Source organism: Pseudomonas sp. GW823-FHT01D03 (assembly GCF_058798255.1).
The window spans coordinates 5,313,842-5,370,560 of sequence record NZ_JBXAKK010000001.1; the positions used below are offsets into that span (position 1 = coordinate 5,313,842).

Genomic DNA, 56,719 nt, shown 5'->3' on the forward strand with positions numbered 1-56,719 from the left:
GCGTGACAGCAAGGCCAAGGTCATCAGCGCCAAACTGAAATCCGACGGCTTGCCGGTGGAAATCGGTGGCACCGAGAAAATGGCCAAGTCCAAGAACAACGGCGTCGACCCACAGTCGATGATCGACCAGTTCGGCGCCGACACCTGCCGCCTGTTCATGATGTTCGCTTCGCCGCCCGACATGAGCGCCGAATGGTCGGACTCCGGCGTTGAAGGCTCGCACCGCTTCCTCAAGCGCGTCTGGCGTCTGGCGCAGGCCCACGTAACCCAGGGCCTGCCGGGCAAGCTGGACGTCGCCGGCCTGAACGACGAGCAAAAAGCCGTGCGCCGCGCCATCCACCTGGCCATCAAACAGGCCAGCCATGACGTCGGCCAGAATCACAAATTCAACACCGCCATCGCTCAGGTGATGACCCTGATGAACGTGCTGGAAAAGGCCGCGCAAGGCACCGAACAGGATCGCGCGCTGGTTCACGAAGGTCTGGAAGCCGTGACCTTGCTGCTGGCTCCGATCACGCCGCACATCAGCCATGAGCTGTGGAATCAACTGGGCCACGCTGACCCGGTGATCGATGCCGGCTGGCCTGCGGTCGATGAAAGCGCACTGGTACAGGACAGCCTGCAACTGGTCATTCAAGTGAACGGCAAGCTGCGTGGCCAGATCGAAATGCCGGCCAGCGCCACCCGCGAAGAAGTCGAAGCGGCGGCCCGTGCCAACGAAAACGTGCTGCGTTTCGTCGACGGTCTGACCATTCGCAAAGTGATCGTTGTACCGGGGAAACTGGTCAACATCGTCGCCAGCTAAATTGGATTGGGCGTCAGGTTCGCCTGACGCACTGTAAAACCTTTCGGGCCGCAGGGTCGGCCCACATGGTTTCAAGGGGAGCAACACAATGATCAAACGCAATCTGCTGGTGATGGGCCTCGCCGTTCTGCTGAGCGCCTGCGGTTTCCAGCTGCGTGGCACCGGCACCAACGAACTGACGATCAAGGAGCTCGATCTGAGCGCCCGCAACGCTTATGGCGAGACCGTCACCCAACTGCGTCAAGTGCTGGAGGCCAGCGGCGTCAAAGTCTACAGCGGTGCGCCGTACAAGCTGTATCTGGCTGACGAGCAGGAAAGCCAGCGCATCCTCAGCTACGCTGGCGCGGGCCGTACTGGCGAATATCAAGTCAGTACCGTGCTGAACTACGACATCGTCGGCGAACACAACCTGAACCTGTTGAGCGACAAGCTTGAAGTGCAGAAGGTGTTCATCCACGACGGCAACAACCTGGTCGGCTCCGACCAGGAAGCCAACGACGCCCGCACTGAAACCCGTCGCGAACTGGTTCAGCGCATGATGCTACGTCTGCAACAGCTGACTCCGGGCCAACTGGAGCAGCTGCAGCAAGCGGCCAACGACCGTGCCCGGGCTGAAGCCGACGCGCTGAAGGCGGCACAGAAGGCTGAAGCGGAAACCCCGCGCCAGTCGCCGCTCGAACTGCCGCAGCAGTAAGACGTACGGGGCGCTCAGGCGCCCCGTTCGCCCTCTCTTATGAAGCTCGCTCCCGCTCAACTCGGCAAACACCTGCAAGGCGCGCTTGCGCCCGTCTATATCATCAGCGGCGATGACCCGCTGTTGTGCCAGGAAGCCGCCGACGCCATCCGCAGCGCTGCCCGCCAGCAAGGTTTCGACGAACGCCAAGTGTTCGCCGCCGACGCCAATTTCGATTGGGGTACCTTGTTGCAGGCCGGCGCCAGCATGTCCCTGTTCGCTGAAAAGCGCCTGCTGGAACTGCGCTTGCCGTCAGGCAAACCCGGTGACAAGGGCGCTGCAGCGCTGATCGAATACTGCTCGCGCCCCGCCGAAGACACGGTGCTGCTGATCAGCCTGCCCAAGCTCGATGGCAGTGCGCAGAAGACCAAGTGGGGCAAGGCGCTGGTCGAAGGCCAGCAGACCCAGTTCATCCAGATCTGGCCGGTGGATGCCAATCAGCTACCGAACTGGATTCGCCAGCGTCTGTCGCAAGCCGGTTTGTCGGCCAGCCAGGACGCGGTCGAACTGATCGCCGCACGCGTCGAGGGCAACCTGCTCGCCGCCGCGCAGGAAATCGAAAAGCTCAAGTTGATGGCCGAAGGTGGGCAGATCACCGTCGAAACCGTGCAGGCCGCAGTGGCCGACAGTGCGCGCTTCGACGTGTTTGGCCTGACCGACGCCGTACTCAACGGCGAACCGGCCCACGCCTTGCGCATGCTCGAAGGGCTGCGCGGTGAAGGCGTCGAGCCTCCGGTAATCCTCTGGGCGCTGGCGCGAGAGTTGCGCCTGCTGGCCAATATCTCGCTGCAGTACAGCCAGGGCACGCCGCTGGACAAGTGCTTCAGCCAGGCGAAACCGCCAGTCTGGGACAAGCGCAAACCCCTGATGAGCAAAGCCCTGCAACGCTACTCGGCGCAACGCTGGGCGCAGTTGTTGCTCGAAGCGCAACGCATCGATGCGCAGATCAAGGGGCAGGCCACCGGCTCACCATGGATGAGCCTGAGCCGGTTGGCGCTGTTGATGTCGGGCCAACGCCTTTCACTGCCCGCCGAGTAAGACGTTCAACCGCATAACGCCCTTTCGCGAGCAAGCCCGCTCCCACAGTCGACCGAGTTCTATCAGGTGAGTGCGATCGACTGTGGGAGCGGGCTTGCTCGCGAAGGCGTCAGAATATTCCTACGCAATAGAGGCTGGACAGACGCCCGACATCGGCAGATTATTGCCCCCGCAGCCCCCACCTACCGAGAGAATCATCATGAGCAAAAAGCCATCGAAACATGGCCCGAACAAGGCCAAGTCCATCATCGCCCAACCCCTGTTCCGCAGCCGCCAGGAACGACCAGCCAAGGGTAAAGGCAGCTACCGCCGCGAAGCCTTCCAGTCTGACAACTGGGAGGCTTCTTACTTTCTGGCTGCCTGAAGCACACCACCCCCCGGTCATGTTAAGGTCTGCACCTGACTCGTATCCTCTGGAACCGTGCATGCCCTTCAGTCTTTCCCGTCGTTGGCCCGTTCGCCAACTGATCGCTGCCTCCAGCTTCATTCTGCTTGTCGCCTGCGCGGAAAAACCTACCGCCGCCGATGCGCAACCCCTGCAAGCCGCCCCAGTCGCCACAGCCCCAGCGATCATCCCGCCGGTAGTGCCGTCCGCTGACCCGCTTGATCTTCAGCCAACCCAGACGTTTGCCGAGTGGCAGGCGGGTTTCCGCAAGGACGCCCTCGCCGCCGGGATCCGCGCCGATCTGTTTGATCGCGCCTTTGCCAATGTCAGCTTCGATGCCAGTGTGATCAAAGCCGACCGCAGTCAACCAGAGTTCTCCCGTCCGGTCTGGGAATACCTCGACGGCGCCCTGTCGCCGCTGCGGGTGCGTAAGGGTCAGGCGCTGATCAGCCAGTACGCCGATATCCTGCAAAGCATCGAGCAGCGTTATGGCGTGGATCGCCAGGCACTGGTGTCGGTGTGGGGCATGGAAAGCAATTTCGGCCAGTTCCAGGGCAGCAAATCGGTGATCAACTCGTTGGCGACCCTGGCCTATGAAGGCCGCCGCCCGGGCTTTGCTCATGCGCAACTGATCGCAGCCCTGCAGATTCTGCAACAGGGCGATATCACCCCTGAGAAGATGCTCGGCTCGTGGGCCGGGGCGATGGGCCAGACCCAGTTCATTCCGACCACCTACAACACCCACGCCGAGGATTTCGACGGTGACGGGCGCCGCGACATCTGGGGCAGCCCGGCCGACGCCCTGGCCTCCACCGCGCATTACCTGCAAAGCTCCGGCTGGCAACGTGGTCAGCCATGGGGCTTCGAAGTGCAATTGCCGAGCAGCTTCAACTACACCCTGGCCGATGGCGCGATTCGCAAGACCGTCGCCGAATGGCGTCAACTCGGCGTGATCCTGCCCAATGGCGGTCAGGCCCCGGCCGGTTCGGAACAGCTGTCCGCGGCCTTGCTGCTGCCGGCCGGTTACCGTGGCCCGGCGTTCCTGATCCTCGACAACTTCCGGGCAATCCTCAAGTACAACAACTCGTCGTCCTATGCGCTGGCGGTGAGCCTGTTGTCCGAGCGCTTCAATGGCGCAGGCCTGATTAACGGCACCTGGCCGAAAGACGATCTGCCACTGAGCCGCACCGAGCGTATTGAATTACAGACCCTTCTGAGCGCGCGTAACTACGATGCAGGCACGGCGGACGGGATTATCGGCGCCAATACGCGTAAAGCGATTCGCAGCGCCCAGCAGGCGCTGGGTTGGCCGGCGGATGGTTATCCGACGCATAAGTTGCTTGAGAGCCTGCGTACTCAATAGAAGATAGCCGTATGGCTGATGCCGCCTTCGCGAGCAAGCCCGCTCCCACATTGGTTCTGTGTACGACACGAATCAAATGTGGGAGGGGGCTTGCTCCCGAAGACTGACTCACTGGCAACCAAACCCTAGCGTTTGATCACTACATCCTGTTCCAGCATCAATTCCTTCTTCCCCGCATCCAGTCGCACCAGCGCCCCCATCGGCAGCGTCAGGTTCGGATCACAATGCCCGCTGCGCCACCCCGACAGCACCGGAATCCGTAACGGCTCGAACGTCTGCTTGAGCAAGCGATTCAGCGCCTCGACATCGACACCAGCGACATCACCGACCAGCACCCCGCGCAATCGGGCCAGCTTCCCGGCCAGGCGCATCTGCGTGAGCAAGCGATCGATCCTGTACAGCGGCTCGTTGACGTCCTCGATCAGCAGAATCACCCCTTCCACGTCGATTTCATAAGGCGTACCCAGCGTCGAGGCAATCATCGCCAGATTACCGCCGAGCAAGCGTCCATGAGCGATGCCGGGTTCGACGGTGGTCAATGGATAAGCCACCGGGTGGTTCAGCACACTGCCCGCCTTCAACTGACCGCGCAGCATTGCGAAGAATGAGGTGACAGTCGGCGGCTCCTTGTCGCCCAGCAGATCGGCATTGAGCAGCGGGCCGTGGAAGGTCACAAAACCGGCGTAGCGACTGATCGCCAGATGCAGTGCGGTGATGTCGCTGTAGCCGACAAATGGCTTGGCGTGACGGCTCAGCAGATCGTAATCAATCCGGTCCAGCAGCCGCGGCGTACCGTAGCCGCCGCGCAGGCAGATGATCGCGTCGACTTCGGAATCGGCGAAAGCGGCATGCAGGTCGTTGAGGCGCACGTCATCGCTGCCGGCGAGATAGCCGTCCTTCTCGTAGACACCGGGAAACACTTTCAGCGTATATCCGCGGGCGCGCATCCACTGCACAGCCTTTTCCGTGTCCAGCGCACCGGGGCCAGCAGGGGCGATCACACCGATCAGCCCTTCGGATGGCAGCGCCGGTACGGGTTTGTGCGGAAAAAGGGTGTGGGTCGGTCGAACGGTCATCCATGGGTCTCCCTGTGTGAAGTCTTGCAGACACAGTAGTCAGGAACAGAAATAAACAAAAGAGGTGAAACTACCCAATAACCCGTGGCGAGGGAGCTTGCTCCCGCTGGGTTGCGCAGCGACCCCAAGATGTTTGGGACTGCGTCGCACCCTGGCGAGAGCAAGCTCCCTCGCCACAGATTTTCGCAGGCCCAAACAAAAATACCCGCCGAGGCGGGTATTTTTCGAGGCTCTCAGCCCCGGATCAGGAACCGAGCAGCTCGGCCTTGACCAGTTTCGCCTGCTCGTCGGCGTGGTATGACGAACGTACCAGCGGACCGGAAGCGACGTTCTTGAAGCCCATCTTGTAACCTTCCTCGGCGAACCAGGCGAAGGTGTCCGGGTGCACGAAACGCTGCACCGGCAAGTGGCTGCGCGACGGTTGCAGGTACTGGCCGAGGGTCAGCATGTCGATGTCGTGTTCGCGCATGCGCTTCATGACTTCGATGACTTCTTCGTCGGTCTCGCCCAGACCCAGCATCAGGCCGGACTTGGTCGGAATGTGCGGCATCATCTGTTTGAAGCGTTGCAGCAGGGTCAGCGACCACTGGTAGTCAGAACCCGGACGCGCAGCCTTGTACAGGCGCGGCACGGTTTCCAGGTTGTGGTTGAACACATCCGGCGGCTCGGCGGCGGTGATTTCCAGGGCGATGTCCATGCGGCCACGGTAGTCCGGAACCAGGGTTTCCAGCTGCACGTTCGGCGACAGCTTGCGGATCTCACGGATGCAGTCGGCGAAGTGCTGGGCACCGCCGTCGCGCAGGTCGTCGCGGTCAACCGAGGTGATCACCACGTACTTGAGCTTGAGGTCGGCAATGGCGATCGCCAGGCTTTCCGGCTCGTTGACGTCCAGTGGCTTCGGACGACCGTGGCCAACGTCGCAGAACGGGCAACGACGGGTGCAGATGTCGCCCATGATCATGAAGGTCGCAGTGCCGCCGGAGAAGCACTCGCCCAGGTTCGGGCAGGAGGCTTCTTCGCAGACGCTGTGCAGCTTGTGCTTGCGCAGCAGACTCTTGATCCGGTCGACTTCCGGCGAAACCGGGATGCGCACACGAATCCAGTCAGGCTTCTTCGGCAACTCGGTGGTCGGAATGATCTTTACCGGGATGCGTGCAACCTTCTCGGCGCCGCGCAGCTTGACGCCGGCTTCAACCTTGGGACGCGGGGCCGGGCGCTCGGTCACGTCGAGCGTCGGGATCATGGTTTGCACTGCATCAGTAGTCATATCAGTCGATTCCGCCCGTCAGGGTCGTCTGCTCAGCATAGTCGAGGTGTTTGACGAGCTGCGCGCGCAGCCGGGCACTTACCTCGGCAAATTCAATCGATCCTGCGTGATCGCTCAGCTGGGTCATCGCCAGCCCGGCATAGCCGCAGGGATTAATCCGTCGAAACGGCTCCAGGTTCATATCCACGTTCAGGGCCAGACCATGAAAGGAGCAACCGTGGCGAATCCGCAAACCCAGAGAAGCGATTTTCGCTCCGTCGACGTAGACGCCGGGAGCATCTGGCTTGGCGGCGGCGGTGACGCCGTAGCTGGCCAGCAGTTCGATCAGGCACTGTTCCATGCGCGTGACCAGATCACGTACGCCGAAACCCAGCTTGCGTACGTCCAGCAACAGGTAGGCGACCAACTGGCCCGGGCCATGATAAGTCACCTGCCCGCCGCGATCGACCTGTACGACCGGGATATCGCCCGGCAGCAACAGATGTTCGGCTTTGCCGGCCTGGCCCTGGGTGAACACTGGAGGGTGCTCGACCAGCCAGATTTCGTCGGCGGCATTGCTGCCACGTTCGTTGGTGAAGCGTTGCATGGCATGCCAGACCGGCTCATAAGCCATCCGGCCAAGTTCGCGAAAGCCCAGCGTGCCCGGCATCACAACACCATGTGCACGAAACCGGTCGCCCGCAGTTCGCTGTTGATGTTGTACAGCTGATCCTGATCGGTCGCGACGATGTGCAACTGGATGGTGGTGTACTTGCCGTTGCTGCTCGAACGCTCGTCGATGCGCTCATCATTGATGGTCGCGTGCTTCAGGACGATCTCGATGATCTTGTCCTTGTTGCCAACACCCGTATCGCTGATCACCTTAATCGGATAATCAGTCTGCGGGAATTCGATCTTTGGCGCCTTTACTTCGGTATCGGTCATGGCGTAACGGCCTCGTAAGCGTAAGCCGTGGTAACGCACATGGCCCCGAACCGGACAGGAACGGGGCCATGCAGGTCAACACTCAATCAGTTGAACAAGCCGTAGAAGAATAGACGGATGCTATCCCACATGCGGCGGAAGATACCACCCTCCTCGACAGCGTCCAGGGCGATCAGGTCGGCGCTGTGCACTACCTTGTCGTCCAGTTTCACTTCGACTTTACCGATCACATCGCCCTTGGCGATTGGCGCGATCAGTTGCGGGTTCATGGTCATGCTGGCAGCGAGCTTTTTCAGCTGGCCTTTTGGCAGGGTCATGGTCAGGTCTTGAGCCAGGCCGGCCTTGACTTGACTGGTGGTGCCTTTCCACACCGGGGCCTGAGCCAGTTCGGTGCCCTTCTGGTAGAAGGTCTGGGTTTCGAAGAAACGGAAACCGTAGGTCAGCAGCTTCTGGGTTTCAGCGGCACGCGCCACTTCGCTATTGGTGCCGAACACCACGGCGATCAGACGCTGGCCGTCACGGACAGCCGAGGACACCATGCAGTAGCCGGCTTCGTCGGTGTGACCGGTTTTCAGACCGTCAACGGTCTTGTCGCGCCACAGCAACAGGTTGCGGTTAGGCTGCTTGATGCCGTTCCAGAAGAACTCTTTCTGCGAGTAGATCGCATAGTGAGCCGGGTCTTCGTGGATGATCGCGCGCGCCAGGATCGCCATGTCGTGGGCCGACGAGTAGTGCTCAGGGTTCGGCAGACCGGTCGGGTTCATGAAGTGCGAGTTGGTCATGCCCAGATCGGTGACCGTCTTGTTCATCAGGTCGGCGAACGCGTCTTCGCTGCCGGCGATGTGCTCGGACAGCGCCACGCTGGCATCGTTGCCGGACTGGATGATGATGCCGTGCAGCAGGTCGCTGACGGTCACTTGCGAGCCGACTTTGATGAACATCCGCGAACCGCCGGTACGCCAGGCGTTTTCGCTGACGGTCACCGGGTCGTTCTCACCGATCTGGCCACGACGGATTTCCAGCGTAGCGATGTACGCGGTCATCAGTTTGGTCAGGCTGGCTGGCGGCAGACGCTGGTCACCGTTGTTCTCCACCAGCACGTTGCCGCTGCTGGCGTCCATGAGCACGTAGGCTTTTGCAGCCAGTTGAGGTGGCGACGGCATCATCTCGGCCGCGAAAGCGGCTGGCGAGAGGAGCAGCGGGACTAGCAGACACAGGCGTTTGGCAAAGGTGGTGATGTTCATCCGTCTCTCGAAATCGCTAATGGAAACTTGCCCGAGGGCAAAACTATTCAGACAGCCTTCTAACGGGCCATCGCGTATTCAGTTGCTCACTCCAGTCACCCTTGCCGGGCTTTTGTTCTTCGACGAGCCAACAACCTGGTTCACCCCCCAAAACCGCAGGTGAACCGTCAATCAAGTGCTACGTTTCTTACTCTGTGACCACGCTCGGCGAGCCGAGATTGGCCAGGCGCACACTGTTCTGCACCTGGGCGATTTCACCCGGCGAACCGATCGGCCCCAGGCGTACCCGGTGCAGGGTCTGCTGATTGCGCACGATCGAGCTGATGAACACCGGAGCGCTCACCATCCCGCTGAGCTTCGACCTCAGGAGTTCTGCAGCGTCCGGGTTGGCGAACGCGCCCACCTGCAGATACTGGCCAGACGCTGGTGCAGAAGCGTTTTTTTTTGCGCTGATCTGTACAGGGACAGTGTCAGAGGCATGTTGCTGCGGCGGCGGAGTCCACTGCTCGATGGTACCGGCCGACGCCGTGATCACCGGGGCGCTATTCTGCGCGACTTGCGGCTCGTTGAGCATCAGCGGCGCCGGACGGCCCTTGGCGGCCCACCATTGCTGCGGATCGATGCCCTCGACCTTGACCCGCGCGGTGCCGGTTTCGGCATAACCGAGCTTCTTCGCGGCCGCGTAGGACAAGTCGATGATCCGGTCCGAATAGAACGGCCCGCGATCGTTGACCCGCAGGATCACACTCTTGTTGTTGTCCAGGTTGGTCACCCGAACGTAACTTGGCAGTGGCAGAGTCTTGTGGGCGGCACTCATGCCGTACAGGTCATACACTTCGCCGTTGGCGGTGTTCTGCCCGTGAAACTTGGTGCCGTACCAGGACGCCGTGCCCGAGGCGACGTAGGTCTTGGATTCCTGCAACGGGAAATAGGTCTTGCCCAGCACGGTGTACGGATTGGCCTTGTACGGACCGGTGTGCAGGGTCGGCGTGGCGTCCGGGATTCGCGAAACATCGACATCCCACCACGGCGCGCCGTCTTTATGCGCGCGGTTGATGTCCAGCCCCGGCTGTGCACGCACGGCAGTGGACGGGGTCTTCTGGGTCGGCGCGCGGCTGGTCGAGCAGCTGGCGACCAGCACCGCCAACGCAGCGAATGCCACCAGCTTCAGGGGTTTATTGATAGGCAATGCCCGCATTACTTGACGCCCCGTGCTTTTACCAGCTCTTCAGACAGTTGATGTACAGCCATGGCGTACATCACGCTGCGGTTATAACGCGTGATCGCGTAGAAATTCTTCAGGCCCATCCAGTATTCAGGGCCGTTGTCGCCTTCGAGGCGAAATGCAGTAACCGGCATATCATCGCGCAGCGCATCATGACTTGACCAGCCCAGCGCTCGCAACTCTCCAACCGTTTTCGTCGGCTCGATGCCAGTGGTCAGGCCTTCATCGACCTGCTCGCCGCGCACATCGGCGCGGCTGACCACCGGTTCCCCGCTGACCCAGCCATGCCGCTTGAAGTAACTGGCCACGCTGCCGATCGCATCGTCCGGATTGGTCCAGATATTGATGTGACCGTCACCGTCGAAATCCACCGCATAGGCGCGAAAGCTGCTCGGCATGAACTGCGGCAAGCCCATCGCCCCGGCGTACGAGCCCTTGAGGGTCAACGGATCGACCTGTTCTTCGCGGGCCAGCAGCAGGAACTCACGCAATTCCTTGCGGAAAAATTCGGCACGGGGAGGATAGTCGAAACCGAGCGTGGACAACGCATCAATCACCCGGTAATTGCCGGTATTACGTCCGAAAAAGGTCTCGACGCCGATGATCGACACGATGACTTGTGCCGGTACGCCATATTCCTGCTCGGCACGGGCCAGTACGGCCTCGTGCTGGCGCCAGAAGTCCACACCACGGGCGATGCGCGCGTCGGTGATGAACATCGGGCGATATTCTTTCCACTGTTTGACCCGCTCGGCGGGTTTGGAGATCGCGTCGAGAATCGCCTGCTTGCGCTGGGCCTCGCGGAACACCGCCATCAGTTGCTCGCCGGCAAAACCGTAGTCGCGGGTCATTTCACCGACGAATTCGGCCACCTGCGGTGAACCTTCGTAATCGCCGGCCAGCGCTTCCTGCGCGCTGCCAAGGATGCCGACCAGGCCGACCCACGGCGCGTAACGAGTCGCCCAGCTGCGCATGACTTGCATTGAACTCTTCACCTTATTCAAACCTGTGCGATCCACTTGCGATGCGTATGAATCGACATCAAAACCCCAAACGCTGACAGCAGTGTCACCAGCGAAGTTCCTCCGTAGCTAATGAAGGGCAACGGCACCCCCACCACCGGCAACAGGCCACTGACCATACCGATGTTGACGAAAACATAAACAAAAAACGTCATGGTCAGCGCGCCGGCGAGCAGTTTGCCGAACAGCGTCTGCGCCTGGGCGGTAATCACCAGGCCGCGACCGATCAGCAACAGATAGATCAGCAGCAGCGCGCAGATGCCCACCAGACCGAACTCTTCGCCCAGTACGGCGATGATGAAGTCGGTGTGGCTTTCCGGCAAAAAGTCCAGGTGCGACTGGGTGCCCAGCAGCCAGCCCTTGCCGAACACACCGCCGGAACCGATCGCGGCTTTCGACTGGATGATGTTCCAGCCGGTGCCGAGCGGATCGCTTTCCGGGTCGAGGAACGTGAGGATCCGCTGCTTCTGGTAGTCGTGCATGATGAAGAACCACATGGCGATCGCCACCGGCACGGCGGCAGCCAGCACGCTGAGGATCCAGCGCCAGCGCAGGCCGCCCATGAACAGCACGAACGCACCGCCGGCCAGAATCAGCAGCGAAGTCCCGAGGTCAGGTTGGCGCACGATCAGAATGAACGGCACGCCGATCAGCATCAGGCTGATGCCGACGTGCTTGAGCTGCGGCGGCAGCGTGCGCTTGGACAGATACCAGGCAATCGTCGCCGGCATCAGAATCTTCATGAACTCCGAGGGCTGGAAGCGGATCACCCCGGGGATGTTGATCCAGCGCGTCGCGCCCATGGCGTTGTGGCCCATGATGTCCACCACCAACAGCAGCACCACGCCGATCACGTAACCGAGCGGCACCCAACGCGCCATGAAGCGCGGTTCGAACTGGGCGATGACGATCATCGACACCAGACCGATGCCGAACGAGGTGGCCTGTTTACCCAGCAGATCCCAGCTCTTGCCACTGGCCGAATACAGCACGAACAGACTGCCTGCGGCGAGGATCAGCAGCAGGATCAACAGCGGGCCATCGATATGCAGACGTTGCAGCAGCGTCGCCCGGCGACGCATCACATCCTCGCTGGAGAGCATGCGATCAAAATTATTCATCACGGGCCGTAGCCTCCGCACTGATAGGACCGGCGTATTCGGCCTTCAATCGACCATCCTGATCCAGAAGCCAGGCATCCATGACCTGACGCACCACTGGCGCGGCGACTCCGGAACCGGACTCACCGTTCTCGACCATCACCGAAACCACGATTTTCGGGTTGTCGGCCGGGGCGAATCCGACGAACAAGGCGTGGTCGCGGTGGCGCTCCTGAACCTTGGAACGGTCGTATTTCTCGCCTTGCTTGATCGCGACGACCTGAGCCGTACCGGACTTGCCGGCGATGCGGTATTGCGCACCGATCGCCGCCTTGCGCGCGGTACCCCGGGCGCCGTGCATCACCTGCTGCATGCCGTGGTTGACCTTGGTCCAGTCCGACGGATCGCGCAGGACGATGTTCGGCATCGGGTTCTCATCCACAGGTTTGGCGCCTTCGATGGTCTTGGCCAGGTGCGGGCGGTTCCAGATGCCTTTGTTGGCGACCAGCGCCGTGGCCTGCGCCAGTTGCAACGGTGTGGACTGCATATAACCCTGGCCAATCCCCAGAATCAGGGTTTCGCCCGGGAACCACGCCTGCTTGCGCGTCGCGCGTTTCCACTCGCGGGACGGCATCAGGCCAGGGGATTCTTCGAACATGTCCAGCGAGACCTTCTGGCCGATGCCGAACTTGTTCATGTAGGCCGACAGCCGATCGATGCCCAGCTTGTGCGCCAGGTCATAGAAGTAAGTATCGTTGGAACGCATGATCGCCGTGTCGAGGTCGACGAAGCCGTCACCGGTGCGGTTCCAGTTGCGGTATTTGTGATCGTAGTTGGGCAGCATGTAGTAACCGGGGTCGAACACCCGGCTCGACGCCGTCACCACTCCGGCATCAAGACCGGCAATTGCCACCGCCGGCTTGATCGTCGAACCCGGGGGGTACAGACCGCGCAGAACGCGGTTGAACAGCGGCCGGTCGATGGAATCGCGCAGCTCGGCATAGGCCTTGAAGCTGATGCCGGTGACAAACAGGTTCGGGTCGAAACTCGGCTGACTGACCATCGCCAGCACTTCGCCGGTGTTCGGATCGAGCGCAACCACCGCGCCGCGACGCCCGCCCAGTGCCGCTTCGGCTGCTTCTTGCAGTTTGATGTCCAGACTCAGGACGATGTCCTTGCCGGGAATCGGATCGGTCCGCTTGAGCACGCGCAATACGCGGCCCCGGGCGTTGGTCTCGACTTCCTCGTAACCCACCTGGCCGTGCAGTTCCGGCTCGTAGAAACGCTCGATGCCGGTCTTGCCGATGTGGTGAGTGCCGCTGTAGTTGACCGGGTCGAGGGTCTTCAGCTCTTTCTCGTTGATCCGCCCCATGTAACCCACCGAGTGCGCAAAGTGAGCGCCCTGCGGGTAGTGGCGCACCAGCTGCGCAACCACTTCCACCCCGGGCAGGCGGAACTGGTTCACCGCGATCCGGGCGATCTGCTCTTCGGTCAGCTCGAACAGGATCGGCACTGGCTCGAACGGCCGGCGCCCCTGACGCATGCGCTTCTCGAAGATCACCCGGTCCTCGGGCGTCAGCTGCAGCACTTCGACGATCACGTCGAGCACTTGCTGCCAGTCGCCGGAGCGCTCGCGGGTCATGCTCAGGCTGAAGCTGGGGCGGTTGTCCGCCACCACCACGCCGTTGCGGTCGAAGATCAACCCACGGGTCGGCGGAATCGGCTGCACATGGACCCGGTTGTTTTCCGAGAGCGTCGAGTGGTACTCGTACTGGATCACCTGCAAGTAGTACAGCCGCGCAATCAGCACGCCGATCAACAGCATGATCGCCACGGCCCCGAACACGACGCGGCTACGCACCAGGCGGGCGTCCTTTTCGTGGTCCTTGATGCGGATCGGCTGAGACATGAGGGCAGGACTACTTGTGGTAAGGGTGACCGGACAGCACGGTCCAGGCACGGTACAGCTGTTCGCCGATCAGGATCCGCACCAGCGGGTGCGGCAAGGTCAGCGGCGACAACGACCAGCGCTGATCGGCGCGGGCGCAGACTTCCGGCGCCAGCCCTTCGGGGCCGCCGACCATGAAATTGACCGTGCGCGAATCCAGCCGCCAACGGTCGAGTTCGACCGCCAGTTGCTCGGTGCTCCAGGGCTTGCCGTGGACTTCCAGCGTGACAATCCGCTCGTTCGGCCCGACCTTGGCCAGCATGGCTTCGCCTTCCTGGCGGATGAAACGGGCCACGTCGGCGTTCTTGCCACGGGTATTGAGCGGAATTTCCACCAGTTCCAGCGCCAGCTCGGACGGAAGACGCTTGGCATATTCATGCCAGCCTTCTTCCACCCACTTGGGCATGCGTGAACCGACGGCGATCAGTCGCAGTCGCACAGCAATACCTTACAGCTGGTCTTTGTTGAGCTTGGTGAAATGCTCGTGGGTGTTTTCCGGGCTGTGGTGCTTGGCGTCTGCCGCACGGCTTTGCTCGGCGCCGGCCCACAGGCGTTCCAGGTCGTAGAACTGACGCGCCGAGGCAGTCATCATGTGCACGATCACCAGGTCGAGGTCGAGCAGAACCCAGTCGCTGTCGCCCTTGCCTTCTTCGCCCAGCGGCTTGGCGCCCTGCTTTTTGACTTCTTCACGGACCTTGTCCAGCATCGCGTTGATCTGGCGATTGGAGGTACCGGTGGCGATGATCATGTAGTCGGTGATGCTCTGCTTGTCACGCACATCGATGATCTGGATGTCTTGCGCCTTGACGTCTTCCAGGGCTGCCACGGCAACCTTGACCAGCTCGTCGCCCTTGAGCGGCTCATTGGTGTTGGCGACTTCCGGCAGCGGCGCGCTCTTGAAGGTGCCTTTGCGCTTAACTTTGCTTACATCTTTGTCGGTCATATAAAACTCGTTTTGCTCATGTATTCGGCGGCTTGGCGATACGTGGATTCGTATCAGTGAAGCACGCCTTGTTCAGTTCGACGCACGGTACAGACCGTGCGCATCGATGTAGGCCAGGACCGCGTCGGGCACCAGGAAACGTACCGACTTACCGCTGGCCAGCAGTTGACGGATCTGGGTGGCGGAAACCGCGAGCGGTGTCTGCCAGACGAATGCAATCTGTCCGCTCGGCCCTTTCAGGGCCAGCGGGTCGCTCACCGAACGCGCTGCCAGCAGGTTGCGCAAGGCATCCGGCGGTTCGCTGTCGGCGTCCGGGCGCTGTAGCACCAGGATATGGCAATGCTGGAGCAACTCTTCCCAGCGGTGCCAAGTGGGCAGGCCGCAAAATGCGTCCCAGCCCAAAAGCAGAAAAACCTGGGTCTCGGCGGCCATTTCGGCACGCATCAACTCCAGGGTATCAATGGTGTAGGACGGTTTGTCCCGCTGCAATTCGCGGGCGTCCACCACCAGCGGCGGCACTCCGGCCACCGCGCACTCAACCATTGCCAACCGATCCTGCGCCGACACCTGCGGCGTATCGCGGTGCGGCGGCCGGGCGCTGGGCATCATGCGCAGCTCGTCGAGCAGCAGCGCTTCGGCGACTTCCAGCGCACCGCGCAAATGGCCGATGTGCACTGGATCGAACGTGCCGCCCAGTACGCCGATGCGCCGGGGTCGGAGTTCGCCGTCAGGCAGTGGCGCTGTCAGGTCGAGGTCGGTCAAGTCAGACCGTCGCCTGGCCGCGCAACTGGCCATCACCGATCACGATGTACTTCTCGCAGGTCAGTCCTTCGAGGCCCACCGGGCCGCGGGCGTGCAGCTTATCAGTAGAAATGCCGATCTCGGCACCCAATCCGTATTCGAACCCATCGGCGAAGCACGTCGGGGTGTTGATCATCACCGACGCCGAGTCGACTTCCGCGACGAAACGCCGGGTGTCGGCGAGGTTTTCGCTGACGATCGAGTCGGTGTGATGCGAGCCGTAATGGTTGATGTGTTCGATAGCCTGATCCAGTCCGTCGACCACCCGGATCGACAGGATCGGCGCCAGATACTCGGTGCTCCAGTCGTCTTCGCTGGCCGCCACCGCGTCGATGATCGCCCGGGTGCGTTCGCAGCCACGCAGTTCGACGCCTTTTTCGCGGAACTGGGCAGCCATCGACGGCAGGAAATCCTTGGCAACACTTTGATCGACGAGCAAAGTCTCCATCGCCCCACAGATGCCATAACGATAAGTCTTGGCATTGAAGGCGATGCGCTGGGCTTTCGCCAGATCGGCGTGCTCGCTGACAAATACGTGGCAGATACCGTCCAGGTGCTTGATCACCGGCACGCGCGCATCGCGGCTGATGCGTTCGATCAGGCCACGACCACCGCGTGGCACGATCACGTCGACGTACTCGGGCATGGTGATCATCGCGCCGACGGCGGCACGGTCTGTGGTTTCGACCACTTGTACCACGGCTGCCGGCAATTCGGCCTCGGCCAGACCGCGCTGAATGCACGCGGCAATCGCGCGGTTGGAATGAATCGCCTCGGAGCCACCGCGCAGGATGGTCGCGTTGCCGGACTTCAGGCACAGGCTGGCGGCATCGATGGTCACGTTGGGCCGGGATTCGTAGATGATCCCGATCACACCCAGCGGCACGCGCATCTTGCCGACCTGAATCCCGGACGGGCGGAAGCTCATGTCACGGATCGCACCAACCGGGTCGGGCAGTGCTGCCACCTGACGCAGGCCGACGATCATGCCGTCGATGCGCGTCGGAGTCAGCTCCAGACGCTCCAGCAGGGCCGGCTCCAGACCATTGGCGCGACCGGCGGCCAGATCCTGTTCATTGGCTGCGGCCAGCTCGGCGCGAGCAGCGTCCAGCGCATTGGCAGCAGCCTGCAGGGCGCGGTTCTTCTGCGCGGTGCTGGCACGGCCGATGACCCGGGAAGCTTCGCGGGCGGCGCGACCCAATCGGGTCATGTAGTCAAGAACGGACTCAGTCATGGTCTGCTGGGGTCTTGGCAAAGAGGAAAGCGGCAGATTATAGCTGTCGCGTCCCGGGACTAACAGCGGTGACAGGCGGATGGTCGAAATGGACTGCAATTTGCCGACGTTCAGCCGTAATTAAGCCGCGGATTGTTATCATCACGACCTCCTTCGCCTGGATAACCACCGTTTGCCATGTCCAACCTGACCGTTCGCGCCAACGACGAGCGCCTGCCTCTGGGCCTTGCGGACGCTTTTTTCGACCGTGACGCGCAAGTGCTGGCCCGCGATCTGCTCGGCAAAGTCATCCGCCACCGGGTCGGCGATCTGTGGCTCAGCGCCCGGATCATCGAAACCGAAGCCTATTACTGCGCGGAGAAAGGCAGTCATGCATCGCTCGGCTACACGGAAAAACGTAAGGCTTTGTTTCTGGATGGCGGACACATCTATATGTATTACGCACGGGGTGGTGATTCGCTGAACTTCAGTGCTCAGGGGCCGGGCAATGCGGTGCTGATCAAGTCCGCCTACCCGTGGGTCGATGAAATCAGTGGGCCGGCGAGTCTGGCGCAGATGCTGCTGAACAATCCCGATGCTCAAGGTCGACCGCGCCCTTCGCAAAAGCTTTGCGCCGGGCAGACGCTGCTGTGCAAGGCGCTGGGGCTGAAGGTGCCGATGTGGGACGCCAAGCGTTTCGATCATGAGCTGATGCTGGTGGAAGACACCGGGCCGGCGCCGACGCAGATTATCCAGACCACCCGCCTGGGTATCCCCCAGGGTCGCGACGAACACCTGATGTATCGCTTCGTCGACGCCAGCTATGCGCAATGGTGTACGCGGAACCCGCTGCGCCGGGGTCAGGTCGAAGGTCGCGATTATTTTTTGCTGCCGGGGTCAGAGGCAGGGCTGAAGTAAAAGGAATTCACTGTAGGAGTGAGCCTGCTCGCGATAGCGGTGCATCAGTCAACGAAGAAGTCGACTGACCAGGCGCCATCGCGAGCAGGCTCACTCCTACAAGGATCAATTTGAAGATTTGATGGAGTTTTTGGTATGGGCCCATGGCTCGATAGCGTGACCGGGTGGCTCGCCGCCAATCCGCAGTGGCTGGCGGCTGCGGTATTTATCGTCGCTTGCGTGGAGTGCCTGGCAATTGCCGGGCTGATCGTGCCCGGCACGGTGTTGCTGTTTGCCGTCGCGGTACTGGCCGGCAGTGGCGCGCTGTCACTGAGCGAAACGCTGCTGCTGGGCTTTCTCGGCGGGATTCTTGGCGACGTGATTTCGTACTTCCTCGGCCGCCATTTCCACCAGAATATCCGCCGTTTGCCGGGGCTGCGCCACCATCCGGAATGGATGGCCGGGGCCGAAACCTACTTCCAGCGTTACGGCATCGCCAGCCTGCTGGTCGGGCGCTTCATCGGGCCGTTACGGCCGATGCTGCCGATGGTCGCCGGGATGTGCGACATGCCCTTCCCGCGTTTCGCCGCCGTCAGCCTGCTGGCCGCCGCCGGCTGGAGCGTCGCCTACCTGTTGCCGGGTTGGGCCACCGGCGCGGCGATCCGCTTGCCGCTGCCGGAAGGTTTCTGGCTGCAGGCCGGTATCGTTGCCGCCAGCATTGCGGTGATGGTCGGCATGAGTGTCAACAGCAGCTTGCGCCAGCATCGCCGGGCGACGATCTGGATCAGCAGCATGAGCCTGTTGATTCTGATCGGACTGTTTATTGGCTATCCGTATCTGCACGCCCTCGACCAAGGCGTGATGACTCTGGTGCAGGAACATCGCCAACCGATGCTGGACGAGATCGCGGTGACGTTCACCCTGATCGGTGAATTTCGCAACATGCTGATGTTCAGCGCCCTGCTCACCGGTCTGTTGCTGCTGTGCCGGCAATGGCGCCAGGCAATCTTTGCCGGTGGCGTGCTGCTGTGCACCGCACTGCTCAATACCGTCACCAAACAGTTTTTCGCCCGGGTCCGCCCGGAGGTGCTGACCGATCCGCTAACCAGTTACAGCATGCCCAGCGGCCATGCGTCGGGGGCTTTCGCGTTGTTTCTGGTGCTGGCGGTTCTCGCCGGTCGCGGCCAACCGCCACGCATGCGCCTGACCTGGCTGCTGCTCGGCTGTATTCCAGCGCTGTCGATTGCCCTGTCACGGGTGTACCTGGGTGCGCATTGGCCGACGGATATTCTGGCCGGCGCAATGCTGGCGGCATGCGTGTGTGCGGCGGGTCTGTGGCTGAGCCAGCGTCAGACGCCGCTCAATGCCATGCCGTTCAAGGTCTGGTGGCTGATTCTGCCGGCGCTGCTGTTGCTGTTCAGCCTGTTTGTCTTCAGACATCTGCCGCAAACGATGCTGCGTTACGCCTACTGACGCTCAGGCGAACAGCTCGCCCTGCAACTCATCAAGCAGCGCCTGGATCGCATCCAGCCGCTGCTGCGGATCGTCGAGCTGCAGCAGGTCGATCTTGTCTTCTTCGGCGAACGGCAGCAGATACGCCAGCTGGTTGGCCAGCGACTGCTGCCCCAACGCTTCGCTGCCCATGTTCAACGCCTCGACCATCGGGTGCTCGGCCAAGGCCTTGAGCAGCGCCACCAGATCGGCGTCTTCGTCCTGCAGCGGTTGCTCCGGCTCATCGTCCAGCCACTCGACGTCGGCGAGGATCAACTGATCGCGCTGCACTTCCGTGCGCAACACCTGAAAACGCCGTCCGCCCTGCACCCGGATCCCGAGCAGACCGTTATCCTGTTGCTGGAAATCGGTGATCCGCGCTTCGCAGCCGACCAGCGCAAAGCCTTCTGGCGCAACGCCGACTTCGTGGCCGTCGAGGATGCACACCACGCCGAAACCGCCGCCCTGTTTCATGCAGCGGCCGATCATGTCCAGGTAGCGCGCCTCGAAGATCTGCAAGTCGAGGTTGCAGCCGGGAAACAGCACTGTGTTCAGCGGAAAAAGCGGCAGACTCATAGACATTTCCTTACACCACCATCGACACCGCCAACGGCAGGAACACCGCCGTGGCCACGCCCATCAGACTCATCGCCAGCGCCGCGAAGGCGCCGCACTCATCGCTTTCCTGCAGCGCCACCGAAGTGCCGACCGCGTGTGCGGTCATGCCCAGCGCCATGCCGCGCGCCTCGGGGCTGTGCACGCCGAGGCGTGTCAGCAACGCCGGGCCGAAGATCGCGCCGATCACCCCGGTGATCAGCACGAACACCGCCGCCAGCGCCGCGACACCACCGATCTGCTCGGCTACCAGCATGGCAATCGGCGAGGTCACCGACTTCGGCGCCATGGTCATCAGGATCATGTGCTCGGCGCCGAACCACCAGCCCAGCAATACGCCCATGCCCGTGGCGACCACCCCGCCTATCACCAGCGTAGTAAAAATCGGCCAGAACAATTGGCGGATGCGCTTGAGGTTGAGATACAGCGGCACCGCCAGCGCCACCGTCGCTGGCCCCAGCAGAATGCTGAGGATCTCGGTGCTCTTGCGGTACTCGGCGTAGGTCAGGCCGCAGCCGACCAGCACGCCGATCACCAACAGCATGGAGACCAGCACCGGTTGCAGAAAGATCCAGCGGGTTTTCTCGAACGCCGCCAGCACCAGTTGATAGGCACCGAGAGTGATGCCGATGCCGAACAGCGGATGATGGATGACCGAGGCCCAGGCACCTTGCCAGTCGAAAAGCATCAGGACTCCTCCGAGTGCGGCGCGTGACGCTTGACCAGGCGTTGCATCAGCACCCCGGCGAAGGCCATCGACAGGATCAACGACAGCACCAGCGCGCCGACAATCGCCCAGAAGTCCGCGGCAATGTCACTCGCATACACCATCACGCCCACCGCCGGCGGCACCAGCAGCAATGGCAGATAACGCAGCAGGCTGCCGGCCGCGAGGTTCAGCGGCTCGCCGACTTCACCACGAATGATCAGGAATACCAGCAACAGCAGCAAGCCGATGATCGGCCCCGGCAGCACCGGCAACAGCAAATGGTTGAGTGCCGTGCCGAGCAATTGGAACAGCACCAGCATGGTCAGGCCACGTAACAACATCAGACATCTCCCCCCGCAAGTCCTCGGCATTATAAGCACGGCTGCGCTATGGATCGGCATTCGCCAAAAGCATGGTCGGTTGACCGGAGCAAATCGCCATGTTGATCTACAGTGGTTCGCAGGGCGGTCAAATCCCCCACCTGAAAAACTATAAAACCGATGAACCCAAGGAGAGTCTCAATGCCCTATGTTCCCGTTGCAGAGCTCAAAGATTATGTCGGCAAGGAACTCGGACGTTCCGAATGGCTCACCATCGATCAGGAGCGCATCAACCTGTTCGCCGAAGCCACCGGGGATTATCAGTTCATCCATGTCGACCCGGTCAAAGCCGCGCAAACGCCATTTGGCAGCACCATTGCCCACGGTTTCCTGTCGCTGTCGCTGATCCCCAAACTGATGGAAGACATCCTCGTGCTGCCGCAAGGCCTGAAGATGGTGGTCAATTACGGTCTGGACAGCGTGCGTTTCATCCAGCCGGTGAAGGTCAACTCAAAAGTACGCCTGAAGGTCGATCTGGCCGAAGTGACCGAGAAAAAACCCGGTCAATGGCTGCTCAAGGCCACCGCGACGCTTGAGGTAGAAGGCTCGGACAAACCGGCCTATATCGCCGAACCGCTGTCGCTCTGCTTCGTTTAAGTCACGGGATGCGAAACAGCGCACGCTGTTTCGCATCAGCGCTGTTTTTACCGGCTGTATAAGGTCACATAGCTGCGGCATACTCGGTCGCCTAATTGCCCGGATCCCGCTATGCGCCCACTCGCTTCTCTTGCACCCCTTGCCCTGACCCTGATGCTCACCGCGTGCGGCGACGGCGAATCGCTGTTGCCCCCGGATGCACGGCTGCCGGACGGCGGACGCTATCGCGGTGAACTGGTCAACGGCTTGCTGCAAGGCCAGGGCCGCGTCGACTACCCCAACGGCAGCTGGTATGCCGGGCAGTTCGACAAGGGCCAATGGCATGGCCAGGGCGAGTGGCACGGCAGCAACGGCGAGGTCTATCGTGGCCAGTTCCAGCAGGGCCTGTTCGATGGCCAGGGCAGCCTGACCACCAACGCCAGCAGTTACACCGGCGGTTTCAAGCAGGGCCGACGCGACGGCGAAGGCACCCTCAAGGAAAACGCCATGACCTACCGTGGCGAGTTCAAGGCTGACCAGTATTCCGGGCTGGGTCGTCTGGAAATGGACGACGGCAGTTCCTATCAGGGCCAGTTCGCCCACGGCAAACCCAACGGCGAAGGCCAGCGCGGCGACTCCAGCGGCAATACGTTCAGCGGCCACTTCGTCAACGGCCAGCTCGAAGGCAATGGCACGTTCAACAGTGCCGATGGCGACATCTATGTCGGCGGTTTCAAGAACAGTCAGTTGCACGGCAAGGGCCGCTACGAGAACGCCGACGGCGACGTGTGGCTCGGCCAGTTCAAGGAAGGTGCGCTGACCGGCAAGGGCGAACTGATCGGTGCCGACGGCAGCCACTACATCGGCTACTTCAACGACTGGCGCTTCAGCGGTCAGGGCCGCTTGAACCTGTCTGACGGCAGCTTCTACATCGGCGGGTTCGACGGCGACAGCTACGCCGGACGCGGCACTCTGGTGCTGACCGACGGCACCGTGCTCAGCGGCACCTGGATCAACGGCCAGCGCGTACGTGACGCCGACGGCAAGCTGTTGCCCGACACCCTCGAACTCGGCCTGCTGGCCCAAGGGCGTCTGCTCGATGACGCACTGGCCGCCGTGCCTGCGTCGACGCCAGCAGTCGAGCTGTACACCCTGACCCTCGGCGGCGACGGCAAGCAAAGCGTGTTCCTGCGCGAGTCCGATTACGTCGCCAACATGCTCACTACGCGTTTCGGCGCTTATGGCCAGATTCGTCTGGTCAACCACCGCGAGCATCTCGCCGACCGGCCGATGGCCACCCGCGAAAACCTGCGCCGCGCCGCGCAGACCCTCGCTGAACGCAGCGGCCCGGAAGACCTGATCTTCATCTACCTGACCAGCCACGGCACTGCCGAACACGAGCTGGTACTCGATCAACCGCGCATGGAGCTCGCCGACCTGCCCGCCGACGAACTTGCCGCCGTGCTCGCGCCACTGAAAAACCGCGACAAGGTGATCGTGATTTCATCGTGCTATTCCGGCGGTTTCATCCCTGCGCTGAAAGATGAGCGCACCCTGATCATGACCGCCTCGCGTGCCGATCGCGTGTCGTTCGGTTGCTCGGAAGAAGCCAACTTCACCTACTTCGGCGATGCCTTGTTCGCTCAGGCCCTGAACCAGACCGACGATCTGGAGCAGGCCTTCAAACTGGCCAAGGCCACCGTCGCCGAGCGCGAACTGGCAGACAACTTCGAAGCCTCGGAACCGCAGATCTGGGCACCGAAAACCGTGCTGTCGCACTGGCAACTGCTACGCAAACAGCAAGCGAGAAAAGCGTTGCAGAGTGCTGCATTGAACGACGGAGCAACAAACAGCAACTAAGCTGAACAGTATCAAGGGAGAAACACTATGTACTTGACGCCTCAGCACGTATTGCTTGCCGGAGCCACCGGACTGACCGGTGAACATCTGCTCGACCGTTTGCTCAACGAGCCGACGATCACCCGCGTGCTCGCCCCGTCCCGTCGTCCATTGGCGGAGCATCCGCACCTGGAAAACCCGGTGGGCGACCCACAGGCGTTTCTGCCGCAACTCAGTGGTCGCGTCGATATCGCCTACTGCTGCCTCGGCACCACCATCAAACAGGCCGGCTCCGAAGCCGCGTTCCGCGCGGTGGATCTGGACATGGTGGTGGCGTTCGCCAAACGCGCGCGGGAGATGGGCGCACGGCACCTGATCGTGATCAGCGCGCTGGGCGCCGATCCGAAATCGTCGATTTTCTACAACCGGGTCAAAGGCGAGATGGAGCAGGCATTGCGCGCGCAGGACTGGCCGCAGCTGACCATCTGCCGACCATCGCTATTGCTGGGTGATCGTACCGAACCGCGCCTGGGCGAACAGCTGGCGGCGCCGTTTTCCAAACTGATTCCCGGCAAATATCGCGGCATCGAAGCCTGCCAACTGGCCCGGGCGATGTGGCGCCTGGCGCTGGAAGAACAGGATGGGGTGCGGGTCGTCGAGTCGGATGAGTTACGCAAGCTCGGCAAATAACAGCGGGACTTTGTGGCGAGGGAGCTTGCTCCCGCTCGACTGCGCAGCAGTCGCCAGTCCTGAATAATGCGGTGTATCTGAAGGATTTAGTCGTGGGGTTTGGGGCCGCTTCGCAGCCCAGCGGGAGCAAGCTCCCTCGCCACAGGAGTGCGCAGCACTCTCCTACAATCCACCGGTCGCCTGAAACCCCACGCCAATCACGGTCAGCAAAGACAACGGCAACAGCAGCGTATCAAGCAACGCACTCGCCGGCAGGTCCACCCCCGGATAACTCGGCGCCTCGGCCCCGAAGCGATCCATCGCACAACAACCGCCATTCATCGCGTACAAATCCAGGCGCGTCCCGGAATACACCACCGGCGCCCCCGGTTTGGCAGCATCCAGCGTGCGCGCAGTGGCGCAGCCGGCCAGTTGCAGCGCCAGCACAATCGTCAGCAGCTTATTCATCGCTGCTCAGATGATGCTCGCCCCAACGCGGCAGCATGTCCTGAGGAATGCCCAACAGATTGAGAATCCGCGCGACGACGAAATCGATCAGGTCGTCGATGGTCTGCGGCTGGTGATAGAAGCCCGGCGAGGCCGGCAGGATGGTCACGCCCATGTTCGACAGCTTGAGCATGTGCTCCAGATGAATGCTCGAATACGGCGCTTCGCGCGGCACCAGAATCAACTGGCGCCGCTCCTTCAAGGTGACGTCCGCTGCGCGCTCGATCAGGTTGTTGCAGGCACCGGTGGCAATCGCCGACAAGGTCCCGGTGGAACACGGCACCACAACCATCGCCGCTGGTGCGCCGGAGCCCGAGGCTACCGGCGACATCCAGTCTTCCTTGCCGTACACGCGGATCTGCCCGGCGGCCGCCCCGGTGTACTCGGTGAGGAACGCCTGCATCATCTGCGGCTTGGGCGGCAGCGTGACATCGGTCTCGGTGGCCATCACCAGTTGCGCAGCCTTGGAAATCAGGAAGTGCACTTCACGATCTTCCCGCACCAGACAATCGAGCAGGCGCAAACCGTACTGCGCGCCGGACGCGCCGGTCATCGCCAGCGTGATGCGTTCCGGGCCGCCGCTCTGGGCGAAAGTGTTCATTGCAGCGCCTCGGCGAGTTTGCCGTGCAGGCCGCCGAAGCCGCCGTTGCTCATGATCACCACGTGAGTACCGGGCTGCGCCTGGCTCTTCACGCGTTCGATGATGCCTTCCAGCGAATCGCTGACAATCGACGGCACGCTGCACAGTGCCGCAGTGGCTGCCAGATCCCAACCGAGGTTGGCCGGGGCGTACCAGATCACCTGATCGGCATCGACCACGCTGTCCGGCAAGCCGTCGCGGTGCGCACCGAGCTTCATCGAGTTGGAGCGCGGTTCGATGATCGCGATCAGCGGTGCGTCACCGATGCGCTTGCGCAAGCCATCGAGGGTGGTGGCGATCGCAGTCGGGTGGTGGGCGAAGTCGTCGTAGATGGTGATGCCGCGCACTTCCGCGACTTTCTCCATGCGGCGTTTGACGTTCTTGAATGCGCTCAAGCCGGCGATGCCCATCGAAGGCACCACACCGACATGTCGCGCCGCTGCCAGCGCAGCCAGGGCGTTGGCGACGTTGTGCTGACCGGTCAGCTCCCATTCGACAGTGCCCTGGGACACGCCTTCGAAAATCACTTCGAACGCCGAACCATCGTCCTTGAGCAACTTGACCTGCCACTGCCCGCCGGCACCGGTGGTTTGCACCGGGGTCCAGCAACCCATTTCGATCACGCGCTGCAAGGCCGGTTCGGTGGTCGGGTGAATCACCAGACCTTCGCTCGGAATAGTCCGCACCAAATGGTGGAACTGCCGCTCGATGGCCGGCAGATCGGGGAAGATGTCGGCGTGATCGAACTCAAGGTTGTTGAGGATCGCGGTGCGCGGGCGGTAGTGGACAAACTTCGAACGCTTGTCGAAGAACGCGCTGTCGTACTCGTCCGCCTCGATCACGAAGAACGGCGTGCCGCCCAGTCGCGCGGACACCGAGAAGTTCTGCGGCACGCCGCCAATCAGGAACCCCGGGCTCATGCCGGCGTGTTCCAGCACCCAGGCGAGCATGCTGCTGGTGGTGGTCTTGCCATGCGTACCGGCAACCGCCAGCACCCAGCGCCCTTGCAACACGTGATCCGCCAGCCATTGTGGGCCGGAGACGTACGGCAGGCCTTTGTTCAGCACATATTCCACCGCCGGGTTGCCACGGGACATGGCGTTGCCGATCACCACCAGATCCGGTGCCGGATCGAGCTGGGCCGGATCGTAGCCCTGGGTCAGTTGAATGCCCTGGGCCTCAAGCTGCGTGCTCATCGGCGGATAGACGTTGGCGTCGGAGCCGGTCACGTGGTGGCCCAGCTCTTTGGCCAGAACCGCCATCGAGCCCATGAAAGTCCCGCAGATACCCAGAATATGAATGTGCATAGTCGACCTCGTAAAACATGGCCGCAGGTTAGCGCAGGGAGGGGGAAATCGCACCTGGTGTTTCGCCTGCGCCGACGCCTTCGCGAGCAAGCCCGCTCCCACAAGGTTGGCGCTGATCCTGTGGGAGCGGGCTTGCTCGCGAAGGGCGCGATGCGGTTTAACGGGAGATCGCGTGCTTACGCAGCTTTCTGTAGAGCGTATTACGGCTGACCCCGAGCTGCTGCGCGGTCTGGGTCACGTGCCAGCGCGTTTGTTCCAGCACATTGAGCAACGCCAGACGTTCGGCGTCTTCCAGCGGATGCTCGGACTCAACCGACTTCAGCTCCAACGGCGGTCGCAACTGCCTGATCATCGCTGGCAAATCCTCCAGCCCGATCCGCCCTTCATCACACAATGCCGCCAATGTGCGCAGGACATTGCGCAACTGCCGAACGTTGCCCGGCCAGTTGAAGGCCAGCAACGCCTGGCGTGCTGGTTCGTCGATCACGATTGTTTCGCCGCCGGCCTCCTCGGCCAGCAGAAAATCCAGCAACTGCGATTTATCACTGCGTGCGCGCAACGCCGGTAGCGCAACTTCGAGGCCATTGAGCCGGTAATACAGATCTTCGCGGAAACTGCCGTCCGCCACGCGCTCCAGCAGATTGCGATGCGTGGCGCTGATGATCCGCACGTTGACCGCCTCCGGCTCGCCACCAATCGGCACCACCTGCCGGTCTTCCAGCACCCGCAACAAACGAGTCTGCAGCGCCAGCGGCATGTCGCCGATCTCATCGAGAAACAGCGTGCCGCCATCGGCCTGCTGCAACTTGCCACGCATGCCGTCCTTGCGCGCGCCGGTGAAACTGCCGCCGCGATAACCGAACAGCTCGCTCTCGATCAGGCTCTCGGGAATCGCCGCACAATTGAGCGCGACGAAAGCTTTGTTGGCGCGCTGGCTGGCGTGATGCACAGCCTTGGCGAAGGCCTCCTTGCCAGAGCCGGTTTCGCCGTTAATCAGCAGCGGCACGTCGCGCTCGAACACCCGCAGCGCCTTGCGAAAATCCGCTTGCAGTGCCGCGTCGCCGAGGCAAATGCCCGCCAGCGCTTGCGGCTTGGCCACGACCGAGGCCGGCAGGACCGGCGCCGGTTTGCGCGATTCGCCGCGCAACAAGGCAAACAGATGCCGCCCATCGCGGGTGCGCAGTGGCCAACTGGCGCTGGCATTGGCGCTGGCACGACCGAGCAGCTCATCCAGCGAACAATCGAAAAACGCCTCCACTGGCTTGCCGAGCAAACCACCACGAATATGCCCGAGCAGGTTCAGCGCGCTCTGGTTGACCGCGCTGATCCGCCCTTCCCCGTCAAACGCCAGCAGCCCTTCGCTGAACAAGCCGACGGATTCGGCCTGCAAGTGAAAACGCAGCAGCCACTGGTTATCAAAGCAACGCAGGAAATAGCAGCTCTCGATCATCTTCGCCGACAGGTTGACCAGCGCCATGGTGTGAAACTGGCTCTGCCGCGAAACGTCCTGGCGCGCCGAGGACACGTCGAGCACCGCGAGCAATTCGCCGTGCGGGTCGAACACCGGGCTTGCCGAGCAGGTCAGTCCGGTGTGGCGGCCACGAAAGTGTTCGTCCTGATGGATGGTCAGTGCCTGGCGTTCGACCAGACAGGTGCCGATGCCGTTGGTGCCTTCGCAGGCTTCGCTCCAGTCGGCGCCGAGCCAGAGACCGGCGCGTTCGAAAATCTTGCGCTCGGCCGGCGCGGTGACGCAGTTGAGGATCACCCCGCGCGCGTCGGTCAGCAGCACCGCATGACCGGCGCCGGACAGTTGCTGATGCAGGCTGCTCATTTCATTGCCGGCGATCTGCAACACCTGTTGCAGGCGTTCGCGGCTTTCAAGCACGCGCCCGTGTTCGAGCACGGTGGGCGCCATGGTCAGGGCGGGATCGAGGTGATAGTCCTCAAGACAGCGCAGCCACGAGCGGGCAATCGACGGATCGGCACCGGGTCCGTGCAGGTGCGGCTTGCCCTGACTGACGGTGAGAACCTGTCGGGCATGGCGACTCAAATGGTTGTCGTGCATTTCTTATTATTCTCCCCGAAAGGTCGACGCAAACCTCATGTAGGAGCTGCCGCAGGCTGCGATCTTTTGATCTTGTTTTTGAGGATCAAGATCAAAAGATCGCAGCCTGCGGCAGCTCCTACAGGGTTTCTGTTGGCTGAGGATCCTCCAGGCAGGCCGGCATTGCAATGCTGGCAAGACCGGTCGGTCACAGGCTGTGCCAAAAGCGGTACAAACTGTCACCCCCTCTGTACCGAAACCATCACAGGCTGCGCCCGCCCGTCCGACTCAAACCACGCAAGGCCTTGATTTGCCTGCCCTGCACGGCAGTGGCCCGACCTTTGCTCTACGCTTATAGCAAGCGCACTTGCGCGTTTCTCTAATAAGTACAAAGCCAAGGAGAACAACATCATGCGTTACGCTCACCCCGGTACTGAAGGCGCCAAAGTCTCGTTCAAGAGCAAGTACGGTAACTACATCGGCGGCGAGTTCGTCGCGCCTGTCAAAGGTCAGTACTTCACCAACACCTCGCCAGTGAATGGCCAACCGATTGCCGAATTCCCCCGCTCCACTGCCGAAGACATCGACAAGGCACTGGACGCCGCCCACGCCGCAGCCGATGCGTGGGGCGCGACCTCGGTGCAGGCGCGCTCGCTGATCCTGCTGAAGATCGCCGACCGCATCGAACAGAACCTCGAACTGCTGGCGATCACCGAAACCTGGGATAACGGCAAAGCCATCCGCGAAACCCTCAACGCCGACATCCCGCTGGCGGCCGACCATTTCCGCTACTTCGCCGGTTGCCTGCGCGCCCAGGAAGGCAGCGCTGCCGAAATCGACGGCAACACCGTGGCCTATCACATCCATGAACCGCTGGGCGTGGTCGGGCAGATCATCCCGTGGAACTTCCCGCTGCTGATGGCCGCGTGGAAACTCGCCCCGGCCCTCGCCGCCGGCAACTGCGTGGTGCTCAAGCCGGCCGAGCAGACTCCGCTGGGCATCTGCGTGCTGATGGAGCTGATCGGTGATCTGCTGCCGCCGGGCGTGCTCAACGTGGTGCAAGGTTTCGGCAAAGAAGCCGGCGAAGCGCTGGCCACCAGCAAGCGCATCGCCAAGATCGCCTTCACCGGCTCGACCCCGGTCGGCTCGCACATCATGAAATGCGCGGCCGAGAACATCATTCCGTCCACCGTGGAACTGGGCGGCAAGTCGCCCAACATCTTCTTCGAAGACATCATGCAGGCCGAGCCGACGTTCATTGAAAAAGCCGCCGAAGGGCTAGTGCTGGCGTTCTTCAACCAGGGCGAAGTCTGCACCTGCCCGTCCCGCGCACTGGTACAGGAATCGATCTACGACGAATTCATGCAGGTGGTGATGAAGAAAGTCCTGCAGATCAAACGTGGCGACCCGCTGGACACTGACACCATGGTTGGCGCGCAGGCGTCCGAGCAGCAATTCGACAAGATCCTGTCGTACCTCGAAATCGCCAAGGGCGAAGGCGCCGAGCTGCTGACCGGCGGCAAGGTGGAAAAACTCGAGGGCAATCTGGCGACCGGCTATTACATCCAGCCGACCCTGCTCAAGGGCACCAACAAGATGCGCGTGTTCCAGGAAGAAATCTTCGGCCCGGTAGTGAGCATCACCACCTTCAAGGACGAAGCCGAAGCCCTGGCGATCGCCAACGACACCGAGTTCGGCCTCGGCGCCGGTCTGTGGACCCGCGACATCAACCGCGCCTATCGCATGGGCCGCGCGATCAAGGCCGGTCGCGTGTGGACCAACTGCTACCACCTGTACCCGGCGCACGCCGCGTTCGGCGGATACAAGAAGTCCGGCGTTGGCCGTGAAACCCACAAGATGATGCTCGACCACTATCAGCAGACCAAAAACCTGCTGGTGAGCTACGACATCAATCCGTTGGGTTTCTTCTAAAGCCCTTGGGCGACACAGATATTTCTGTGTCGCCCTCTGGTCCGCTTTCGCGAGCAAGCTCGCTCCCACAGGGATCTGTATCAGATCTCAATGTTGAGCTAACCACGGAAATCGGTGGGAGCGAGCTTGCTCGCGAAAGCTGCGTGCCATTCAACCCGATAGTTCCTGACGGAACAGCCGGGCCAATACAACAATAAAAATGGTGAACCCTATGCCTGGCGAATCCCCTGCTGGCGCTCCGGCGACCGGCTCTTCCGTCGACTTCGAAAAAGTCGGTTCGGACTATTTCCAACAACGCGAATTGAAAAAAGGCGCCGCCGGCTGGGTGCTGCTGGTGGGGCTTGGGGTCGCTTATGTGATCTCCGGCGACTATGCAGGCTGGAACTTTGGCCTGGCTCAGGGCGGGTGGGGCGGTATGTTCCTCGCGACACTGCTGATGGCCACCATGTATTTGTGCATGTGCTTTTCCCTGGCCGAACTGTCCTCGATGATTCCCACGGCGGGGGGCGGTTACGGGTTTGCCCGTAGTGCCTTCGGCCCGTGGGGCGGCTTCCTGACCGGAACCGCGATCCTGATCGAATACGCCATCGCTCCTGCCGCGATTGCCGTGTTCATCGGCGCTTACTGCGAATCGTTGTTTGGCATCGGCGGCTGGATGATTTATCTGGCGTTCTACATCATTTTTATCGCCATCCACATTTTCGGGGTTGGCGAAGCGTTGAAGCTGATGTTCGTCATCACGGCCATCGCCGCTCTGGCGCTCGGTGTATTTCTGGTGGCCATGGTGCCGCACTTTGACGTCGCCAATTTGCTCGACATACCAGTGACCAGCGCTACCGGCGCCAGCCCTTTCCTGCCGTTCGGCTACGTCGGCGTGTGGGCGGCAATTCCTTACGCGATCTGGTTTTTCCTCGCGGTGGAAGGTGTGCCGCTGGCCGCCGAAGAAACCAAAAATCCGAAACGCGACCTGCCACGCGGGCTCATCGGCGCCATGTTGGTGCTGCTGGCGTTTGCCCTGCTGATTTTGATCGTCGGGCCCGGCGGCGCAGGTGCAAACTCGCTGTTGACGTCGGGCAACCCGCTGGTTGAAGCGTTGAGCAAAGCCTACGGCGGCTCGACCTGGATGGGCGGTTTCGTCAACCTCGTGGGCCTGGCCGGGCTGATCGCCAGTTTCTTCTCGATCATCTACGCCTATTCGCGGCAGATTTTCGCCTTGTCCCGCGCAGGCTACCTGCCGCGCAAATTATCCGAGACCAATAAAAGCAAGGCCCCGGTACTTGCGCTGGTGATCCCCGGAGTCATCGGTTTCGGGCTGTCGCTGACCGGCCAGGGCGACCTGCTGATTCTGGTGGCGGTGTTTGGCGCGACCATTTCCTACGTACTGATGATGGCCGCGCACATCACGCTGCGCATCCGCCGCCCCAAAATGGATCGCCCGTACCGCACGCCCGGGGGCATCTTCACCTCGGGTGTGGCGCTGGTATTGGCCTGCATCGCCGTGATCGCGGGGTTCCTCGTCGATCCACGGGTCGTGATCGGCGCCGCTATCATCTATGGAGTGTTAATTGCTTACTTTGCTTTCTACAGTCGACATCACTTGGTAGCAGGTACGCCGGAAGAAGAATTTGCGGCGATTCAGAAGGCCGAACAAGCCCTGCACTGACGGTCGAAAACCACGGCGCGGGCCTGGCCTGCGCCGTCACGGAGATTTCTGTATGGCGAGTTTCGCTCACACGGTCGGCGCCCAGACTTACCGCTTCGACAGCCTCAAGGATGTCATGGCCAAGGCCAGCCCGGCGCGCTCCGGGGACTTTCTGGCCGGCGTTGCCGCGCTCAATGACGGCGAGCGCGTAGCCGCACAAATGGCGCTGGCCGACATCCCGCTCACGCATTTTTTGCAGGAAGCGCTGATTCCCTACGAAAGCGATGAAGTCACCCGACTGATCATCGACACCCACGACAAACAGGCCTTTACCGTGGTCAGCCACCTCACCGTCGGTGGTTTCCGCGACTGGCTGCTCAGCGATGCGGCCGACGAAACCAGCCTGCACAACCTCGCCCCCGGCCTGACCCCGGAAATGGTCGCCGCCGTGTCGAAGATCATGCGCGTGCAGGATCTGGTGCTGGTGGCGCAGAAGATCCGCGTAGTGACGAAGTTTCGCGGCACCCTCGGCCTGCGCGGGCGCTTGTCGACCCGTCTGCAACCGAATCATCCGACCGACGAGCCGTCCGGCATCGCCGCGAGCATTCTCGACGGCCTGCTGTACGGCAACGGTGACGCGATGATCGGGATCAACCCGGCCACCGACAGCATCGCCTCGATCTGCGCGATGCTGGAGATGCTCGACGCGATCATCCAGCGCTACGACATCCCGACCCAGGCGTGTGTACTGACCCACGTCACCACCTCGATCGAGGCGATCAACCGGGGTGTGCCGCTGGATCTGGTGTTCCAGTCGATTGCCGGCACCGAAGCGGCCAACGCCAGTTTCGGCATCAACCTCAACGTATTGCAGGAAGGCTATGACGCCGGGCTGAGCCTCAAACGCGGCACCCTCGGACAGAACCTGATGTATTTCGAGACCGGTCAGGGCAGCGCGCTGTCGGCCAATGCCCACCACGGTGTCGACCAGCAGACCTGCGAAACCCGGGCCTATGCCGTGGCGCGGCATTTCAAGCCGTTTCTGGTGAATACCGTCGTAGGATTTATCGGCCCGGAATACCTCTACAACGGCAAACAGATCATCCGCGCCGGCCTCGAAGACCACTTCTGCGGCAAGTTGCTCGGCGTGCCGATGGGTTGCGACATCTGCTACACCAACCACGCCGAAGCCGATCAGGACGACATGGACACCCTGCTGACCCTGCTCGGTGTGGCCGGGATCAACTTCATCATGGGCATCCCCGGCTCCGACGACATCATGCTCAACTACCAGACCACCTCGTTCCACGACGCGCTCTACGCGCGCCAGACTCTGGGCCTGAAACCGGCGCCGGAGTTCGAGCAATGGCTGGCGAACATGGGTATTTTCACCCAGGCGGACGGCAAGGTTCGCTTTGGCAACAACCTGCCGCCGGCCTTCCGCCAGGCACTGGCGCAACTGGGATGAGTGTGATGGAAAAACCGCCTGTCGACCCGCAAAACCCGTGGCTGGAGCTACGACGCCTGACCCCGGCGCGCATCGCTCTGGGCCGCACCGGTACCAGCCTGCCAACCAGCGCCCTGCTGGATTTCCAGTTCGCTCACGCTCAGGCGCGAGATGCGGTGCATCTGCCGTTCGATCATGCCGGGCTCAGCGCGCAATTGAGCGAACGCGGACGTGACAGTTTGTTGCTGCACAGCGCGGCGACCGATCGCAACAGCTACCTGCAACGCCCGGATCTGGGGCGCAAGCTCAGCGACGCCTCGGCGCAGACCCTGCGGGATTACGCGCAGGCCAACCCCGGCGGGGTCGATTTGGCGATCGTGGTGGCAGACGGTTTGTCGGCGCTGGCAGTGCATCGGCATACCCTGCCGTTTCTGACCCGCCTGGAGGAGCAGATGAGCGCCGAGGGCTGGTCGCTTGCCCCCGTCGTTCTGGTGGAACAGGGCCGGGTCGCCATCGGTGATGAAATCGGTCAACTGCTCGGGGCAAAAATGCTCGTGATGCTGATAGGAGAGCGCCCAGGCCTCAGCTCCCCAGACAGCCTGGGGTTATATTTCACCTACAATCCAAAAGTCGGGCTGACCGATGCCTACCGCAATTGCATTTCCAACGTGCGGCTTGAAGGCTTGAGCTACGGCATGGCGGCGCATCGCTTGCTCTATCTGATGCGCGAAGCCTGTCGGCGGCAGCTGTCGGGGGTCAATCTGAAGGACGAAGCACAGGTGCAGACGCTGGAGTCGGACACCAGTGCGGACATGAAGGGAAACTTCCTGCTTGATCCACCCACAACCTGAACCGTTTCCGCATTGCGTTTCTGCGCTGCTTTCAGGCAGGATCGATGCACGGCCGCAGGGTTTCCCATCGCCGTCAGAGCAGTTGAAGACAGCCACTTGAAGACGAGACCTATCATGCGGATTATTCAAGCGACCCTCGAACACCTGGATTTGCTGACCCCGTTGTTCGTCAAATATCGCGAGTTCTACGGTTCCCTGCCCTACCCGGACTCCTCCCGCGCGTTTCTCGAAAAACGCCTGCGCCGCAAGGAATCGGTGATTTATCTGGCCTTGGCCGATGATGACGACAAGAAGCTCATGGGCTTCTGCCAGCTGTATCCAAGCTTTTCCTCGCTGTCGCTCAAGCGCGTGTGGATCCTCAACGACATCTATGTCGCCGAAGACGCCCGCCGCCAACTGGTGGCCGACAACCTGATCCGCACCGCCAAGAAAATGGCCAAGGAAACCCAAGCCGTGCGCATGCGCGTTTCCACCAGTGCCGACAACGAAGTGGCGCAGAAAACCTACGAATCGATCGGTTTCAAGGAAGACACTGAGTTCAAGAACTACGTGCTGCCGATCAGCGACGAGCTCTAGCGCTCATCAAGGGCCTGTTGTGGCGAGGGAGCTTGCTCCCGCCGGGCTGCGAAGCGGCCCCACCTCAGGCATCTCAACAGGTCAGGCAAATCAAGGCTTGGGAGTGCTCCGCCCTCCAGCGGGAGCAAGCTCCCTCGCCACACCAACCTTGCCGCCACCATCAATGCCTGCCTGACATTTGTTCACACCCCGACATCCCTCGCTACAAAACCAACGCGCGTTTCACCTCTCAGACCGTATAATCCCGTGCTTTCCGGCTTGTAAGAAAAACTACATCCCGCTGTAGGCTTACACCCGAACCATCCGCACAGGCCCGCCGAGTCGGGCCGTCACCACAGGTGCCCCCATGGATTTCAATCCGCTCGACCTTGTCCTGCATCTCGACGTCTATCTCGATTTGCTGGTAACCAACTACGGGCCGTGGATCTACGCGATTCTGTTCGCTGTCATCTTCTGTGAAACCGGTCTGGTGGTGATGCCGTTCCTGCCGGGTGATTCGCTGCTGTTCATCGCCGGTGCCGTGGCGGCGGGCGGTGGTATGGACCCGGTGCTGTTGGGCGGTCTGCTGATGCTCGCGGCGATCCTCGGCGACAGCACCAACTATGTGATTGGCCGAACGGCGGGTGAAAAACTCTTCAGCAACCCGAATTCGAAAATTTTCCGTCGCGATTACCTGCAGAAAACCCACGATTTCTACGACAGGCACGGCGGCAAAACCGTAACCCTGGCGCGTTTCCTGCCGATCATCCGTACGTTTGCACCGTTCGTCGCGGGTGTGGGGAAAATGCCTTATCCGCGCTTCTTCGCGTTCAGCGTGTTCGGCACCGTGCTGTGGGTCGGCGGCCTGGTGACCCTGGGTTACTTCTTTGGCAATGTACCGTTCATCAAGAAGAACCTGTCGCTGCTGGTGGTCGGCATCATCCTGCTGTCGCTGATACCGATGATCATCGGTGTGGTGCGCAGCCGCTTTGGCGGCACCAAAGCCCAATCGCACTAAGCCGATGTGGTCGTTGAGCGCCTGGCGTCGCCGGCGCATCCTGGCCAGACACCCGATTGCCGACGATATGTGGCAACGGGTGCGCCATCACCTGAGCTTTCTCGACGGCATCAGCGCCGCCGAAGACCAATGGTTGCGTGAAGCCAGCGTGCTGTTTCTCGAAGAAAAACACCTGACCGCCCTGCCTGGCGTCGAACTGCATCAGGAACAACGCCTGCTGCTCGCCGCTCAGGCCCAGTTGCCGTTGCTCAATCTGGGTGAGCTGAACTGGTATCAGGGTTTCCACGAAATCGTCCTTTATCCCGACGACTTCCTCAGTCCGCAACGCCATCGCGATGCCAGCGGCGTCGAGCACGAGTGGGACGGCGAGCACAGCGGCGAAGCCTGGCAACAGGGGCCGATCATCCTCGCCTGGCCGGGGGTGATGGCCAGTGGTGGTTGGGAAGGCTACAACCTGGTGATCCACGAACTGGCGCACAAACTCGACATGCTCAACGGCGACGCCAATGGCCTGCCGCCGCTGCACACCGACATGCGCGTCAGCGACTGGGCCGAAGTCATGCAGCACGCCTACGATGACCTCAACCGCCAGCTCGACCACAACTCCGATGCCGAAACCGCCATCGACCCCTACGCCGCGGAAAACCCGGCGGAGTTCTTCGCGGTCACCAGCGAATACTTCTTCAGCGCTCCGGATCTGCTGCACGCGGCTTATCCACAGGTCTACTTGCAACTGCAGCTTTTCTACCGGCAGGATCCGTTGGGCAGGCTGCGGCAACTTCAGGCCACAGACCCGGTCTATCAGGCGTACGAGTAAGCGCTGCACGACTTCTGGTACGTGGCGTCGGCGTAGGAATATGCCTATAATCGCCGCCACTTTTTGGTCAATCCGGCCAAGTGTTTTTGGTCAACTACGGGGGCAACGCCCAATGAGCTACAGCAAGATTCCGGCTGGCAAAGACCTGCCGAACGACATCTACGTCGCGATCGAGATCCCGGCCAACCACGCGCCGATCAAATACGAAATCGACAAAGACAGCGATTGCCTGTTCGTTGACCGTTTCATGGCCACCCCAATGTTCTACCCGGCCAACTACGGTTACATCCCGAACACCCTGGCTGACGACGGTGATCCCCTCGACGTGCTGGTTGTGACCCCATACCCGGTTGCTCCAGGCTCGGTGATCCGCGCGCGTCCAGTCGGCATCCTGAACATGACCGACGACGGCGGCGGCGATGCCAAAGTCATCGCAGTCCCACACGACAAGCTGTCCCAGCTGTACGTCGACGTGAAGGAATACACCGACCTGCCACCTCTGCTGATCCAGCAGATCGAGCACTTCTTCGCGAACTACAAAGATCTCGAAAAAGGCAAGTGGGTCAAGATCGAAGGCTGGGCTGGCGCTGATGCCGCTCGCGACGCGATCACCAAGTCGGTTGCTGCCTACAAGGGCTAAGCGCCGGCTGGCTGCAGGACGCTTGAAGAAACCCCGGTTGATCCGGGGTTTTTTGTGCCTGAAAAACGCCGCTTTAAACAGTGTGTTTATCGCGGACTACAGAAAAGTTTCGAAGTGAGTGATTTCCCACAAGCACGTCTTACATCCAGTCGCAAAATACAGGCTTTTTTTGAACAGCCGGTTTATTCAAACCGCTCTGGCACGGCCGTAGACTCGGTGTTTATGAGAAAGAACACTAGCGGTCCAAGATTCAAGGCACTCCTGGAAGCAGCGAACATCACCACCACGGGATTCGCAAAGTTCTGGGGCACGGAAGCCCAAAACATTCATAACTGGTACACCCGGGGCGTCCCGGCGTATCGCATGGAGGAAGTCTCACGCCTGCTCTCGGTCAACAGCGAGTGGCTGAAAACCGGCGAAGGCAGCAAAGAGTCACCCCGCCTGCAAACGCCTGCCAGCAACGGCGACACCTTTGACGCGCAGTCCGTCAACGGCGTCTATTCCATCATCAACCCCAACGACATCGAACTGCCGTTTTTCAAGGAAACACCGCTCAGCGCCGGCGCCGACAAAACCCACGTCATCCTCGACCCCGAGCAAACCGTCCGCCTGCCCCGCGCCCATCTCGCTCAACTGGAAATCCGCCCTGGCGACGCCATCTGCGCGCACATGATCGGCAACAGCATGGCCGAGCGCATCGAAGACGGCTCCATCGTCGGCATCGACCGCGGCCTGACCCAGGTGGTCGATGGCGAAATCTACGCCATCGAACACGACGGCATGCTGCGCATCAAATACCTGCACCGCATGCCCGGCAACGCCCTGCGCCTGCGCAGCCACAACAGCGCCGAATACCCGGACGAAATCTTCCGCGCAGCGCAGATCGATGAGCAGCGGATCCATATTCTGGGCTGGGTATTCTGGTGGTCGACCCTGGGCAAACGCCGGCCGGTGGTGCCGTTTCTCTGATCGGATACGGATCTTCGATCCTGCACCAAACCCTGTGGGAGCGAGACTGCTCGCGAAGAGGCCCCGAAAATCAGTACAAATTACGAATTTTGCCCCCCGTGGTGGCTCTATTCCGCAGTTGAGGCTGGGAATCCCCAACAAAACTCAGTATCCTGCGCCCCACATTTGCGCATCGCCCCGCTCCCGCGGCTCAGATGACGCCCGACGCGGCAGACCAAAGTCTGGCCAAGTCCCACAGCCGGACGCAGATCCGGGTGTACGTTTTGAAGGCTGACGCGGTTTACCAAAAATAAACCAAGCCAGTCCCCGAGAAGCCGGCCACAAGCCGGCTTTTTAATGCCTGCTAAAAAATGCCCTATTCAGCCATTCGGCATATAAATGAGCCGAGACACAACGGCTTACGCTTTCACGGCACCAGCGCTAACTCTCAAAGGCATCCTCCGCGAACGTTAATTTATACTCGCCCGCCGGTCAGTTCAAAAACACTTATCAGCACAGGGATGCGCCATGTCCGTTCCAACCTACGATCAGTTCATTGAGCCGATCCTGCGTTTTCTCGCCACAAAACCCGAGGGTGCAATTGCTCGAGACGCCCACGAAGCGGCAGCAAAAACACTGAAATTAACAGAAGCTCAGCGCGAAGAACTGATCGCCAGTGGCCAAGCTACCTACAAGAACCGATCAGGTTGGGCGCACGATCGTCTCAAGCGCGCAGGCCTTTCCAGCAGTGCCAAACGCGGTTATTGGAAGTTGACTGATGCAGGCGTGCAGTACGCCGAGGAGTATGCATTTCCACTGTCGGCCAAGGATGTGGAGCATTTAGCGATCGGCTACATGAATGTGAAGCTGAAAGTCGCGCCTGATGCCGAGCCACTGGATGACCAACCAAATGTAGAGCCAGATCTGGCCTCCGCTACCGAAAGCCCCGACGACCGACTGGAACGAGCGCTTAAGGAGTTGCGCGATGCCACGGCGGCCGACCTTTTGGACAACTTGCTACAGGTCAGCCCCAACCGCTTTGAAGTGATCGTGCTGGATGTACTTCATCGACTGGGTTACGGCGCCAGTCGCAATGATTTGCAACGTGTAGGCGGCTCCGGTGATGCCGGCATCGACGGCATTATCTCGCTCGATAAATTGGGGCTGGAGAAGGTTTACGTTCAGGCCAAGCGCTGGCAGAACACGGTTGGCCGGCCTGAACTGCAGGCGTTCTATGGAGCACTCGCCGGGCAAAAAGCAAAGCGCGGCGTTTTCATCACTACCTCTGGCTTTACGGCGCACGCTGTCGACTTCGCCAAATCGGTGGACGGTATTGTGTTGGTAGACGGCACGCGGCTTGTGCACCTGATGATGGATCATGAGGTGGGCGTGACATCCCGTTTATTACGATTGCCGACGCTGGATCGCGATTACTTTGATGAGGAATGAGTCCAGTGGTGAGTCAATTTGGCCCGGCTATTCGATTCCTATATTGGGCTTGCCGTGAAAAATGATGGCACACTAGAATCACGACAACTGTTCTACCAACCCCCACGGATCGAGGGTTACATCAGCACGGGGCGAGGCCGGGACTGAATTCAGTTTAGGTTGATGTGCAGGTCAAGGAGACCACTATGTCGGACGTTAAAAGCATCAAGGATCAGAAGCTTCTCTACCATCTCACTTCAGTTGAAAACCTGGATGGGATTTTCAGGGATGGCTTGAAACCTCGCGCCGGCCTCTCGGGTTTCAAAGACGTCGCAGATGCTGAAATCCTGAAAAAGCGGCAGGCTCTGCAGCTCGACAACTACGTCCCCTTCCACTGGTTTGCGAAGAATCCATTTGACGGAAGCGTTCAGCGCAATAGGCCAGAGGCACAATTTGTGTTGATCTCGGTCTACAGATCAACAGCCAAGCAATACGGCTGGAAAGTCATTCCACGCCACCCGTTAGCGGGCGACTCAATACAGCTACTTGATTACGAACAGGGTTTCGAAGCCATCGAGTGGGATGTCATGAGCAGTCGCGATTACCTGGACCCTCATTGCAAAAGCATCTGCATGGCAGAGTGTCTCGCACCGGGGATTGTTAAACCTGATGCCTTCTTCAAAATCTTCACCCCCAGCGAAGAAGTTGATGCACTTTGCGTAGCTAAATTACAGGCAGCCGATGTTAATGTGCAGACCAGCGTGAACCAGAGAATGTTTTATCAATGATCTATACCAACCTGAATCCAGAGAAAGCTCTGATTTGGCGTATCGTCCATCGCGATAACCTGCCCTGGATTCTGGACAACGGTCTGCATTGCGCAAACTCGGAAGCAAAGGCACCTCAGTACGTGAATATCGGCAACGTCGACTTGATCGACAAACGCCGTTTCCGTCAGGTGCCTATCGCACCCGAAGGCGTACTGGCCGACTACGTGCCCTTCTATTTCACACCCTTCTCGGTGATGATGCAGAACATTCACTCTGGCTGGAGTGTTCAACAACGCGGCAATGACGAGATCGTGATTCTGGTCTCAAGCCTCTACCGCGTTGAAGAGCTTGGCCTACCGTTTGTCTTCACAAACGCTCATGCCTACCCGAGTTGGACAAACTACTATAGCGATCTGGCGAATCTCGACCAGATCGATTGGTCTATCCTTCAACGGCGCGACTTCAAGCGCGATCCTGACGACCCTCGCAAAATGGAGCGTTATCAGGCTGAGGCGCTGATCCACCATCATTTACCGATTACGGGACTACTGGGCATCATGTGCCACACCGATGCAATGAAAGTACGCATAGAAGCAGACGTGGCCGTTAGAGGCTTGACGTTGCCGGTCCATGCGCGCACCAAATGGTATTTCCAATGATCAGATTCACCCAAGGCAACCTGCTGGAAGCCAAAACTGAAGCGCTCGTCAACACGGTGAATACCGTGGGTGTAATGGGTAAGGGCATCGCACTGATGTTCAAGGAACGCTTTGCGCAGAATTACCAACTATATGCAGCAGCGTGTAAGGCCGGGGAAGTAGAAACCGGCAAAATGCACGTAACTGCCACCAACGAACTCGATGGGCCGCGCTGGATTGTGAATTTCCCCACCAAGCGCCACTGGCGGTATCCGTCGCAAATGGCGTGGATAACCGAAGGCTTGCATGATCTGCGACGGTTTCTGCTTGAAAACGATGTGAAGTCCGTTGCTGTTCCTCCGCTGGGCGCTGGTAACGGTGGTTTGAAGTGGCCTGAAGTGCGCGAGCAGATTGTAGAAGTGCTCGGTGACCTGGATGTCGACGTATTAGTGTTCGAACCCTCCAGTCAGTATCTGAATGTCGCTAAGCGCGATGGCGTTGAGCAACTCACTCCGGCACGCGCACTGATTGCTGAACTGGTCCGGCGTTATTGGGTTCTGGGCATGGAGTGCAGCCTGCTCGAAATTCAGAAACTGGCCTGGTTTCTTGAACGTGCAATCGAGAAAATTCCAGGTACTGAGAATCCGCTGAACCTCAAATTTGTCGCTCATAAATTCGGCCCGTATGCCAATCGATTGGAGCATCTGCTCAACAATCTGGATGGCAGCTATCTACATTGCGACAAGCGCATCAGTGATGCTGGAATCACCGATGTCATTTGGTTTGATCAAGCTCGCAAAACGTTTTTGCAGACCTACCTCAAGATCGAAGCCAAGGAATACTCCCAGGCTTTAGAGCGAACGGCTGAATTGATCGATGGTTTTGAGTCACCTTTCGGCATGGAGTTGCTGGCGACCGTTGATTGGTTGCTGATTCGGGAAAGGATTGCTCCAACCGTTCCTGCGGTACGTAAAGCACTGAAGAATTGGGACGGTGGGTCCGGAGCTGCGGTGCGTAAAAACAAGTTATTCGATGATCAGGCACTAGAAATTGCGATCACTCGTCTGACATCCAGCAGTTTCCGCCCGGAAATAGCCGCCTGACATCGCTATGAAATGGGGCAAGAAGTACTTGCCCCCTTACCATGCCCTGACTGAAACGGGCATCGCAATAGGCCATTAGCACATCCGCCCTAATTGCCCCGTGCCCAACCTCACCACTAAATTTCCATTCTGTTTTTGTGCATTACAAAAGCGCCAAGGAATGGAGCAACACCATGTCGTCGTTTTTCAAACTCAATCAATCCGTTGTTCTACTGACCGCACTCCTGACCGCTACCAGTTCAGCCTTGGCAGAGGAGCCGAAGCTCGTCGGTGACTGGTGGATCATTTACGGCAACGGTGTTCCCCACAAGAACATCATGTATGTCGCCGACAGCACTTCAGTCGTGCCGTCGAAGCAGACCAAGGGGGCCAAGTTGGTGGCCGTAACGCTGGTATATGAAGAACCCGGCAAACCGATGATCGATGCCTACAACCTCGAAGTTCAGTGTTCGACGAACAAGGTCCGAATGCTCAATGGCCAGTCGGTTGATCGCATCGCTTACATGATGCGCGACCTCAAAGTTAACGACCAATGGCAGCAGCCGAAGGAGTTCTGGGTGCAGCGCACCAGCGAGTTCGTTTGCTCACCTGCCAAAAAGGACATGATCGCGTTGGGCAAGATGGAGTATCTGCAGATGATTCAGGGTCTGCAGCAGATGTTCTTCAAGCTGGCGCCGATTCAGGAGAAAGGCCAGATGATGGACAACCTCGACTCGATCCTGGGCAACAAGTAAGCGGCGGGAATCACGATGAACCCATGGACTAAAACGTTATTGGCGCTGCTGATAACGCCCGCTGTTTTGCTGATCAATGGTTGCCACTTGATTGCCCAGTCGCGCTGGGAGGGACGCGATGTTCAGGAAGCTCTCGATCTGTTTGGCAAACCCGACTCGATGAAAAAACAGATGGCTGCCAACGGCGAGAATCTGGCTGTGCTCACCTGGTACAAATCGTCCAGTTGGACCACCACGGAAGCGGCCGGTACCTCAATGAATCACACCGGCAACGGCATGGTTTACACCGAGTACTACCAGACGGTCGGCCACAGTTCCGATTGCAAACTCGAAGCCACCGTCAACAAGGCGAAAAAGATCGTGCTGTTCAGGATCGAGGACGGAAAGATCATTCACGGCAAGTGCATCAACGTGCCGTTCGTGCCTGGTTACATTCCGCCCGGCTTTTAGTGCAGCCCTGAGCAGGCAGCTGCTCAGGGATAACTGAACGATTTCACCAACGTCAGTTCACCCACCGCCCGCATCGGCACCACAAACGTCTCCATTTTCTCGCTCGGCGTGCCTTCCTCGGTAATCACCGTCACCTGCGCCGTGGTCAGCGGCTGCACCGCCTCTTCCCCGCCTTCATCATCCCCGCGATAGCCACCGCCGAAATAATTCACATACACCAGATACTGGCCCTTGATCGGTGCCGGCATGGCGAAGATTTCCGGGCCGTAGCCGGTGGTGACGTCGACGTCGAGCGCTGCGCCATTGGGTGCGGTGCGGTCGCCGTACCAGATGTGCGCGCCATCAGGGGTGATCAGGTGCAGATCGAGGTCGGTGCCGTCGCTGTCCCAGGCCAGTAGCACGCGCAGTTTGGCCGGGGTCGCGCCGCCGCTGGTGTTGAGGAACTGGGTGCGGTGGCGTTGCTGGCCGTCGGGGCTGCGCACTTCGACGCTGTTGCTGCCGTTAGGGAAGGAGAACGGGCGGTCGAAGCGGCCGCTGTCGTCGATTTTCAGCGGCATGCTGACGCCGTTGACGATCAGCCGGCCGGGTTCCCTGCTCTTGGGGGTGGCTTTGATTTCACCGCTGATGCGCGCGGTGTTGGCCTGGCCGAGCGGGGTGTTGACCGAGGAGGCCGGGTAATTGACGGTCTGGCGGAAGCTCTCGCCTTCGCCCTCGGGCGCGCCGGTGCGCCAGCCGCCGACCGTGGTGTCGAGTTTGACGCTGTCGGCGGCCATTGCCATCGGCAATGCATTGAATGCGCAGAGCAGCAGCAAGACCTGTGGATAACGGAGTGTCATGGTCTATTCCAGCAAGAGGTGACGGGCGAGCCCTTCGATGTAGGTTTCATGCTGGCCATTGGGATGTGCTTCAAAGGCCAGGTGCAGATATTCGTGAGTCAGGTCGAGGCGATCCTGCAGGGTCAGCACGCCGCGCACGTAGATGCGCTGGCGCTCGCGATCGACAAACGGGCGGCCGAACGCCAGTTTGCACACGGCAAAGGTGCTGACTTCGTTGTAGCCGGTTTCGCTTTCCAGTGTCGGACGCCAGCCGCGACGCTGTTTTTGCAGCCAGTCTTGCGCAGCGGGCAACGCTTCGCAGGAGGCGACCGGGTTGTCCCAACGGCTGAGGCTGGCGCGCGGATAAGCGTGCAGCAGAATCGCGTCATAACGCTGGCCGGCGTTGGCCTGTTCGACGGCTTGTTGCCAGGCGAGTTTGTCCGGGCCGGGTTGATCGGAGTGATAGGTGACGGTGCTGCCGGCCAGCACCAGATCCGCGGTCCACGCCGCGATGTTGCGCGACTCGGCGGAAGCTGGACGCGGCGCGACCCGCTGACGGTTGCTGCTGTCGTCGATGCTCAGGCACTCGCCGTTGCGCGTGGCGTTTTGCAGCAGATAGGTGCGGATCGCCACGGCCAGTGCCTTGGCGGCTTCGGCAGGTTCGGGTCTGGCTTCGCGCTCAAGGACGCGGGCGACGTATTCTTCGCGATCGAGCCGTGCGACGAGTTTGTCGTTGAGCAGAAACAGTTCGCCGCCGCTGTGGATATCCAGCAGGTTGCCGTTGGCGAATTCGACGCGGTAGTCGCCCCGCAAAGGCCCGGCCCCAGCAACGCGCTCACCCGACAGGACTCGCGAAAGCGGATAACGCGAGAACAGTCCGACCTCAACACAACGCCCCGCTTCCGCCGGCCTGGATGAAGGCAGCACCGTCGCCAACGCCTGCCCGTAATGGCGCAAAACCATCTGACTGGTGCCACGCCCACCGGCCCAGATCGGCGAGCCGTCCGCCGTCCAACCGGCGAAGCCGCCCTGGCGCGATTGCGGATCCTGATCGCCGAGCCAGCTCCAGGTTTTCACCCGCAGGCGCCCACCGAGTTCACCAACCACATTGCCGTCCGCCGCATTCAGCACGACGTCGAGCAACACGCGGCGCATCTGCTCCTGCGCCGGCAGCAACGACAACACCTTCAGCAAATCAGCCACGGAAACCCGGGTAGCCGGTTGCACGGACGGCAAATCCAGCAGCCACGCCGGCGCCTGCCGCGCCTGCCAATACGTGCGCCAATCGGCAGCAGCAATGCCCAACCGCGCCGGTTCAAAGTACAAGCCGCAGGATTTGACCAACGCCTGATCACGCTCGATCTTGCCGCCCGCCGAACAGCAATAAACCTCTTCCTTGGACTGCCCGCGACATTCATACGCCGGCTCATGCGCAGCGGTATCCACCAGCCACGCGTAGACGAACAATTTCCACAGACTGCCAAGCGGCGTATCCAGCGTCGGCGGCAATGGCTCGCGAGCGATCAGTTGCGTCTGATTCAACGACAACAACTCGCCCTTGTACGCCAGCCGCAACGGCTCATCCTGCGCCGTCGCCAGCGCAGGCATCACACACATCAGCAGCCACAGCAGCGGCCGGGTCATGTCAGTTGACCGTGACCTGACCGAGGGCGGCTTTCGCTTCCCGGGCCTGATGCTGCGGCGCGTAGACCTGAGTGAAGCGCACCGGCGGCAGGTTGAACTGGCCCTTCTGCGAGAAGCGCACCAGATGGCGCAGACGCAATTCGCCGCTCAGCGCATCCACCGGCACCGCGTAGGCCAGTTGCCCCGGCTCGAAGCGCGCCTTTTCCAGCGCGGTTGGTTCGGTGCCGTCCTTGCCCTGTAACTTGATGCCCCAGGTGGTGCGCTCGACATCGGCACCCGGTGGCAACGGCACTTCGAGCATGCCGTAGCGCAGCGGTTTCGGCGCCTTGCTGGTCAGGATCACCTCATCCAGATACAGGCTGTCGCTGGACAGCGGTTTGCTGCCGACCGGCTCCAGTTTGAAGGTGAACGCTTCATCGCCCGGCACCAGTCGCGACAGGCGCCGGGTGATGGTCACGGCCATTGGATCGACGGCCGGTTGCTGGGTCTGGAAGCTCAGCGCCGCCCGCAGCGGACGCTCCTGAGTACCGGACACCGACAACACGCTCGGCACTGGTGTCGCCCCCTGCCAGGTCCAGAACATCTCGCCGGTCGCGCCGTAGTTTTTCTTCCAGCCTTCACCCGGCAGCAGCGCGATGGTCGGCGACGCCTGGGCGATGCTGCGTTGCAACCAGCTCAGCGCCAGCGCACGTTCGAGGGTCGATTGCTGCGGCAACAGACGTTGCAGCAACGCCGTCGCGCGGGTCTGATCGAACGCTTGCAGCGACAGGTTCAGCGCTTCGGCGAATGGCTGCGAACTGACTGCCAGACGCTGTTGCGCGGCGCCAACCTGACGATTGAATGCGTCCGGCAACGCGACTTTCGACTGGGTCGCCAGCGCCGCGGTCAACACCCGCGCCGCCGCCAGACCGAGCGCCGAATCCGGGTCGCTCATCACCAGGCTGTCTTCGCCGTCGTCCATCAGGGTTTCGGCGTTGCCCTCACCGGCCTTGGCCAGATCGTCCATCAAACCGCTGAGCAAGGTGTTCACCGGCAGGTGCATCTGCTTGGCAAACGACAGGATCAGCGCCCGCTGCAGCAGCGGCGTGTTCGGCGCTTGCTTGGCGTAGACCTCCAGCACTCGCTGCCAATGCTCCGGCGGCAGGGTCAGTTCCAGCACCTGACTGGCGTTCCAGTCGGCGTAGTAGGCGTAAGCGGTGAGGAAGGCGTCCGGTTCACCGTCGAAGCCCCACCAGGTGAAGCTCGCCGACGGCCCGGCCATTTGCACCAGACGCAGACGGCTGTTCTGCATGATCAGGCGCAGGCGATCGCGGATCTGCGGGCTCGACGCCAGCGACGGATAAGCGATGCTCAGCGGCAGCAAACGGCTGGCCGTCTGCTCGACGCCGCCGTACGGGTAGCTCAGCAGATCGTCGAGCGCGGAACGGAACAGCGCTTGCGGACTGTCATCCAGACGCAGACGAATGTCCGTGGCGTCAGCCGGTAGGCTCAACGGAGTGTCGCCGCTGGCCACGTCGAGGCTCTGGGTTTGCGTGACTTGCCAGCCGTCACCGGTCGCGCTCAGGCGCACGGCGAGGGCGTCAGCGGTTTTGCCGTCCTGCACCAGCTCCGCTGTCCACTCACCAGTTGCCAGCGCAAACGCTGGCAGCGGCACATAGTTGATGCCGTTGTTCAGGGTTACCGGCAGGCGTTGTTCGGCGCCCGCGTAATGCGTGACCAGTTCAGCCTTGACCGGTTTTTCGGCCTGGCTGAAGGCGAACACACCGAGTTGCGGCTGATCGCCCTTGCGGAATTTGCTCGGCCCGCTCCACTTCAGGTACAGCGGTTTTTCCGAACGGACGAACTGCTTCTTTTGCCCGACCTGACCGTCGTCGGCGATGGCCCGGGCGGTGATACGCCAACGGGTCAGCGAGTCCGGCATCTTGAAGGTGAAGCGGGTTTTGCCATCGGCACCGGTCAACAACTCTGGCTGCCATGCGGCGGTGTCGACGTCTTCACGACGCGGACGCTCCAGCACTTTCACGCCACGTTCGCTGCGATTGGCCTTGCCCGGCGCGCCGGGGCTGCCCGGCAACGCCACGTCATAGCTGATGAACGAAAGGCTGGCGCTGGTGCGCACGTTGTTGCGCCGTGGGTGATAGAAGAACTGGTCGATGGTCGGTGCGACTTCCGGTTGCAGCGCGTAGACCATTTCATCGACGACGCTGACGGTCAGGTGCGCCGGTACCGCTTTGCCGGCGAACTGCGTGGTCAGGTCAACGGTCACGGTATCACCCGGCAGATACACCGCTTTGTCGGTGCTGATCGCCACGTCGATTTGCGGCGCGATCACCTTGATCCCGGCGTTCTGGAAGCTGTACTGCCCGCCTTTGGTGTACAGCACGGAGAAGGTCAGGTTTGGCGCAAAATTGTCCTTCACCGGAATGCGCGCGCGGTATTGGGTGTCGCTGAGTTTTTCCAGTTTCAGCCAGTCGCCGCCCTTGGCCAGCAGCGCGGTGGCTTCGACCTTGTCGCGCTCCAGCGACAGCAGTGCATCGCTGACCGGCTCGGGGAACGTGATCAGCGCCAGCGCTTCATCGCCGGCCTTGTACTTGGGCTTGTCGAGGACGATCTCCACGGTGCCCGGCACCGCTTTGACGCCGTCGCCGGTGACCGCATGACCGGTGGCGCCGAGGACGCGACCGTGTTGATCCTTAAGCGCCAGGTTGTAAGTGCCCGGACGTTCGAAGGCGATGTTGAAGCCCTTGTCCGTCGCCGCCAGTTTGCCTTCACCGGTGCTCTGGTCTTCCAGGCGCACCCAGCTGTAGCTGCTCGGGGTCACGGCTTTGCTCTGCTCGCTGCCACCTTCGTTGGCGTAGCTGAACGCGACCTTATCGTTGACTGCGCTGAAACGTTGCGGCGCGCTCAAACGGAAGCTCGCGGCGCCACGGTCGATGAGGATTTCCTTGGTGGTCTTGACCCGATACGCCGCGCCGTCGCTGGCGAACACGGTGAGCATGTAACGGCTCGGTTTGTCGGCGGCCGGCAGGTCGAGGGTCGCGTTGCCCTTGCTGTCAGTGGTCAGTTCGGTGCTGGTCAACTCCACCGGGAATTGCCCGAGGTATTGCAGCTCGTTGTCGACCATCGACAGTTGCTGGGCACGCAGACTCAGGCTCAGTTTGGCGTTGGCCACCGGTTTGCCGTCCGGGTAGAGCAGCACCAGACTGCCCTTCACCGGTTCGCCGGTGCGGTAATCCTGCTTGGCCAGATTCAGCGAAATCTCGAAGTGCGGCTTGATGTATTCAGCCACGCGGAAGGCGCTGCTGTAGGCCTGATCCTTGTAGTTGAAGCGGATCTCGTAACCACCGGCCACAGCGTTGTCCGGCAACTGGAACCGGCCCTGGGTACCAGCCTTGGAATCGAGTTTCAGGTCGAGGCGTTGCAGCTCGGTGCCGGTGGCATCAAGCACACTGACGTTAACGTCAGCAGCGCCCGGCAGCACCGAATCCCGCGCATTCTTGAACTCGCGACCGACGATCTTCAGTGACACCCAATCCCCCGGGCGATACAGCGGTCGATCAGTGAACGCATAGAGTTTGGTGTCGTAGATTTCGCTGTCGTAATAGAAGTTTTCGGAAACGAATACACCGCCCTCCTCGTCCTCGCCAATGACGAACGAACGTTCGGGGCTGACGTGTTTCAGACGCAGCAAACCATCAGCATCGGTGGCGCCGCTGCTCATCACGCCGAGGCCGTCGGTCCACAGCACATTGACCTTCGGCACCGAACTGCCTTCGTGTTTGCGTGCGGCCCAGACCAGCAATTCGTCACCGGCAATCTTGCTCACCGCCACGGTGTTGGAAACGAACACCATGGTGGTCGCGCGATACTTGCCGATCAGCGCTTCGACCAGGTACAGGCCCGGCTTCAGGTTGCCCAGCGGGATGTAGACGTTACCCGGTGCAACGCTGACGAACTCGCTGGAAGAACCGGCCAGATTGACCCCGGCCGGCGGCTGGATCGGTTTGGCCTGCCACAGCGGATAGCGGAACTGGCTGACCACCGGCAGACCCGGAATCAGCGCGAATTGCGGCTGAGCGTCGTACGGGGTTGGCGCGGCGATGGCGGTGCCCATCTTCAGCTCCGGCACTTCCTCGGTGACCTGCTTGCGCGACTCGTAAGAGAACGCACGCTGCATCACCCGCCGCGATTTGCGGTACCAGTTGTCCCACAGGTACGCGAGGGTGTTGGACAGACCTTCGCCCTTGAACTGACCGTCGCTGACCACGCGGTGCAGATTCTTCTGGCGCTTGAGGAAATCCAGCGGTTTGTCGATCCGGTACACGCGAATATCGGCGCCGCCATACGGTTCCATGCGGAAGCGCCGATAGTCGCGGCCCGGTGCTTCGAGACGCACCATCGCCTGCTCGTCGGCGGCGAAACTGCTGTCGGCCAGCAGGAAGAAACTTTCACCGGCGACCGGCGTGTAGCCGCTCGGTTCCACCGAGTCTTCAGCGTTGACGGTCGCCAATGGCAGCAACAGCGCCAGCAGCAGAGGAATTCGAGCGCAGAGTCGCAACATGCGGGCACCGGTCATTGGGAGAGAAAGTTCAGTCGATAGACGCCGATGAAGTTGGGGTTGGCTGCGTCGGGTATCCATCGGGTGTCCTTCCATGTCATGAGTTGCTGCAGGCTTGCCGAACGCATGCCGTTGTCAGTGGGGGTGGTCGTGCCGGTGTGATAGGCGATGTAGCGGCCCATCCAGATCATCAGGTGCTGGTCGTCGCCCTGATCGAAAAACATCAGGTCGCCGGGGCGTGCCTGGGACACGTCGCGGCTGACCAGATGGCTGTTGAACTGAATCAGCTTGATCGCGTTGACGTACGGCCCGACCTTGCCGCCGCCCTGCTGCCATTGCTGGGCGAGCTTGCGCTGCTCGTCGCTGAGCGTCAGCTCCGGCGGCAGGTAGCGATTGGACAGGCCATTGCTGCGCAGCCATTTGTCGTCGTGGACTTTCAGCGCTTCGTTGGCGGCAAAACGCACAAGGCCTGCGCAGTCCTGCTGATACCAGCGCGGGCTCGGGCCCTGACTCAGTTGCTCCTGAGCGATGCGCACGAACCAGGCGCGGAACACCTGGGACTGCGCCGGATCGAGTGCCGGTGCTTCGACGGCGCGGGCGCCCGCGCTGAGCAGCAGCGCGAGCAAGCCGAGGCTACGGATCAATCCAGTCACAGCGCTTTCCATTCCAGCGGCAACCATTGCCAGTGGCCGTCAGGCTCGCTGCCTTCCGGCAGGGTCAACGCGTATTTGCCGTAGCCGCCGAGGGTGCGCAGTTTCGGAATCAGGTAGGTTTGTGCGGCGTTGTAGAACACCGGCTCCATATCTTGCGGCAGGCTGTCGAGGGTTTCCTGCTGCATCAGTTGCGCCATCGAATCCGGGCCGAAGTAGATCGGCATCAGCACATCTTTCGGCAGCACGTCGGCCATCGGCGGGAAGCGTTTGTCGAGGGTACCGAGAGCCTTGTCGAGCAGTTTGTCGTCGAGGGAAAACAGCAGCGTCGAACCATGGCGGGCGAGGCTGACTTTCATGAACGCGCGCCCGCTGATCGCGGCCGGGTTCTCGGCAGTCTTGGCGGCGTACGGGCCGAAGTTCGAGCTGACCTGACGCTGCCAGACATGGCTCTGCCCTTCCTGTTTCTCGACCACCGGGAACGCGTGTTCGGCGACATTCGACTCATAGGCGCCCACCATCGAACCGAACAATGTGCCCAGTTCGCCATCGAGCTTGCTGCTGTCCTCATCCTTCAGACTGGCGACCAGCAACGGCGTGTACAACCGCGAATCGGCGTACCAGCACAGGCCCGCCGCACCGGCTACATGCTCGGTGAGTTTCTGCGCCACCGCTTCGTCGGCACCGAGTTTCACCAGCAGCGGTTTCTGTGGCTCGGCCGCCACCGGCAAGGTCACGCAGGCACTGGCGCCCAGCGGCATGGCTTGCCACACCGGTTTGAAATCGAAGTCCGGCTGGTTTTCCAGTTCGTCCATGGCCAGGTAGCTGTGCCAGCCCTTGTCGTCCATGTCGAAACGCAGCCCGGCGAAGTTCGGGATGAAGCGCTGATAGCCCATCGCAAGGACGCTGGAATTGACCGACAGACGCTGTTTGATCTCCGGCGCCTTGGCTGGCAGCCCGAAGGCCTCGGGGAACAGTTTGTCGCCATTGAGCAAGGCCGCCAGCGCTTGCGGCGAGACATGTCCCGACTCCTCGGACTCGCCGTTGGCCGGGTCGTAATACTTGTTCGGGTTGGACAGCACCACCAGTTTGTCGCCGCGCGAGGCGAACAGCAGCGATTTGCTGGCGTTGTAGCTGAGCTGGTACAGCGGCACTTCGTCGCTGCCGACCTTGAGGCTGCCGAAGACGCTGAGCTGCGAATCGTCCAGCGCGACTTTCGCCAACGGTTCGAGCAGCTTCGCCAAGCCGCCGCGATCCATCACCAACAGAAAATCCTTGAGCCGGCCATCGGCGCCACGCCACAGCGCGACGTCGGCCGGTTGATCGAAAAGCTGCTCGATCAGGCTGTCCTGCAGCTTCAGATCGTGTTCGTAGATGATCCGGCGCAGGCTGCCGATCAGCCCCAGGCGATCGGCGTGGGTTTCGTAATAGAAGACGAAATCCTCGGTGAGCGTGGCCTTGAGGAACGGCACCGTCAGCAGGTCCTTGGGCAACTGGCTCAGGGAGCGGGTTTCCAGCAGCGCATCCGGACGACTCAGGCCGAGCTTGTCGCTGGCCAGCGCTGCCGCCGGCACCTTGGGTTTGTGCAACAGCCAGCCGAGACCACCGGCCACCAGAACCAGGCCGATCAGCAGCGCCGGCCAGCGCCGGGAAGGTTGGCCGGCAGCTGTCGGGACGGCCGGAGAAGCAGCGTTATCACTCATGTTCACAAAACCCGAAGTTCATCCGTGGTGCGGGATGCTTAATAGTTGAAAGTCTTGACCAGCAGCAGATCACCGATCGCCCGCAGGGGCACGATGAACGTTTCACGTCTTTCGTCGACCGTGTTTTCGTTGAGCACCAGCGTGATTTGCGAGGTGATCACCTCGTTCTGATTGCTGGCCTCCTCGAAGTTATAGCCGCCGTCGCCGAAGTTGCCCCAATAGTTGACGTAAACCAGATAGGTGCCATGCAGCGGCGCGGTCATGGTGAACATTTCCGGGCCGGGGCCATCGACACCGTCCGGGTCCAGACCACCGCCGTTGGTCAGCGCCGTATGGGCGAAGAACGCGTGCTGGCCGTCCGGGGTAATGATGTGCAGGTCGAGTTCGGCCTTGGGATCGTCCCAGCCGAGCACCACACGAATCTTCGCCGGGGTGCGCAGGTTGTTCGCTTCATAGAACTGCACGCGCTTGAGCGACTGGCCCTCGGCACTGCGCACTTCGACACTGTTGGAACCGGCGCCGAACGCATACGGCCGGGCGAAACGCCCGTCATCGTCGGTATACAGATTCAGTGGGTTGCCGTTGACCGCCAGCGTGTGCGGCCCGCGCTGCTTGCCGATGGCCTTGAGCTGGCCCTGGATCATCGTGCGATTGCGCTGAATGCCGCGATCGATCGGCGGCGTGGGATAGGCGACTTGCGGGTTTTCACTGCGGTCGAGCAGACCGTTGTAACGCCAGCCACCGGATGGCTCAGACAGCTCGGCAGTCGGCGCCGCCCACAGCGCAGGCGCGCAGGCCAAACCGATCAGCAGCCAAAGAAATGAACGCATGTAATGCCTCCTGCCATGCCTGAACGAAACCTTGCACCCGATCCTCGGTACTTCACAGCGGTGGAAACTGCGTTTCGTCTGAAAGACCCCGTGACTAGCGGGTCGTAGAAGGCGCGAAGATTAGCGATTCGGCAGTTTTTTAACAATCGGATACATCTGGATTTGCGGTGAGAATCACGCAGGTTTGTTGGGCGTGAGCCGAATAGAAGCGTTATTCGGCTCACAAAATGAGCCGAATAAGCTCCAACCTTCATAAGTCACCACAAATACTGTGGCGAGGGAGCTTGCTCCCGCTGGACTGCGCAGCAGGCCCAATCCGGTCAGTGCAATCTGCCTGAAAAACTGCGGTGGCGGGTTTTGGGGTCGCTACGCAACCCAGCGGGAGCAAGCTCCCTCGCCACAGTAAAGCGGGGTCATCCGGGGCACCTCATTTGCCCATAAACCCCCTATCTGCTAGTGTCGCGCCGGTTTAACGTCAACCGGAAATCGCCGCCATGGCCCGCAAAAAAGCTGCACTGGATTTCGAACAGTCCCTCGCCGACCTGCAAACACTGGTCGAGCGTCTGGAGAACGGTGAATTGTCGCTGGAAGACTCGCTGACCGCTTTCGAGCAGGGCATCGGTCTGACCCGTGACTGCCAGGCAGCGCTGGCCCAGGCCGAGCAGAAGGTGCAAGTGCTGCTGGAGCGTGATGGCGAACTCGCCGAGGAACCCTTCGACGCGGAACAGCCAGAATGATTGCGGCGTATTCGGCGACCAGCCAGGCGCGGGTCAATGCGGCACTGGAAATCCTCTTCAAGGCTCCGCTGCCGGAGCTGTCGCGCCTGTATGAGGCGATGCACTACAGCGTGATGATCGGCGGCAAGCGCGTGCGTCCGCTGCTGGCCTACGCCGCATGCGAAGCGCTGGGCGGCAAGGCTGAGCAAGCCAACGGCGCGGCCTGCGCGGTGGAGCTGATCCACGCTTATTCGCTGGTGCACGACGATTTGCCGGCGATGGACGACGACGATCTGCGTCGCGGCCAGCCAACGACTCATAAGAAGTTCGACGAAGCCTGCGCGATCCTCGCCGGCGACGGCTTGCAGAGCTTGGCCTTCAGCGCTCTGCTCGACCCGCGTCTGAGCAACCTCGACGCCGAGATTCGCCTGCAACAGGTCACGGCGCTCGCGCACGCGGCAGGCCCGGCAGGTATGGTCGGCGGTCAGGCCATCGACCTCGGTTCGGTCGGTCTGAAGCTGGACCAGCAAGCGCTGGAGCAGATGCACCGACACAAGACCGGCGCGCTGATCGAAGTCAGCGTCAAGCTCGGCGCCCTGGCCAGCGGCCGTGCCGAGCAGGATGAACTCAAGGCTCTGCAGATTTATGCACAGGCCATTGGTCTGGCCTTCCAGGTGCAGGACGACATTCTCGACGTCGAAAGCGATACCGAAACCCTTGGCAAACGCCAAGGCGCCGACATCGCCCGCGACAAGCCGACCTACCCGGCCCTGCTGGGGCTGGACGCGGCCAAGCGCTATGCTCTTGAACTGCGCGATCAGGCCCTGCAGGCGCTGCGACCGTTTGACGCGGCAGCCGAGCCTTTGCGCGACCTGGCCCGGTATATCGTCGAGCGGCGTAACTGAACGCCAACCTGCCAAAAAAGAGCAACGCGTGGGCAGGGGGCGAAGCATCAGGTAAACTGCCGCCTCTTCTATACCTATAACGATTCGCCTGATGCCCACGACGTTTCATGAGATTCCCCGCAAGCGCCCGACCACGCCCCTGCTCGACCGCGCGAACACGCCGGACGGCCTGCGCCGGTTAGGCGAAGCCGAGCTGGAAACCCTGGCCGATGAGTTGCGCCTGGAATTGCTCTACACGGTCGGCCAGACCGGTGGGCATTTCGGTGCCGGCCTGGGCGTCATCGAGCTGACCATCGCGCTGCATTACGTCTTCGACACCCCGGATGACCGGCTGGTGTGGGACGTGGGTCATCAGGCGTATCCGCACAAGATCCTCACCGGTCGCCGCCAGCGCATGGAAACCCTGCGCCAGAAGGACGGCATCGCCGCCTTCCCGCGTCGCGCCGAGAGCGAGTACGACACTTTTGGCGTCGGCCACTCCAGCACCTCGATCAGCGCAGCGCTGGGCATGGCGATTGCCGCCCGCCTGCAAGACAGCGATCGCAAGGCGATTGCGGTGATCGGTGACGGCGCGCTGACCGCCGGCATGGCCTTCGAGGCGCTGAACCATGCGCCGGAAGTCAACGCCAACATGTTGGTGATCCTCAACGACAACGACATGTCGATCTCGCGCAACGTTGGCGGTTTGTCCAACTATCTGGCGAAGATCCTTTCCAGCCGCACTTACGCGAGCATGCGTGAAGGCAGCAAGAAAGTCCTGTCGCGCCTGCCCGGCGCCTGGGAAATCGCCCGTCGCACCGAAGAATACGCCAAGGGCATGCTGGTTCCCGGCACCCTGTTTGAAGAGCTGGGCTGGAACTACATCGGCCCGATCGATGGCCACGACCTGCCGACCCTGATCGCCACCCTGCGCAACATGCGCGATCTGAAGGGCCCGCAGTTCCTGCACATCGTCACCAAGAAAGGCAAAGGCTTCGCCCCGGCGGAAGTCGACCCGATCGGTTACCACGCGATTACCAAGCTCGAACCGGTCGACGCCCCGGCCGCTGCGCCGAAAAAGGCCGGCGGGCCGAAGTATTCGGCGGTGTTCGGCGAATGGCTTTGCGACATGGCCACAGCTGATCCGCGTCTGGTCGGGATTACCCCGGCGATGAAGGAAGGCTC

At 61.2% G+C, this 56,719-nt stretch carries 54 protein-coding genes (2 of these 54 cut by a window edge); 28 read left to right on the forward strand and 26 right to left on the reverse strand.

Annotation, left to right across the window (positions count from 1 at the left end; translation table 11 throughout):
* The 5 genes from leuS to AC1RBR_RS23550 all read left to right on the forward strand — a co-directional run.
* Nucleotides 1-805 carry the 3' portion of a leucine--tRNA ligase gene (gene leuS / locus AC1RBR_RS23530; protein WP_492566812.1) on the forward strand. It extends 1,802 nt beyond the left edge of the window, so 805 of the gene's 2,607 nt are visible here — the last part of the coding sequence; its start codon lies beyond the left edge, outside the window; its stop codon occupies nt 803-805.
* An 88-nt stretch (nt 806-893) separates the two neighbouring features.
* Nucleotides 894-1,499 carry an LPS-assembly lipoprotein LptE gene (locus tag AC1RBR_RS23535; protein ID WP_095139199.1) on the forward strand — a complete coding sequence of 202 codons (606 nt, stop codon included), beginning with the start codon at nt 894-896 and terminating at the stop codon, nt 1,497-1,499.
* Nucleotides 1,500-1,538: 39 nt separating this feature from the next.
* On the forward strand, nt 1,539-2,576 hold the full coding sequence (holA, locus tag AC1RBR_RS23540; protein WP_492566814.1) for a DNA polymerase III subunit delta: 1,038 nt from the start codon (nt 1,539-1,541) through the stop codon (nt 2,574-2,576).
* A gap of 199 nt (nt 2,577-2,775) precedes the next feature.
* Nucleotides 2,776-2,940 (forward strand): alternative ribosome rescue factor ArfA, encoded by a 165-nt coding sequence (arfA, locus tag AC1RBR_RS23545; protein WP_007975872.1) that lies wholly within the window; start codon nt 2,776-2,778, stop codon nt 2,938-2,940.
* A 61-nt stretch (nt 2,941-3,001) separates the two neighbouring features.
* Nucleotides 3,002-4,324 carry a lytic murein transglycosylase gene (locus tag AC1RBR_RS23550; protein WP_492566816.1) on the forward strand — a complete coding sequence of 441 codons (1,323 nt, stop codon included), beginning with the start codon at nt 3,002-3,004 and terminating at the stop codon, nt 4,322-4,324.
* Nucleotides 4,325-4,449: 125 nt separating this feature from the next.
* Here AC1RBR_RS23550 and AC1RBR_RS23555 read toward each other — a convergent pair whose 3' ends face one another.
* The 13 genes from AC1RBR_RS23555 to AC1RBR_RS23615 all read right to left on the reverse strand — a co-directional run bounded on the left by AC1RBR_RS23555 (nt 4,450) and on the right by AC1RBR_RS23615 (nt 17,108).
* Nucleotides 4,450-5,400 carry a S66 peptidase family protein gene (locus AC1RBR_RS23555; RefSeq protein WP_492566818.1) on the reverse strand — a complete coding sequence of 317 codons (951 nt, stop codon included), beginning with the start codon at nt 5,398-5,400 and terminating at the stop codon, nt 4,450-4,452.
* Between the two features lie 244 nt (nt 5,401-5,644).
* Nucleotides 5,645-6,643 (reverse strand): lipoyl synthase, encoded by a 999-nt coding sequence (gene lipA / locus AC1RBR_RS23560; RefSeq protein WP_160768663.1) that lies wholly within the window; start codon nt 6,641-6,643, stop codon nt 5,645-5,647.
* 25 nt (nt 6,644-6,668) lie between these two features.
* Nucleotides 6,669-7,316 carry a lipoyl(octanoyl) transferase LipB gene (gene lipB, locus AC1RBR_RS23565; protein WP_492566820.1) on the reverse strand — a complete coding sequence of 216 codons (648 nt, stop codon included), beginning with the start codon at nt 7,314-7,316 and terminating at the stop codon, nt 6,669-6,671.
* Nucleotides 7,316-7,591, reverse strand: a complete 276-nt coding sequence (locus AC1RBR_RS23570; RefSeq protein ID WP_064589396.1) for a DUF493 domain-containing protein — start codon at nt 7,589-7,591, stop codon at nt 7,316-7,318. The genes lipB and AC1RBR_RS23570 overlap by 1 nt, the downstream gene beginning before the upstream one ends.
* 86 nt (nt 7,592-7,677) lie before the next feature.
* Complete coding sequence (locus AC1RBR_RS23575; RefSeq protein WP_095139191.1) at nt 7,678-8,835, reverse strand: D-alanyl-D-alanine carboxypeptidase family protein; 1,158 nt, start codon at nt 8,833-8,835, stop codon at nt 7,678-7,680.
* Nucleotides 8,836-9,022: 187 nt separating this feature from the next.
* On the reverse strand, nt 9,023-10,033 hold the full coding sequence (locus tag AC1RBR_RS23580) for a septal ring lytic transglycosylase RlpA family protein (protein WP_095139189.1): 1,011 nt from the start codon (nt 10,031-10,033) through the stop codon (nt 9,023-9,025).
* Nucleotides 10,033-11,043: a lytic murein transglycosylase B gene (gene mltB / locus AC1RBR_RS23585; RefSeq protein ID WP_492566823.1), complete on the reverse strand. Its 1,011-nt coding sequence runs from the start codon at nt 11,041-11,043 to the stop codon at nt 10,033-10,035. The genes AC1RBR_RS23580 and mltB overlap by 1 nt, the downstream gene beginning before the upstream one ends.
* Nucleotides 11,044-11,060: 17 nt before the next feature.
* The gene (gene rodA, locus AC1RBR_RS23590; RefSeq protein ID WP_166497270.1) at nt 11,061-12,164 is read right to left on the reverse strand and encodes a rod shape-determining protein RodA; all 1,104 of its coding nucleotides are present in this window, start codon (nt 12,162-12,164) and stop codon (nt 11,061-11,063) included.
* Nucleotides 12,165-12,195: 31 nt separating this feature from the next.
* Nucleotides 12,196-14,091, reverse strand: coding sequence for a penicillin-binding protein 2 (gene mrdA / locus AC1RBR_RS23595; protein WP_095139185.1), 1,896 nt, complete (start codon nt 14,089-14,091; stop codon nt 12,196-12,198).
* Nucleotides 14,092-14,101: 10 nt separating this feature from the next.
* Nucleotides 14,102-14,569: a 23S rRNA (pseudouridine(1915)-N(3))-methyltransferase RlmH gene (gene rlmH / locus AC1RBR_RS23600; protein WP_003185785.1), complete on the reverse strand. Its 468-nt coding sequence runs from the start codon at nt 14,567-14,569 to the stop codon at nt 14,102-14,104.
* A 9-nt stretch (nt 14,570-14,578) separates the two neighbouring features.
* Nucleotides 14,579-15,073, reverse strand: coding sequence for a ribosome silencing factor (gene rsfS, locus AC1RBR_RS23605; protein WP_007960601.1), 495 nt, complete (start codon nt 15,071-15,073; stop codon nt 14,579-14,581).
* Nucleotides 15,074-15,145: 72 nt separating this feature from the next.
* Nucleotides 15,146-15,868, reverse strand: a complete 723-nt coding sequence (gene nadD / locus AC1RBR_RS23610) for a nicotinate-nucleotide adenylyltransferase (protein WP_049827899.1) — start codon at nt 15,866-15,868, stop codon at nt 15,146-15,148.
* Nucleotides 15,837-17,108, reverse strand: coding sequence for a glutamate-5-semialdehyde dehydrogenase (locus tag AC1RBR_RS23615; protein WP_492566825.1), 1,272 nt, complete (start codon nt 17,106-17,108; stop codon nt 15,837-15,839). The genes nadD and AC1RBR_RS23615 overlap by 32 nt, the downstream gene beginning before the upstream one ends.
* Before the next feature lie 177 nt (nt 17,109-17,285).
* On the opposite strand from AC1RBR_RS23615, the gene AC1RBR_RS23620 reads away from it, so the two are divergent.
* Both AC1RBR_RS23620 and AC1RBR_RS23625 read left to right on the forward strand, forming a co-directional pair.
* Nucleotides 17,286-18,005 (forward strand): DNA-3-methyladenine glycosylase, encoded by a 720-nt coding sequence (locus AC1RBR_RS23620; RefSeq protein WP_492566827.1) that lies wholly within the window; start codon nt 17,286-17,288, stop codon nt 18,003-18,005.
* Between the two features lie 135 nt (nt 18,006-18,140).
* The gene (locus AC1RBR_RS23625; RefSeq protein ID WP_253149611.1) at nt 18,141-19,457 is read left to right on the forward strand and encodes a bifunctional DedA family/phosphatase PAP2 family protein; all 1,317 of its coding nucleotides are present in this window, start codon (nt 18,141-18,143) and stop codon (nt 19,455-19,457) included.
* 3 nt (nt 19,458-19,460) lie between these two features.
* On the opposite strand, the gene AC1RBR_RS23630 is transcribed toward AC1RBR_RS23625, so the two are convergent.
* Genes AC1RBR_RS23630 through AC1RBR_RS23640 form a run of 3 tightly spaced genes read right to left on the reverse strand, consistent with a single transcriptional unit; the run spans nt 19,461 to nt 21,140 of the window.
* A complete protein-coding gene (locus AC1RBR_RS23630) occupies nt 19,461-20,051 on the reverse strand; it encodes an LON peptidase substrate-binding domain-containing protein (RefSeq protein WP_115986841.1) in 591 nt (196 codons plus the stop codon).
* A 10-nt stretch (nt 20,052-20,061) separates the two neighbouring features.
* Entirely contained in the window at nt 20,062-20,778 is a 717-nt protein-coding gene (locus tag AC1RBR_RS23635; protein ID WP_007960614.1) for an LrgB family protein, read from the reverse strand.
* Complete coding sequence (locus tag AC1RBR_RS23640) at nt 20,778-21,140, reverse strand: CidA/LrgA family protein (RefSeq protein ID WP_095139173.1); 363 nt, start codon at nt 21,138-21,140, stop codon at nt 20,778-20,780. Before AC1RBR_RS23640 ends, AC1RBR_RS23635 begins: the two co-directional genes overlap by 1 nt.
* 180 nt (nt 21,141-21,320) lie before the next feature.
* Here AC1RBR_RS23640 and AC1RBR_RS23645 point away from each other — a divergent pair, with 180 nt between their 5' ends.
* The 3 genes from AC1RBR_RS23645 to AC1RBR_RS23655 all read left to right on the forward strand — a co-directional run bounded on the left by AC1RBR_RS23645 (nt 21,321) and on the right by AC1RBR_RS23655 (nt 24,284).
* Nucleotides 21,321-21,776, forward strand: a complete 456-nt coding sequence (locus tag AC1RBR_RS23645) for a MaoC family dehydratase (RefSeq protein WP_492566830.1) — start codon at nt 21,321-21,323, stop codon at nt 21,774-21,776.
* A 111-nt stretch (nt 21,777-21,887) separates the two neighbouring features.
* Nucleotides 21,888-23,615 carry a C13 family peptidase gene (locus AC1RBR_RS23650; RefSeq protein ID WP_166497253.1) on the forward strand — a complete coding sequence of 576 codons (1,728 nt, stop codon included), beginning with the start codon at nt 21,888-21,890 and terminating at the stop codon, nt 23,613-23,615.
* Between the two features lie 27 nt (nt 23,616-23,642).
* Nucleotides 23,643-24,284 (forward strand): oxidoreductase, encoded by a 642-nt coding sequence (locus AC1RBR_RS23655; protein WP_095139170.1) that lies wholly within the window; start codon nt 23,643-23,645, stop codon nt 24,282-24,284.
* A gap of 162 nt (nt 24,285-24,446) precedes the next feature.
* Here AC1RBR_RS23655 and AC1RBR_RS23660 read toward each other — a convergent pair whose 3' ends face one another.
* From AC1RBR_RS23660 to AC1RBR_RS23675, 4 genes are all read right to left on the reverse strand, one after another.
* Nucleotides 24,447-24,731 (reverse strand): YceK/YidQ family lipoprotein, encoded by a 285-nt coding sequence (locus AC1RBR_RS23660; RefSeq protein WP_115986843.1) that lies wholly within the window; start codon nt 24,729-24,731, stop codon nt 24,447-24,449.
* Entirely contained in the window at nt 24,724-25,371 is a 648-nt protein-coding gene (ubiX, locus tag AC1RBR_RS23665) for a flavin prenyltransferase UbiX (RefSeq protein WP_007968137.1), read from the reverse strand. The genes AC1RBR_RS23660 and ubiX overlap by 8 nt, the downstream gene beginning before the upstream one ends.
* Complete coding sequence (gene mpl / locus AC1RBR_RS23670; protein ID WP_492566832.1) at nt 25,368-26,717, reverse strand: UDP-N-acetylmuramate:L-alanyl-gamma-D-glutamyl-meso-diaminopimelate ligase; 1,350 nt, start codon at nt 26,715-26,717, stop codon at nt 25,368-25,370. Before mpl ends, ubiX begins: the two co-directional genes overlap by 4 nt.
* Before the next feature lie 157 nt (nt 26,718-26,874).
* A complete protein-coding gene (locus AC1RBR_RS23675; RefSeq protein ID WP_492566834.1) occupies nt 26,875-28,782 on the reverse strand; it encodes a sigma-54-dependent Fis family transcriptional regulator in 1,908 nt (635 codons plus the stop codon).
* Between the two features lie 390 nt (nt 28,783-29,172).
* Between AC1RBR_RS23675 and exaC the strand changes: the two genes are divergently transcribed.
* The 15 genes from exaC (at nt 29,173) to AC1RBR_RS23750 (ending at nt 43,734) form a co-directional block, all read left to right on the forward strand.
* Nucleotides 29,173-30,693, forward strand: coding sequence for an acetaldehyde dehydrogenase ExaC (gene exaC, locus AC1RBR_RS23680; RefSeq protein ID WP_025108675.1), 1,521 nt, complete (start codon nt 29,173-29,175; stop codon nt 30,691-30,693).
* A gap of 211 nt (nt 30,694-30,904) precedes the next feature.
* Nucleotides 30,905-32,356: an ethanolamine permease gene (gene eat / locus AC1RBR_RS23685; RefSeq protein WP_095139162.1), complete on the forward strand. Its 1,452-nt coding sequence runs from the start codon at nt 30,905-30,907 to the stop codon at nt 32,354-32,356.
* 52 nt (nt 32,357-32,408) lie between these two features.
* On the forward strand, nt 32,409-33,803 hold the full coding sequence (locus tag AC1RBR_RS23690) for an ethanolamine ammonia-lyase subunit EutB (protein WP_456018009.1): 1,395 nt from the start codon (nt 32,409-32,411) through the stop codon (nt 33,801-33,803).
* 5 nt (nt 33,804-33,808) lie between these two features.
* On the forward strand, nt 33,809-34,633 hold the full coding sequence (gene eutC, locus AC1RBR_RS23695) for an ethanolamine ammonia-lyase subunit EutC (protein WP_492566836.1): 825 nt from the start codon (nt 33,809-33,811) through the stop codon (nt 34,631-34,633).
* Nucleotides 34,634-34,747: 114 nt separating this feature from the next.
* Nucleotides 34,748-35,209 carry a GNAT family N-acetyltransferase gene (locus AC1RBR_RS23700; RefSeq protein WP_007958617.1) on the forward strand — a complete coding sequence of 154 codons (462 nt, stop codon included), beginning with the start codon at nt 34,748-34,750 and terminating at the stop codon, nt 35,207-35,209.
* A gap of 346 nt (nt 35,210-35,555) precedes the next feature.
* Nucleotides 35,556-36,206 (forward strand): DedA family protein, encoded by a 651-nt coding sequence (locus AC1RBR_RS23705; RefSeq protein WP_115986848.1) that lies wholly within the window; start codon nt 35,556-35,558, stop codon nt 36,204-36,206.
* A 4-nt stretch (nt 36,207-36,210) separates the two neighbouring features.
* Entirely contained in the window at nt 36,211-37,023 is an 813-nt protein-coding gene (locus tag AC1RBR_RS23710; protein ID WP_492566839.1) for a M90 family metallopeptidase, read from the forward strand.
* A gap of 112 nt (nt 37,024-37,135) precedes the next feature.
* A complete protein-coding gene (gene ppa / locus AC1RBR_RS23715) occupies nt 37,136-37,663 on the forward strand; it encodes an inorganic diphosphatase (protein WP_008052339.1) in 528 nt (175 codons plus the stop codon).
* Nucleotides 37,664-37,885: 222 nt separating this feature from the next.
* Complete coding sequence (locus AC1RBR_RS23720; protein ID WP_095139154.1) at nt 37,886-38,632, forward strand: S24 family peptidase; 747 nt, start codon at nt 37,886-37,888, stop codon at nt 38,630-38,632.
* Between the two features lie 507 nt (nt 38,633-39,139).
* Entirely contained in the window at nt 39,140-40,060 is a 921-nt protein-coding gene (locus AC1RBR_RS23725; RefSeq protein ID WP_492566841.1) for a restriction endonuclease, read from the forward strand.
* A 185-nt stretch (nt 40,061-40,245) separates the two neighbouring features.
* Nucleotides 40,246-40,827 (forward strand): DarT ssDNA thymidine ADP-ribosyltransferase family protein, encoded by a 582-nt coding sequence (locus tag AC1RBR_RS23730; protein WP_098965796.1) that lies wholly within the window; start codon nt 40,246-40,248, stop codon nt 40,825-40,827.
* On the forward strand, nt 40,824-41,468 hold the full coding sequence (gene darT / locus AC1RBR_RS23735) for a type II toxin-antitoxin system toxin DNA ADP-ribosyl transferase DarT (protein WP_492566843.1): 645 nt from the start codon (nt 40,824-40,826) through the stop codon (nt 41,466-41,468). Before AC1RBR_RS23730 ends, darT begins: the two co-directional genes overlap by 4 nt.
* Nucleotides 41,465-42,550, forward strand: a complete 1,086-nt coding sequence (gene darG, locus AC1RBR_RS23740) for a type II toxin-antitoxin system antitoxin DNA ADP-ribosyl glycohydrolase DarG (protein WP_492566845.1) — start codon at nt 41,465-41,467, stop codon at nt 42,548-42,550. Before darT ends, darG begins: the two co-directional genes overlap by 4 nt.
* Nucleotides 42,551-42,723: 173 nt before the next feature.
* Nucleotides 42,724-43,284, forward strand: a complete 561-nt coding sequence (locus AC1RBR_RS23745) for a hypothetical protein (protein WP_492566847.1) — start codon at nt 42,724-42,726, stop codon at nt 43,282-43,284.
* Between the two features lie 15 nt (nt 43,285-43,299).
* Nucleotides 43,300-43,734: a hypothetical protein gene (locus AC1RBR_RS23750; protein WP_492566849.1), complete on the forward strand. Its 435-nt coding sequence runs from the start codon at nt 43,300-43,302 to the stop codon at nt 43,732-43,734.
* Nucleotides 43,735-43,757: 23 nt separating this feature from the next.
* On the opposite strand, the gene AC1RBR_RS23755 is transcribed toward AC1RBR_RS23750, so the two are convergent.
* From AC1RBR_RS23755 to AC1RBR_RS23780, 6 genes are read right to left on the reverse strand one after another with little or no spacing between them, the layout of a single operon-like run.
* Nucleotides 43,758-44,570 carry a YfaP family protein gene (locus AC1RBR_RS23755; protein ID WP_492566851.1) on the reverse strand — a complete coding sequence of 271 codons (813 nt, stop codon included), beginning with the start codon at nt 44,568-44,570 and terminating at the stop codon, nt 43,758-43,760.
* A 3-nt stretch (nt 44,571-44,573) separates the two neighbouring features.
* On the reverse strand, nt 44,574-46,193 hold the full coding sequence (locus AC1RBR_RS23760; protein ID WP_492566853.1) for a DUF2300 domain-containing protein: 1,620 nt from the start codon (nt 46,191-46,193) through the stop codon (nt 44,574-44,576).
* Nucleotide 46,194: 1 nt separating this feature from the next.
* The gene (locus AC1RBR_RS23765) at nt 46,195-50,769 is read right to left on the reverse strand and encodes an alpha-2-macroglobulin family protein (protein ID WP_492566855.1); all 4,575 of its coding nucleotides are present in this window, start codon (nt 50,767-50,769) and stop codon (nt 46,195-46,197) included.
* Entirely contained in the window at nt 50,766-51,416 is a 651-nt protein-coding gene (locus AC1RBR_RS23770; RefSeq protein ID WP_492566857.1) for a DUF1175 domain-containing protein, read from the reverse strand. The genes AC1RBR_RS23765 and AC1RBR_RS23770 overlap by 4 nt, the downstream gene beginning before the upstream one ends.
* The gene (locus tag AC1RBR_RS23775; RefSeq protein ID WP_492566859.1) at nt 51,401-53,104 is read right to left on the reverse strand and encodes a DUF2138 domain-containing protein; all 1,704 of its coding nucleotides are present in this window, start codon (nt 53,102-53,104) and stop codon (nt 51,401-51,403) included. Before AC1RBR_RS23775 ends, AC1RBR_RS23770 begins: the two co-directional genes overlap by 16 nt.
* Nucleotides 53,105-53,142: 38 nt before the next feature.
* Nucleotides 53,143-53,934, reverse strand: coding sequence for a YfaP family protein (locus tag AC1RBR_RS23780; protein ID WP_492566861.1), 792 nt, complete (start codon nt 53,932-53,934; stop codon nt 53,143-53,145).
* A 494-nt stretch (nt 53,935-54,428) separates the two neighbouring features.
* Here AC1RBR_RS23780 and AC1RBR_RS23785 point away from each other — a divergent pair, with 494 nt between their 5' ends.
* The 3 genes from AC1RBR_RS23785 to dxs all read left to right on the forward strand — a co-directional run.
* Nucleotides 54,429-54,671, forward strand: a complete 243-nt coding sequence (locus AC1RBR_RS23785) for an exodeoxyribonuclease VII small subunit (protein ID WP_003228627.1) — start codon at nt 54,429-54,431, stop codon at nt 54,669-54,671.
* Nucleotides 54,668-55,555, forward strand: a complete 888-nt coding sequence (gene ispA, locus AC1RBR_RS23790; RefSeq protein ID WP_492566863.1) for a (2E,6E)-farnesyl diphosphate synthase — start codon at nt 54,668-54,670, stop codon at nt 55,553-55,555. Before AC1RBR_RS23785 ends, ispA begins: the two co-directional genes overlap by 4 nt.
* A gap of 91 nt (nt 55,556-55,646) precedes the next feature.
* Nucleotides 55,647-56,719, forward strand: partial view of a 1-deoxy-D-xylulose-5-phosphate synthase gene (gene dxs, locus AC1RBR_RS23795; RefSeq protein ID WP_095139130.1) — the 5' portion only. It continues 826 nt past the right edge of the window; 1,073 of the gene's 1,899 nt are visible here — the first part of the coding sequence; its start codon is at nt 55,647-55,649; its stop codon lies beyond the right edge, outside the window.

Coding starts and splice junctions, on each gene's coding strand:
- AC1RBR_RS23535 (WP_095139199.1), top strand. CDS start 894: ATGATCAAACGCAATCTGCTGGTGATGGGCCTCGCCGTTCTGCTGAGC.
- holA (WP_492566814.1), top strand. CDS start 1,539: ATGAAGCTCGCTCCCGCTCAACTCGGCAAACACCTGCAAGGCGCGCTT.
- arfA (WP_007975872.1), top strand. CDS start 2,776: ATGAGCAAAAAGCCATCGAAACATGGCCCGAACAAGGCCAAGTCCATC.
- AC1RBR_RS23550 (WP_492566816.1), top strand. CDS start 3,002: ATGCCCTTCAGTCTTTCCCGTCGTTGGCCCGTTCGCCAACTGATCGCT.
- AC1RBR_RS23555 (WP_492566818.1), bottom strand. CDS start 5,400: ATGACCGTTCGACCGACCCACACCCTTTTTCCGCACAAACCCGTACCG.
- lipA (WP_160768663.1), bottom strand. CDS start 6,643: ATGATCCCGACGCTCGACGTGACCGAGCGCCCGGCCCCGCGTCCCAAG.
- lipB (WP_492566820.1), bottom strand. CDS start 7,316: ATGCCGGGCACGCTGGGCTTTCGCGAACTTGGCCGGATGGCTTATGAG.
- AC1RBR_RS23570 (WP_064589396.1), bottom strand. CDS start 7,591: ATGACCGATACCGAAGTAAAGGCGCCAAAGATCGAATTCCCGCAGACT.
- AC1RBR_RS23575 (WP_095139191.1), bottom strand. CDS start 8,835: ATGAACATCACCACCTTTGCCAAACGCCTGTGTCTGCTAGTCCCGCTG.
- AC1RBR_RS23580 (WP_095139189.1), bottom strand. CDS start 10,033: ATGCGGGCATTGCCTATCAATAAACCCCTGAAGCTGGTGGCATTCGCT.
- mltB (WP_492566823.1), bottom strand. CDS start 11,043: ATGCAAGTCATGCGCAGCTGGGCGACTCGTTACGCGCCGTGGGTCGGC.
- rodA (WP_166497270.1), bottom strand. CDS start 12,164: ATGCGTCGCCGGGCGACGCTGCTGCAACGTCTGCATATCGATGGCCCG.
- mrdA (WP_095139185.1), bottom strand. CDS start 14,091: ATGTCTCAGCCGATCCGCATCAAGGACCACGAAAAGGACGCCCGCCTG.
- rsfS (WP_007960601.1), bottom strand. CDS start 15,073: ATGACCGACAAAGATGTAAGCAAAGTTAAGCGCAAAGGCACCTTCAAG.
- nadD (WP_049827899.1), bottom strand. CDS start 15,868: ATGGCCAGTTGCGCGGCCAGGCGACGGTCTGACTTGACCGACCTCGAC.
- AC1RBR_RS23615 (WP_492566825.1), bottom strand. CDS start 17,108: ATGACTGAGTCCGTTCTTGACTACATGACCCGATTGGGTCGCGCCGCC.
- AC1RBR_RS23620 (WP_492566827.1), top strand. CDS start 17,286: ATGTCCAACCTGACCGTTCGCGCCAACGACGAGCGCCTGCCTCTGGGC.
- AC1RBR_RS23625 (WP_253149611.1), top strand. CDS start 18,141: ATGGGCCCATGGCTCGATAGCGTGACCGGGTGGCTCGCCGCCAATCCG.
- AC1RBR_RS23630 (WP_115986841.1), bottom strand. CDS start 20,051: ATGAGTCTGCCGCTTTTTCCGCTGAACACAGTGCTGTTTCCCGGCTGC.
- AC1RBR_RS23635 (WP_007960614.1), bottom strand. CDS start 20,778: ATGCTTTTCGACTGGCAAGGTGCCTGGGCCTCGGTCATCCATCATCCG.
- AC1RBR_RS23640 (WP_095139173.1), bottom strand. CDS start 21,140: ATGTTGTTACGTGGCCTGACCATGCTGGTGCTGTTCCAATTGCTCGGC.
- AC1RBR_RS23645 (WP_492566830.1), top strand. CDS start 21,321: ATGCCCTATGTTCCCGTTGCAGAGCTCAAAGATTATGTCGGCAAGGAA.
- AC1RBR_RS23650 (WP_166497253.1), top strand. CDS start 21,888: ATGCGCCCACTCGCTTCTCTTGCACCCCTTGCCCTGACCCTGATGCTC.
- AC1RBR_RS23655 (WP_095139170.1), top strand. CDS start 23,643: ATGTACTTGACGCCTCAGCACGTATTGCTTGCCGGAGCCACCGGACTG.
- AC1RBR_RS23660 (WP_115986843.1), bottom strand. CDS start 24,731: ATGAATAAGCTGCTGACGATTGTGCTGGCGCTGCAACTGGCCGGCTGC.
- ubiX (WP_007968137.1), bottom strand. CDS start 25,371: ATGAACACTTTCGCCCAGAGCGGCGGCCCGGAACGCATCACGCTGGCG.
- mpl (WP_492566832.1), bottom strand. CDS start 26,717: ATGCACATTCATATTCTGGGTATCTGCGGGACTTTCATGGGCTCGATG.
- AC1RBR_RS23675 (WP_492566834.1), bottom strand. CDS start 28,782: ATGCACGACAACCATTTGAGTCGCCATGCCCGACAGGTTCTCACCGTC.
- exaC (WP_025108675.1), top strand. CDS start 29,173: ATGCGTTACGCTCACCCCGGTACTGAAGGCGCCAAAGTCTCGTTCAAG.
- eat (WP_095139162.1), top strand. CDS start 30,905: ATGCCTGGCGAATCCCCTGCTGGCGCTCCGGCGACCGGCTCTTCCGTC.
- AC1RBR_RS23690 (WP_456018009.1), top strand. CDS start 32,409: ATGGCGAGTTTCGCTCACACGGTCGGCGCCCAGACTTACCGCTTCGAC.
- eutC (WP_492566836.1), top strand. CDS start 33,809: ATGGAAAAACCGCCTGTCGACCCGCAAAACCCGTGGCTGGAGCTACGA.
- AC1RBR_RS23700 (WP_007958617.1), top strand. CDS start 34,748: ATGCGGATTATTCAAGCGACCCTCGAACACCTGGATTTGCTGACCCCG.
- AC1RBR_RS23705 (WP_115986848.1), top strand. CDS start 35,556: ATGGATTTCAATCCGCTCGACCTTGTCCTGCATCTCGACGTCTATCTC.
- AC1RBR_RS23710 (WP_492566839.1), top strand. CDS start 36,211: ATGTGGTCGTTGAGCGCCTGGCGTCGCCGGCGCATCCTGGCCAGACAC.
- ppa (WP_008052339.1), top strand. CDS start 37,136: ATGAGCTACAGCAAGATTCCGGCTGGCAAAGACCTGCCGAACGACATC.
- AC1RBR_RS23720 (WP_095139154.1), top strand. CDS start 37,886: ATGAGAAAGAACACTAGCGGTCCAAGATTCAAGGCACTCCTGGAAGCA.
- AC1RBR_RS23725 (WP_492566841.1), top strand. CDS start 39,140: ATGTCCGTTCCAACCTACGATCAGTTCATTGAGCCGATCCTGCGTTTT.
- AC1RBR_RS23730 (WP_098965796.1), top strand. CDS start 40,246: ATGTCGGACGTTAAAAGCATCAAGGATCAGAAGCTTCTCTACCATCTC.
- darT (WP_492566843.1), top strand. CDS start 40,824: ATGATCTATACCAACCTGAATCCAGAGAAAGCTCTGATTTGGCGTATC.
- darG (WP_492566845.1), top strand. CDS start 41,465: ATGATCAGATTCACCCAAGGCAACCTGCTGGAAGCCAAAACTGAAGCG.
- AC1RBR_RS23745 (WP_492566847.1), top strand. CDS start 42,724: ATGTCGTCGTTTTTCAAACTCAATCAATCCGTTGTTCTACTGACCGCA.
- AC1RBR_RS23750 (WP_492566849.1), top strand. CDS start 43,300: ATGAACCCATGGACTAAAACGTTATTGGCGCTGCTGATAACGCCCGCT.
- AC1RBR_RS23755 (WP_492566851.1), bottom strand. CDS start 44,570: ATGACACTCCGTTATCCACAGGTCTTGCTGCTGCTCTGCGCATTCAAT.
- AC1RBR_RS23760 (WP_492566853.1), bottom strand. CDS start 46,193: ATGACCCGGCCGCTGCTGTGGCTGCTGATGTGTGTGATGCCTGCGCTG.
- AC1RBR_RS23765 (WP_492566855.1), bottom strand. CDS start 50,769: ATGACCGGTGCCCGCATGTTGCGACTCTGCGCTCGAATTCCTCTGCTG.
- AC1RBR_RS23770 (WP_492566857.1), bottom strand. CDS start 51,416: ATGGAAAGCGCTGTGACTGGATTGATCCGTAGCCTCGGCTTGCTCGCG.
- AC1RBR_RS23775 (WP_492566859.1), bottom strand. CDS start 53,104: ATGAGTGATAACGCTGCTTCTCCGGCCGTCCCGACAGCTGCCGGCCAA.
- AC1RBR_RS23780 (WP_492566861.1), bottom strand. CDS start 53,934: ATGCGTTCATTTCTTTGGCTGCTGATCGGTTTGGCCTGCGCGCCTGCG.
- AC1RBR_RS23785 (WP_003228627.1), top strand. CDS start 54,429: ATGGCCCGCAAAAAAGCTGCACTGGATTTCGAACAGTCCCTCGCCGAC.
- ispA (WP_492566863.1), top strand. CDS start 54,668: ATGATTGCGGCGTATTCGGCGACCAGCCAGGCGCGGGTCAATGCGGCA.